53 protein-coding genes and 2 rRNA genes (1 of these 55 running past the window's edge) are annotated in these 57,671 nt (G+C 49.2%); 26 read left to right on the top strand and 29 right to left on the bottom strand.

All coding sequences use genetic code 11. The features are described 5' to 3' along the window. Window positions 1-525 carry the beginning of a TRAP transporter permease gene (locus OC187_RS03035; RefSeq protein ID WP_263008587.1) on the bottom strand. Its footprint begins 2,109 nt before the window's first position, so 525 of the gene's 2,634 nt are visible here — the first part of the coding sequence; the start codon lies at window positions 523-525; its stop codon lies off the left edge, out of view. A 257-nt stretch (window positions 526-782) separates the two neighbouring features. On the opposite strand from OC187_RS03035, the gene radA reads away from it, so the two are divergent. From radA to ligA, 5 genes are all read left to right on the top strand, one after another. Beyond that, window positions 783-2,135, top strand: coding sequence for a DNA repair protein RadA (gene radA / locus OC187_RS03030; protein WP_262998112.1), 1,353 nt, complete (start codon window positions 783-785; stop codon window positions 2,133-2,135). 7 nt (window positions 2,136-2,142) lie between these two features. Continuing rightward, entirely contained in the window at window positions 2,143-2,628 is a 486-nt protein-coding gene (locus OC187_RS03025; protein ID WP_262998113.1) for a redoxin family protein, read from the top strand. A 128-nt stretch (window positions 2,629-2,756) separates the two neighbouring features. Beyond that, the gene (locus tag OC187_RS03020; protein ID WP_262998114.1) at window positions 2,757-2,993 is read left to right on the top strand and encodes a BolA/IbaG family iron-sulfur metabolism protein; all 237 of its coding nucleotides are present in this window, start codon (window positions 2,757-2,759) and stop codon (window positions 2,991-2,993) included. Then, the gene (grxD, locus tag OC187_RS03015; RefSeq protein ID WP_262998115.1) at window positions 2,983-3,312 is read left to right on the top strand and encodes a Grx4 family monothiol glutaredoxin; all 330 of its coding nucleotides are present in this window, start codon (window positions 2,983-2,985) and stop codon (window positions 3,310-3,312) included. Before OC187_RS03020 ends, grxD begins: the two co-directional genes overlap by 11 nt. Before the next feature lie 14 nt (window positions 3,313-3,326). Beyond that, window positions 3,327-5,351 (top strand): NAD-dependent DNA ligase LigA, encoded by a 2,025-nt coding sequence (gene ligA / locus OC187_RS03010; protein WP_262998116.1) that lies wholly within the window; start codon window positions 3,327-3,329, stop codon window positions 5,349-5,351. A 30-nt stretch (window positions 5,352-5,381) separates the two neighbouring features. Here ligA and OC187_RS03005 read toward each other — a convergent pair whose 3' ends face one another. Genes OC187_RS03005 through OC187_RS02995 form a run of 3 tightly spaced genes read right to left on the bottom strand, consistent with a single transcriptional unit; the run spans window position 5,382 to window position 8,941 of the window. Then, complete coding sequence (locus OC187_RS03005; protein WP_262998118.1) at window positions 5,382-6,545, bottom strand: ribonuclease D; 1,164 nt, start codon at window positions 6,543-6,545, stop codon at window positions 5,382-5,384. Further along, window positions 6,514-8,607: a sensor histidine kinase gene (locus OC187_RS03000; protein WP_263008586.1), complete on the bottom strand. Its 2,094-nt coding sequence runs from the start codon at window positions 8,605-8,607 to the stop codon at window positions 6,514-6,516. The genes OC187_RS03005 and OC187_RS03000 overlap by 32 nt, the downstream gene beginning before the upstream one ends. A 58-nt stretch (window positions 8,608-8,665) precedes the next feature. Continuing rightward, entirely contained in the window at window positions 8,666-8,941 is a 276-nt protein-coding gene (locus tag OC187_RS02995; protein ID WP_262998120.1) for a cold-shock protein, read from the bottom strand. A 402-nt stretch (window positions 8,942-9,343) separates the two neighbouring features. On the opposite strand from OC187_RS02995, the gene OC187_RS02990 reads away from it, so the two are divergent. The 4 genes from OC187_RS02990 (at window position 9,344) to ccmA (ending at window position 12,777) form a co-directional block, all read left to right on the top strand. After that, a complete protein-coding gene (locus OC187_RS02990) occupies window positions 9,344-10,159 on the top strand; it encodes an SDR family oxidoreductase (protein WP_262998121.1) in 816 nt (271 codons plus the stop codon). Window positions 10,160-10,281: 122 nt separating this feature from the next. Then, window positions 10,282-10,839 carry a dCTP deaminase gene (gene dcd, locus OC187_RS02985; RefSeq protein WP_262998122.1) on the top strand — a complete coding sequence of 186 codons (558 nt, stop codon included), beginning with the start codon at window positions 10,282-10,284 and terminating at the stop codon, window positions 10,837-10,839. A gap of 2 nt (window positions 10,840-10,841) precedes the next feature. Then, window positions 10,842-12,152 (top strand): UDP-N-acetylglucosamine 1-carboxyvinyltransferase, encoded by a 1,311-nt coding sequence (murA, locus tag OC187_RS02980; protein WP_262998123.1) that lies wholly within the window; start codon window positions 10,842-10,844, stop codon window positions 12,150-12,152. A gap of 16 nt (window positions 12,153-12,168) precedes the next feature. Then, window positions 12,169-12,777, top strand: a complete 609-nt coding sequence (gene ccmA, locus OC187_RS02975; RefSeq protein ID WP_262998124.1) for a heme ABC exporter ATP-binding protein CcmA — start codon at window positions 12,169-12,171, stop codon at window positions 12,775-12,777. A gap of 140 nt (window positions 12,778-12,917) precedes the next feature. Here the strand turns inward: ccmA and panB are convergent, their stop codons facing one another. Together panB and OC187_RS02965 are read right to left on the bottom strand one after the other, a co-directional pair. Further along, window positions 12,918-13,724 (bottom strand): 3-methyl-2-oxobutanoate hydroxymethyltransferase, encoded by an 807-nt coding sequence (gene panB / locus OC187_RS02970; protein ID WP_263008585.1) that lies wholly within the window; start codon window positions 13,722-13,724, stop codon window positions 12,918-12,920. Window positions 13,725-13,728: 4 nt separating this feature from the next. After that, complete coding sequence (locus OC187_RS02965; protein WP_263008584.1) at window positions 13,729-14,703, bottom strand: COX15/CtaA family protein; 975 nt, start codon at window positions 14,701-14,703, stop codon at window positions 13,729-13,731. 318 nt (window positions 14,704-15,021) lie between these two features. On the opposite strand from OC187_RS02965, the gene OC187_RS02960 reads away from it, so the two are divergent. Continuing rightward, a complete protein-coding gene (locus OC187_RS02960) occupies window positions 15,022-15,777 on the top strand; it encodes a DsbA family protein (protein ID WP_262998127.1) in 756 nt (251 codons plus the stop codon). A 42-nt stretch (window positions 15,778-15,819) separates the two neighbouring features. On the opposite strand, the gene hisS is transcribed toward OC187_RS02960, so the two are convergent. Then, window positions 15,820-17,088 carry a histidine--tRNA ligase gene (gene hisS, locus OC187_RS02955; RefSeq protein WP_262998129.1) on the bottom strand — a complete coding sequence of 423 codons (1,269 nt, stop codon included), beginning with the start codon at window positions 17,086-17,088 and terminating at the stop codon, window positions 15,820-15,822. Window positions 17,089-17,204: 116 nt separating this feature from the next. Here hisS and purC point away from each other — a divergent pair, with 116 nt between their 5' ends. After that, window positions 17,205-17,939 (top strand): phosphoribosylaminoimidazolesuccinocarboxamide synthase, encoded by a 735-nt coding sequence (purC, locus tag OC187_RS02950; RefSeq protein ID WP_262998130.1) that lies wholly within the window; start codon window positions 17,205-17,207, stop codon window positions 17,937-17,939. Window positions 17,940-18,244: 305 nt separating this feature from the next. Here purC and OC187_RS02945 read toward each other — a convergent pair whose 3' ends face one another. The 6 genes from OC187_RS02945 to rnhA all read right to left on the bottom strand — a co-directional run bounded on the left by OC187_RS02945 (window position 18,245) and on the right by rnhA (window position 24,755). After that, the gene (locus OC187_RS02945) at window positions 18,245-19,090 is read right to left on the bottom strand and encodes a phosphatidate cytidylyltransferase (RefSeq protein ID WP_262998131.1); all 846 of its coding nucleotides are present in this window, start codon (window positions 19,088-19,090) and stop codon (window positions 18,245-18,247) included. Further along, on the bottom strand, window positions 19,080-19,769 hold the full coding sequence (gene uppS, locus OC187_RS02940; RefSeq protein WP_262998132.1) for a polyprenyl diphosphate synthase: 690 nt from the start codon (window positions 19,767-19,769) through the stop codon (window positions 19,080-19,082). The genes OC187_RS02945 and uppS overlap by 11 nt, the downstream gene beginning before the upstream one ends. Window positions 19,770-19,788: 19 nt before the next feature. Then, on the bottom strand, window positions 19,789-20,340 hold the full coding sequence (frr, locus tag OC187_RS02935; protein ID WP_262998133.1) for a ribosome recycling factor: 552 nt from the start codon (window positions 20,338-20,340) through the stop codon (window positions 19,789-19,791). A 10-nt stretch (window positions 20,341-20,350) separates the two neighbouring features. Then, window positions 20,351-21,088: a UMP kinase gene (gene pyrH, locus OC187_RS02930; RefSeq protein ID WP_262998134.1), complete on the bottom strand. Its 738-nt coding sequence runs from the start codon at window positions 21,086-21,088 to the stop codon at window positions 20,351-20,353. 204 nt (window positions 21,089-21,292) lie between these two features. Continuing rightward, the gene (locus OC187_RS02925; RefSeq protein WP_263008583.1) at window positions 21,293-24,271 is read right to left on the bottom strand and encodes a DUF3971 domain-containing protein; all 2,979 of its coding nucleotides are present in this window, start codon (window positions 24,269-24,271) and stop codon (window positions 21,293-21,295) included. Between the two features lie 28 nt (window positions 24,272-24,299). Further along, entirely contained in the window at window positions 24,300-24,755 is a 456-nt protein-coding gene (gene rnhA, locus OC187_RS02920) for a ribonuclease HI (protein ID WP_262998136.1), read from the bottom strand. Window positions 24,756-24,949: 194 nt separating this feature from the next. Between rnhA and mfd the strand changes: the two genes are divergently transcribed. Then, entirely contained in the window at window positions 24,950-28,333 is a 3,384-nt protein-coding gene (gene mfd / locus OC187_RS02915) for a transcription-repair coupling factor (RefSeq protein ID WP_262998137.1), read from the top strand. Between the two features lie 233 nt (window positions 28,334-28,566). Then, window positions 28,567-29,235, top strand: coding sequence for a riboflavin synthase (locus tag OC187_RS02910; protein ID WP_263008582.1), 669 nt, complete (start codon window positions 28,567-28,569; stop codon window positions 29,233-29,235). Between the two features lie 77 nt (window positions 29,236-29,312). Here OC187_RS02910 and OC187_RS02905 read toward each other — a convergent pair whose 3' ends face one another. Together OC187_RS02905 and OC187_RS02900 are read right to left on the bottom strand one after the other, a co-directional pair. Continuing rightward, window positions 29,313-30,716, bottom strand: coding sequence for an NAD(P)H-dependent flavin oxidoreductase (locus OC187_RS02905; RefSeq protein WP_262998164.1), 1,404 nt, complete (start codon window positions 30,714-30,716; stop codon window positions 29,313-29,315). A 275-nt stretch (window positions 30,717-30,991) separates the two neighbouring features. Continuing rightward, complete coding sequence (locus OC187_RS02900; protein WP_262998139.1) at window positions 30,992-32,191, bottom strand: M23 family metallopeptidase; 1,200 nt, start codon at window positions 32,189-32,191, stop codon at window positions 30,992-30,994. Between the two features lie 188 nt (window positions 32,192-32,379). Here OC187_RS02900 and OC187_RS02895 point away from each other — a divergent pair, with 188 nt between their 5' ends. Further along, entirely contained in the window at window positions 32,380-33,645 is a 1,266-nt protein-coding gene (locus OC187_RS02895) for a M16 family metallopeptidase (RefSeq protein WP_262998140.1), read from the top strand. Between the two features lie 57 nt (window positions 33,646-33,702). Here OC187_RS02895 and OC187_RS02890 read toward each other — a convergent pair whose 3' ends face one another. Further along, window positions 33,703-34,443, bottom strand: coding sequence for a DsbA family protein (locus OC187_RS02890; RefSeq protein ID WP_262998141.1), 741 nt, complete (start codon window positions 34,441-34,443; stop codon window positions 33,703-33,705). A 30-nt stretch (window positions 34,444-34,473) separates the two neighbouring features. Further along, window positions 34,474-34,974: a protein-export chaperone SecB gene (gene secB / locus OC187_RS02885; RefSeq protein WP_262998142.1), complete on the bottom strand. Its 501-nt coding sequence runs from the start codon at window positions 34,972-34,974 to the stop codon at window positions 34,474-34,476. A 114-nt stretch (window positions 34,975-35,088) separates the two neighbouring features. Between secB and OC187_RS02880 the strand changes: the two genes are divergently transcribed. Then, on the top strand, window positions 35,089-35,742 hold the full coding sequence (locus OC187_RS02880) for a Tim44/TimA family putative adaptor protein (protein ID WP_262998143.1): 654 nt from the start codon (window positions 35,089-35,091) through the stop codon (window positions 35,740-35,742). A gap of 23 nt (window positions 35,743-35,765) precedes the next feature. Here the strand turns inward: OC187_RS02880 and OC187_RS02875 are convergent, their stop codons facing one another. From OC187_RS02875 to fabD, 3 genes are read right to left on the bottom strand one after another with little or no spacing between them, the layout of a single operon-like run. Beyond that, window positions 35,766-37,130: an MFS transporter gene (locus tag OC187_RS02875; protein ID WP_262998144.1), complete on the bottom strand. Its 1,365-nt coding sequence runs from the start codon at window positions 37,128-37,130 to the stop codon at window positions 35,766-35,768. After that, window positions 37,120-37,788, bottom strand: coding sequence for a dTMP kinase (gene tmk, locus OC187_RS02870; RefSeq protein ID WP_262998145.1), 669 nt, complete (start codon window positions 37,786-37,788; stop codon window positions 37,120-37,122). Before tmk ends, OC187_RS02875 begins: the two co-directional genes overlap by 11 nt. A gap of 1 nt (window position 37,789) precedes the next feature. Further along, a complete protein-coding gene (gene fabD, locus OC187_RS02865; protein WP_262998146.1) occupies window positions 37,790-38,791 on the bottom strand; it encodes an ACP S-malonyltransferase in 1,002 nt (333 codons plus the stop codon). Between the two features lie 359 nt (window positions 38,792-39,150). Between fabD and rpmE the strand changes: the two genes are divergently transcribed. From rpmE to guaB, 3 genes are all read left to right on the top strand, one after another. Continuing rightward, window positions 39,151-39,372, top strand: a complete 222-nt coding sequence (rpmE, locus tag OC187_RS02860) for a 50S ribosomal protein L31 (RefSeq protein WP_262998147.1) — start codon at window positions 39,151-39,153, stop codon at window positions 39,370-39,372. Next, window positions 39,369-40,190 carry an NAD kinase gene (locus tag OC187_RS02855; protein ID WP_396124709.1) on the top strand — a complete coding sequence of 274 codons (822 nt, stop codon included), beginning with the start codon at window positions 39,369-39,371 and terminating at the stop codon, window positions 40,188-40,190. Before rpmE ends, OC187_RS02855 begins: the two co-directional genes overlap by 4 nt. Window positions 40,191-40,262: 72 nt before the next feature. Then, window positions 40,263-41,729: an IMP dehydrogenase gene (gene guaB, locus OC187_RS02850; protein WP_262998149.1), complete on the top strand. Its 1,467-nt coding sequence runs from the start codon at window positions 40,263-40,265 to the stop codon at window positions 41,727-41,729. 270 nt (window positions 41,730-41,999) lie between these two features. On the opposite strand, the gene rrf is transcribed toward guaB, so the two are convergent. Both rrf and OC187_RS02840 read right to left on the bottom strand, forming a co-directional pair. After that, window positions 42,000-42,114: ribosomal RNA gene (gene rrf / locus OC187_RS02845) — 5S ribosomal RNA — on the bottom strand. An 82-nt stretch (window positions 42,115-42,196) separates the two neighbouring features. Further along, window positions 42,197-44,978 (bottom strand): 23S ribosomal RNA (locus OC187_RS02840). A gap of 347 nt (window positions 44,979-45,325) precedes the next feature. On the opposite strand from OC187_RS02840, the gene OC187_RS02835 reads away from it, so the two are divergent. From OC187_RS02835 to trxA, 4 genes are all read left to right on the top strand, one after another. After that, on the top strand, window positions 45,326-46,258 hold the full coding sequence (locus tag OC187_RS02835) for an alpha/beta fold hydrolase (protein ID WP_263008581.1): 933 nt from the start codon (window positions 45,326-45,328) through the stop codon (window positions 46,256-46,258). 135 nt (window positions 46,259-46,393) lie between these two features. Beyond that, window positions 46,394-47,350, top strand: coding sequence for a pyruvate dehydrogenase (acetyl-transferring) E1 component subunit alpha (gene pdhA / locus OC187_RS02830; protein ID WP_262998165.1), 957 nt, complete (start codon window positions 46,394-46,396; stop codon window positions 47,348-47,350). Window positions 47,351-47,587: 237 nt separating this feature from the next. Continuing rightward, window positions 47,588-48,400, top strand: a complete 813-nt coding sequence (gene virB9 / locus OC187_RS02825; protein WP_262998151.1) for a P-type conjugative transfer protein VirB9 — start codon at window positions 47,588-47,590, stop codon at window positions 48,398-48,400. 22 nt (window positions 48,401-48,422) lie between these two features. Beyond that, window positions 48,423-48,758 carry a thioredoxin gene (gene trxA / locus OC187_RS02820; RefSeq protein WP_262998152.1) on the top strand — a complete coding sequence of 112 codons (336 nt, stop codon included), beginning with the start codon at window positions 48,423-48,425 and terminating at the stop codon, window positions 48,756-48,758. 205 nt (window positions 48,759-48,963) lie between these two features. Here trxA and xseB read toward each other — a convergent pair whose 3' ends face one another. After that, complete coding sequence (xseB, locus tag OC187_RS02815) at window positions 48,964-49,170, bottom strand: exodeoxyribonuclease VII small subunit (RefSeq protein WP_317619006.1); 207 nt, start codon at window positions 49,168-49,170, stop codon at window positions 48,964-48,966. Window positions 49,171-49,225: 55 nt separating this feature from the next. Here xseB and OC187_RS02810 point away from each other — a divergent pair, with 55 nt between their 5' ends. After that, window positions 49,226-49,543, top strand: a complete 318-nt coding sequence (locus OC187_RS02810; RefSeq protein WP_317619169.1) for an ETC complex I subunit — start codon at window positions 49,226-49,228, stop codon at window positions 49,541-49,543. 113 nt (window positions 49,544-49,656) lie between these two features. Next, window positions 49,657-50,571 (top strand): AEC family transporter, encoded by a 915-nt coding sequence (locus OC187_RS02805; protein ID WP_263008580.1) that lies wholly within the window; start codon window positions 49,657-49,659, stop codon window positions 50,569-50,571. Between the two features lie 60 nt (window positions 50,572-50,631). On the opposite strand, the gene OC187_RS02800 is transcribed toward OC187_RS02805, so the two are convergent. Continuing rightward, window positions 50,632-51,924 (bottom strand): MFS transporter, encoded by a 1,293-nt coding sequence (locus OC187_RS02800; RefSeq protein WP_262998155.1) that lies wholly within the window; start codon window positions 51,922-51,924, stop codon window positions 50,632-50,634. A gap of 278 nt (window positions 51,925-52,202) precedes the next feature. Between OC187_RS02800 and rpsP the strand changes: the two genes are divergently transcribed. After that, the gene (rpsP, locus tag OC187_RS02795) at window positions 52,203-52,487 is read left to right on the top strand and encodes a 30S ribosomal protein S16 (RefSeq protein ID WP_262998156.1); all 285 of its coding nucleotides are present in this window, start codon (window positions 52,203-52,205) and stop codon (window positions 52,485-52,487) included. A gap of 28 nt (window positions 52,488-52,515) precedes the next feature. On the opposite strand, the gene glmU is transcribed toward rpsP, so the two are convergent. The 5 genes from glmU to rpmI form a co-directional block, all read right to left on the bottom strand. Beyond that, a complete protein-coding gene (gene glmU, locus OC187_RS02790) occupies window positions 52,516-53,802 on the bottom strand; it encodes a bifunctional UDP-N-acetylglucosamine diphosphorylase/glucosamine-1-phosphate N-acetyltransferase GlmU (protein WP_263008579.1) in 1,287 nt (428 codons plus the stop codon). 178 nt (window positions 53,803-53,980) lie between these two features. Next, window positions 53,981-54,673: an SDR family NAD(P)-dependent oxidoreductase gene (locus OC187_RS02785; RefSeq protein WP_263008578.1), complete on the bottom strand. Its 693-nt coding sequence runs from the start codon at window positions 54,671-54,673 to the stop codon at window positions 53,981-53,983. 123 nt (window positions 54,674-54,796) lie between these two features. Further along, on the bottom strand, window positions 54,797-55,858 hold the full coding sequence (pheS, locus tag OC187_RS02780) for a phenylalanine--tRNA ligase subunit alpha (protein ID WP_396124712.1): 1,062 nt from the start codon (window positions 55,856-55,858) through the stop codon (window positions 54,797-54,799). After that, entirely contained in the window at window positions 55,839-56,225 is a 387-nt protein-coding gene (rplT, locus tag OC187_RS02775) for a 50S ribosomal protein L20 (protein WP_262998159.1), read from the bottom strand. Before rplT ends, pheS begins: the two co-directional genes overlap by 20 nt. 17 nt (window positions 56,226-56,242) lie before the next feature. Then, entirely contained in the window at window positions 56,243-56,443 is a 201-nt protein-coding gene (gene rpmI / locus OC187_RS02770; protein WP_262998160.1) for a 50S ribosomal protein L35, read from the bottom strand. Between the two features lie 464 nt (window positions 56,444-56,907). On the opposite strand from rpmI, the gene OC187_RS02765 reads away from it, so the two are divergent. Beyond that, window positions 56,908-57,474 carry a cell cycle transcriptional regulator TrcR gene (locus OC187_RS02765; protein ID WP_396124711.1) on the top strand — a complete coding sequence of 189 codons (567 nt, stop codon included), beginning with the start codon at window positions 56,908-56,910 and terminating at the stop codon, window positions 57,472-57,474. Window positions 57,475-57,671 lie beyond the last annotated feature (197 nt).

Genomic DNA, 57,671 nt, shown 5'->3' with positions numbered 1-57,671 from the left:
AATCCCATGTCCCTTGTGCGCCAGCACATCCGGCATGAAAGGCCCCAAAACTGAGTATAGTAAGAACGACGAAGCCACAACAACTATGGGAAAACCTATAGCCCTTCTAGAGGCTTCTAACAAAAGCACAATACCCAATGTGGATACAACTATATCCACAGTGGTAGGCATCGCTACCCTAACAGACAGGCTATCATAGAATACGAGAATGTACGCAGCCGCGCTCGCACCAACAAGTGACAAAATCCAGTCAAAGGGAGAAGCACCCTCCTTGCCGCCACCCCGCACAGCGGGCATGACAAGGTATAGCAGAAGTAATGCAAAGGACAGGTGTACAGCCCTGACCTTGAACCCTGTAAGCACCAACGAGCTAACCCCGTACTCAGAAGCAAGCCAGAAAGGTATAGGAGATGCTATAAACAGCTGAAAGAGCGCCCAAAAAAATGCAACGCAACTAACCACGCGCTCTCTGCAAACCCAAGCTGACCCGGGCCCGGGCTCCGCAACGACACTACTAAGCTTCATATCTCCAACAACCCGCCAATAACCGTAAAAAGGCCACCCAACGTGTGCCCCAAATATCATCATAGGGTCATGGCGTCAATTAAAATGAGCCTTCACAGGATCCCAAGTATGGCGTTATGGTGCGTGTAACAAGCTATTGCGCGTTGCTGCAGCACACTCCGCAAGTTACAAGCAGCCCAGCACAAAGGGTATACCGCCCCTGGAAAGTTTTCAGGCTTTGGTGTAACATCAGAGCCCAGGGCATCCTCGGTGGTTTAGTGTCAACAAAAGTAATTTATTCTTGCCAAGCGTGCGGAAATAACTCTCCCAGGTGGACCGGCAGATGTACGGCCTGCGGAGCGTGGGACAGCATAGTAGAAGAGCTAGCTCCCAAAAACAAGTGCATACCACGGATTCAAAAAGAGCCTCCCCGGGTGCTGCCCCTATGTGGCGAAACCACGGAATCTGCGCACAGGCTCTGCATAGGAAATGATGAGTTTGACAGGACATTAGGTGGCGGCATAGTTGCCGGTAGTAGCACGCTAATTGGAGGCGAGCCCGGCATCGGCAAATCTACACTAATGCTGCAGGTTTTTGCGGCTTTGGCAAGGCAGTCTTGCAGTTGTTTGTACGTTTCCGGAGAAGAATCTATAGCTCAAATAAGGGCAAGGGCGAGCCGGCTTAAGATCAGTGAACCATTAATACAGTTAGTAGCCACGCAGTCTCTCAGTACGGTGTTGAGCGCAGCATGCTCTGATAACTTTGGGTTCTTGGTGGTGGATTCGATTCAGACCATACACGATGAAGAAATCCCTTCTTCTCCAGGAACCATTCTACAAGTCAGAATGTGTGCGCACAAGCTTATCACACTGGCAAAGCAGCGCGATATTGGGCTGTTCATGTTGGGGCAAATAACTAAAGATGGGGCAATCGCTGGGCCGAAGACTTTAGAACATCTTGTGGATACGGTCCTGTACTTTGAGGGAAGTAATGGAGACAAGTTGCGTATACTCCGCACTGTCAAAAACAGATTCGGGCCCGCAAACGAAATGGGAGTTTTTGAAATGTCCACGTTAGGTCTGCTCCCCGTGCAAGACCCATCAATGCTTTTTCTGGGCCAATCTCCGAGAAAAGGCATCACGGGCAACGTTGTTTTCGCGGGTATTGAGGGCTCCAGGCCCATATTGGTCGAGGTACAGTCACTCATTGCAAGTACTTATGCACCCAGTCCACGAAGAGCAGTTGTGGGGTGGGATATTAATCGCCTGGCCATGGTAGTTGCGGTACTCAATGCCAGGTGCAATATGCCCCTAACAGACAAGGAAATATACTTAAGCATAGCTGGAGGCCTTAAAATATGTGAGCCAGCGTCTGATCTGGCCATAGCAGCATCTCTTATGTCTAGCATTACAAAATCCCCCACACCATCCTCAACAGTTATATTCGGAGAGGTTGCACTATCTGGTGAAATAAGAAGTGTTACAAATGTGAGCCTGAGACTGAGAGAGGCATGTAAGCTTGGCTTCAAGCGAGCAATTGCACCCCAAGGTAGCAAAGAGGGAGGTTGCAACTTCCCAATTGAGATTCAGGAAATTGCGCACATAGGAGAGCTAAGTAGGCTTCTTTCATAGGTACATTATGCGTGTAATTGCCGCCACAGTACTCGCCATGTTCTGCTTGCTGTCTCTTGTGTCATTCTGGGCATATTACAATCGCATCCCAAAAGAACCCTACGGGATAGTTCTGCCTACCCTAGTTGGTGCAGACGAAGAATTCCGCACGGACGACATAAGAGGAGCATACGTAATGCACGTGTTTGCATCGTGGTGCACAACTTGTCTCGAAGAACACAAGGTGTGGATGGAAATCACAGAAGGAGCAACGATGCGCGTATATGGCATAGCTTACCTCGATATAAAACAAAAAACCTTGGAGTGGCTCGAAAACCACGGCAATCCCTACACAATGGTAGCTGTAGATTACTCTGGCAGGTCAATGAAAAAGCTCGGCGTAACTGGAGTCCCCGAAACACTGGTTTTTGACCAGACAGGGCGGATGGTTGCGCATATCACCGGAAGCATGACCCGTGACCTGTGGCGGCGTATATCTACGCTAGTTGATTAGTCCCGTGGTACACACTAAGGTGGACGCTGTGGTGCAAGAGCGCGCAGACAGCGTGGAGATGGGGTAAAGTCTGTATTTACCAAACACATAAAAAATGCTATAACCTGGGCTGTTGCAAGTTTTCAGTAATGGGCGTAGAACTTTCAAAAATAAGGGAGCTGCTTGTCGGCGCGTTCCCGGGCAGCGTTGTGCACGTCAGCCCTATGGCTGACGACGACGAGCGTTACGCGGTGAGGGTGGTGTCTGGTGCGTTTTTGGGGAAGTCAAAACTTGAGCAGCACAGGATGGTTTACAGTGCACTCTCGGGAGTGGACGTGCATGCGTTGCAAATACAAACAGAGGTAGGTGAGCAAAATGGTGAGTGATCTTGTTGCAGAGAGGATTAGGAATGAGATACAAACTAGCGACGTTGTGCTCTACATGAAAGGGACTGCTGATGCTCCACAGTGCGGCTTCTCTGGGATTGTGGTCGAAGCACTGCAGCGCACAGGGGTCAAATTCAAAGATGTAGATGTTCTCAGAGACCCAGAGTTGCGTGAGGGTATTAAGAAATTCGCTGACTGGCCAACGATACCGCAGCTGTACGTAAAAGGGGAGTTTGTCGGTGGGTGCGATATAGTGCGTGAGATGTATAACAGCGGGGAGTTACAGTCACTGCTGCGCGATAAGGGTATAATAGTATAGCGGGCGTTACCGTTATGTTTGAGCATGCAAAGCGCAGACTGGCAGGCCTAAACGCACAACTTCGCCGTCACGATGTTTTGTATCACGGATTAGACGCGCCTGAAGTCACAGATCACCAGTATGACCTACTGGTACAGGAGAAAAAAAGGCTTTTAGAAGAGTTTCCCGAGGTTCACCAGTATGACGACTACGTAGACGTAGTTGGCACACCACAGACGGACCCGAGATTCGCCAAGGTACCGCATTTAGAGCCTATGTTGTCCTTGGAAAATGCCTTTACCGTACAGGACGTGGAAAAATTTATCGCCAGGGTGAGGCGCTCCTTAGAGCTAGGTCCGGATGATGCACTGGAGATGTCCTGCGAGCTAAAAATGGACGGAATGTCATTTGCCGCACTGTACCAAAATGGGCAGCTCACTAGGGTTGCAACTCGAGGCAATGGCCACTGTGGAGAGGATATTACCAACAATGCAATGGGTATTCGCGGCCTGCCCCACAGGTTGGATTGCGCACCCACAACCCTTGAGGTACGCGGTGAGATATACATGCATCACGAGGATTTCGAAAAACTGAAGGAATCCTGCAATTTTGCAAACCCGCGCAACGCGGCTGCGGGGTCCGTACGCCAGCTTAACCCCAAAATTGTTGAGGAGCGTAACTTGAGATACGTAGCTTATTCTGCAATCAATAGCGGGCTGGGCACCCAGCGGGAGATTTTAAAACAACTAATCAAGTGGGGGTTTCATACAAATGAGAGGGTTTTGTTTACCCACTCATTAAGAGAGGCAATTGAATTCTACGACGCAGTCTACGCGGCCAGAGGTAAACTCGGTTATGACATAGACGGAATCGTGTACAAGGTAAGCAACATTGATTTCCAAAAGCTGCTTGGAGCAACGGGTAAATCGCCTCGCTGGGCTATTGCATATAAATTCCCCTCCACTGAGGCTAGAACTAGGCTGCTGGACATTACAGTGCAGGTTGGCAGAACCGGGGTTGTAACCCCAATCGCGGAATTGGAGCCAATAAACATAGGAGGTACCGTGGTCTCCAGAGCAAGCCTGCACAATTTGAATGAAATCGAGCGCAAGGATGTGCGCATTGGAGACTTGGTCGTGGTAAAGAGAGCCGGCGAGGTTATACCCCAGGTAGTTGATGTAGATAAGACCTGCCGCAGTAGTACATCGAACAAGTTTGTATTCCCCTCAAATTGTCCATCATGCGGCAGTAAGCTGTACCGAGAGCCTGGTGAGGTTGCTTTGCGGTGTCCCGCAGAGTTGTCGTGCAAGGCTCAGGCCTTAGAACGAGTCAGGCACTTCGCATCCAGAGATGGCCTGAACATAATGGGCTTAGGTGAAAAGCAGATAGAGTTCTTGTGTAACATGGGGCTGATAAACAGCATCGCAGATATCTTTGCGCTCGAGGAAAGGTTGGACAGCTTTGACCTAAGTGCAGAACACGGCTGGGGGGAGAAGTCAATCACAAACCTACTCGCTGCCGTGCGTAACAGCGCAACCGTCGGTCTAAGTAACTTCATATTTGCACTAGGCATAAGATTCATAGGCAAGGGCACTGCCAAACTAATTGCAAGGTACTACATATCCTATGAAAACTGGCATCAAGCCATGCTATCACTCCCTCACGGCCAAGGCACTGTACGGATACACGGCCTTGGAGAAAAGAGCATAAGCTCCCTTAGAACATTCTTCTCTGCAGAAGGGAATCTTGCTGTGCTAAAGTCTCTGAGAGAAAAGCTCAACATCCTAGACGAGTCGCTACCGGAGAGCAGTGGCACATCACCCATTTTTGGCAAAACCGTGGTGTTTACTGGCACCCTGGAGCATATGTCGAGGACGGAAGCGAAGCTACAAGCAGAAACCTTAGGAGCAAAAGTTGCAAACTCCGTCTCTGCAAACACCTGGTTGCTGGTTGCAGGCAGCAATCCTGGAAGCAAGCGCGCAAAGGCCTTGAGTCTTAACATCAAGGTAATTGATGAACGAACCTGGATGCAGATGGTGGAAGAAACACTCTCCAAGTAAATCTGATGCCGCAACCTGCGACTTCACAGATCAGGTATGTGCGTTCACGATGAGCCGCATCTGTCCGCGAAAGTTTTCAACGGCAAAAGTTAATCTGGTCTCCCCTGTAATAAACTTCTGAGCCTTGCATCCGAAAAACTCATGCCTCCAGCCGTGCATTACATTGCTGGGTATCTTGTTGATCAGTTTTACAAGTTCAACTTTTGAGGCAACCAACTTCTGCGAAATTTCATGCTCTCTGCACATGCTGTTCAGTAGAATGAGAAGGGCATTCAAGACCGGTTTATCGTGATTCATCAGCTTGTACGGCCCCAACTTCTTGCCAGCATTACCCTCCAATATACCAGACAAACTGAAGGGCAAATTGTCTAGGTACGAGCTCCCCCCAACATATTTGTATAACACCCCCTCATCTCTGCTACAGAAGAAGTCTTTAGTTGCACAAAGTACACCCTTGGAATTCATCACAGTATTCCGATTCACATTGAATAACCTGGCAACCTTTTCTCTCCATTCAATTATTGATCGTGCGATGACGGCTTCGGCTTCTCCAAGTTCTGAAAAGAATTCCATACCTTCCAACAGAGCGTCATAATTCTCCACAGATACCCCAGCAATCCCTTCCATTTCCTCAAAAAACCACGCTAACCTCCCTTTGTCGGCCAAAATATAGCGCAATACCCCATAGAGCTCATGTAGGTAAATTACATCATCCAGAGCATAGCGTACTTTATCTTCAGACAACGGCCTGTGCGACCAATCTACCCTCTTGAACAATAGTTTGTTGAGCTTCACTCCCAAAAACTGCTCAACTAGCTTTGAGTAACCCACAGAGTTGTCGTGGTATTCACATAACATCGAAGCCGTTTGAGTATCAAAAATGGGCCTAGGAAGGCGAGAAAACCGCTGCGACAGGGCATCTAAATCCTGGCGACAATCGTGGAAAACCTTGAATATGCCCTCATCGTCAAAAATTTCCTGCAGCGGCAACAAATCGAGTCGATTATCGAGCGCATCAACCACGCATTGCCCACCTCGGTATGCCATCTGCAACAAACACAGTTTTGGATAATAGTCGTTAAAACCCCTAACAAACTCCGTATCTATGGCCAAACTTTCAGGCCTATCACGCAGCACTTGCGTGCAGAATTGTGACAACTCGTTAGTTGAGCGAATTAGCACTATCGCGCCCATTTAACAGAAAAGTTACCAGGACTACACCCGCATCATCTTGGTTCTGGAAACTAATAGATGCGCCGTGTTCGTCCAAAATTTTCTTAACAATCGCAAGACCCAGGCCGGTACCCTGGTCACGAGTAGTAACGTAAGGCTCGGTGAGCCGGCCAATCAAATCTTGCGGGAACCCCACACCATTGTCTCTCACTTCCACTGTAACACTTTCAGCGCTCTCGGCAACAGTCACCACTATGTAGCCGCCATCAACATCTACCCTCGCGTCTATTGACTCACAAGCATTTTTGAATAAATTGATAAACACCTGCGTGATCTGCTCCTTATCCAAAAGGACAATCACTTCCTCGCCGGGAAACCTAAGGTCGTAGTCTACCGCTTTCTGGCCAAATTGTCCCGAAAAGCTTATTTCCCGCAATAATGAGCATATGTTGTGCATCGCGAACACGGGATTCGGCATTCTTGCAAACTTTGCAAACTCATCAACTATCCCGCTGATACTTGAGGCGTGCTTCATTATCGTGCCGGTATACTTCAGAAATGTCTCTCGCCCCGACGCTATCTGCGCGGCATATTTGTTGTGCAGCCTTTCCGCGGCCAAGTAGATTGGCGTTACAGGATTTTTTATCTCGTGAGCTATTCTTCTGGCCACATCTGACCACGCAGCCTGTCTCTGCGCTTCCACAAGCCCAGAAATGTCATCGAAAGTCATGATCAGGCCCTGCGCACCTAACCGCTTCACGTGCACAGAAAGCGTAAGCGAACGGTTGTCCCTGATAATTGTAATGTTCTCTTTGTCTGAAGACTTGCTGAGCATGTATAGGGCCTCGGGAAAAATGCGGCACATTTGCCCGTGCAATTTATCGAAGGACAAAAGCTCGCAAGCCCTATCATTCATTAAGGTCACATAGTCACCAGATAGGGATAATGCCATAACGCCAGATGAAACCCCTGAAAGAACAGTTTCTATGAACTCTTTTCTGCTGTTTATTTCCTGATACGCCCTCTCTAGTTGTAAGCACTGTAAACCTAACCGCTCCACCATTCCATTAAACGCCATGACCACAGTTGCCATCTCTTCGTCCAGCACTTCCTTGCTATTAATCTTGCAGTCAAAACTGCCGTCCCGAACTTTCTTAGTGGCCACCAGCAAGCTAGATAGTGGGCCAACAATGCTCCTGGAGAGTGCCACACCTAACCATGTAGACACGAACAGTAACATTAAAAACAGGAAGAGGAATACTAACGAAAACTGGATCTGCAGCACAGACAGCTGGAGCCTCATATCCTTTTGGTAATCAGGCATATCGAAAGCGCTGCTGTAACTTCCAACCAAAGTTCTTGCTGCAACAACGTGAGTTATTTGCGGAAAATTCAATGGAGCTACCATATACGCTAAGCTAGTCTCAGTGTCAGAAACCTCGGAAACTTTTTTGTCGCGATGTGTTCCCATGGCGGGAAAGACAGCGTGAGGCAAGCCGACACCCGCACTGGGGGAAGAAGAAACAATCACCCTTCCCTGGCCTACCAGCAGTACCTCCGCAAAATCGAACATGGCAGCACCTGTTCGTACCACCGCAACGGAGTCGGAAGAATGTGATAAGCTGCGATCGAGGTATCTAACTAAGCGCAACATATCAGAAGCCAACATTGTAGCAAGGAACTCACGCCCCGCACCAAGCGCGGCGGAATCACAGGAAGCAATCGCGGGGCCAACGCTGTTGTAGAACCACGCCCGGACACCGTAATCGAAAAACAAGGACGAAAAGCCCGACACAACCGCAGCCGGAACTACACCTACAACCACAAACGCAAGAACCACGCGGGCCTGAAACCTGAAACCCAGCTCCCCCTTTCTGTACCGTATCCAGGCACGAACCATGCCGTAAGAAAGCACAAGCAGCAAGAGCAGAAACAGCAGGAACCCAGCCAGCAGGAACCCAGAGCTCCTACCCGAAACCACACGCCACACGGCAGGCGCATCAGAAAACAACACCAGGAGGACAGCACCTAACGCCAACAGGGATAGCAGGACGCCGGACGACCCTATACTACAGAGGACCACCCAGAAACGCCGCAACTCACCCCCACTTAAACCTCACACAAAAGCCGTACGTACCCTACTATTCGGACAGCACTTCCAGGTTCACGGCAGAGACTTTACCATTGCTCTCGTCCAGCTGGTACCGCACTCTCTGACCCTCTCTGAGGTTGTCAATCCTACTCCTTTGCAACGACGTAATGTGGACGAACACATCCTTGTCGCCCCGTCCAAAGCCGGAACCACCGGACTTACCATCATCAGACCCATCCTTGCAAATGAACCCATATCCCTTTTCCACGCTAAACCACTTAACGTGACCGGTGTAGAACGCCTTCTCATCCACTAACTGAGACATCAAAAAACCCTAAAAATCAGACAAACAGCCACAGCCAACCCGGAGACCACGTCCCCGCTGAAACCCTAGGCGCCCCGAGGTTAGCTCCTAACATATGGTATTGCAAGCGAAATATTATTCACCCACACCGCTGCGGCGCTCAGTGCCAGTTTCGCAAAAAGTAAATCTACAAAGTAATTCCTCGCAATCAGCTACAAATGCAAATTCTATAGCCGAATCTCGCCATTGCACAAAGCACTGCTCTGTGACTAGCGCTTCGCGTGCAATCTCATACCAATCAGGTAAATACATGCTTGGGTACTTCATTACTCCGTATATACAAACCACGGTAGGTAGCCGCACTTGTCATTCCCATGCAAGTATGCAATACTCGGCACCTTCCGCGTCAAGATTGTCAACTAGATGAATCACCTGTTCTGTTTCGGATACGGATACACGGCCGGTTTTTTGGCAAGGCAGCTCCTGCAATCGGGATGGAAGGTTAGCGGCACTTACAACACCACAAGTCGCACAGAAAGGCAGGTTGCTCTTTTTAGATACGGAAATTTGGAGCTTGAACACACACTGCGCGAGGCGTCACATGTTCTGATCTCTATTCCCCCTTCTGGTGATGACGTGTTATCCAGATATGCATCTGCGCTGCGCTCCGTAAGGTGGATAGGGTATTTGTCCGCGACAAGTGTTTATGGAGATCACGGAGGACGGTGGGTAAGCGAGACATCGCCAACTCACCCCACAGAAGATTCGGGTGTCGCAAGACTGCGCAACGAAAACCTGTGGCTTGGCTCGGGTTTGCCCGTGTGTATATTTCGCCTCTCTGCAATATATGGCCCCGGTAGAAGTGTCATCGAAAAGCTTTTAGACGGGGCAACAATTCCATTTCGCCATGCAAGGCGCTTCTCCTCGCGCATGCATGTAGAGGATATCGCCAACACCTTATCAGCCTCAATCTCGAACCCGCGACCTGGAAACGTCTATAACTGCGCTGATGATCTCCCTACCAGATATGCCGAAGTCATAACATACGCGGCCTCACTACTCGGAATGGAGAGTAAGTTGGCACCTGAACTTAGCAGTATTTGTGACACTTCCCCAGACTTGCCGCCACCTGAGCGTAGGGTCAGCAACGATAAAATCAAGCGTGAGTTGGGTGTTGCGCTACATTACCCAAACTATAAGATTGGCCTTCAAAGCATATTGCATACACATGGGCGTTGAGCCGCTTTTAGGCTACTAGGGCCATAAAAGTTGTAGCGATTTGTTGAGTTTTAACTTGCGTTCATTGAGGATTAGTTGTAGGGTGAGGCGTCTGGGATGGTTTTGTGCGTTCGGGGTGTGCTATGTCGGCGATGCCTGACTATTGGATAAAGGAGAAGGCGTTAAACGAAGGGATGATTTCTCCATTCGTGGATCATAAGGAAAACGCCGGCGTGCTATCATACGGGCTCTCTTCGTATGGGTACGACGCCAGGGTTGATAGCGAGTTTAAGATCTTTGCTAACACGCACTCGGTTATTGTTGATCCGAAGAATTTTCCCCAGGATAGCTTCATAGACAAGAGGACCGATGTCTGCATCATTCCTCCAAACAGTTTTATGCTTGCGAAGACTGTGGAGTACTTTCGGATTCCCAAAGATGTCATAGTAATATGCGTGGGCAAGTCTACCTACGCCAGGTGCGGAATTGTTATAAACGTAACGCCGCTTGAGCCTGGGTGGGAGGGGTATGTTACCCTGGAATTTTCCAATACTTCCCCCTTACCTGTTAGGGTATATGCGTTTGAGGGCGCGTGTCAGTTTATCTTTTTGGCAGGAAACGGGCAGTGCAGTGTATCGTACGATGAGGTCAACGGAAAATACATGAAGCAAGGCGGTTTGACTCTGCCTATAGTGGGTTAGCCGTGGCTGAGGCCTCGCTGCACGTTAGAGGGAGCAGCAATCCCATATGTGGTAAAGTTGTGGCCAACGGCGCGAAGAATTCTGCTCTACCCATCATGGCTGCTTGCCTTTTGCTCAACAGAAGCGTAGTCTTGGCCAATATGCCTGATCTGCTTGATGTAGCCGTCATGTGCGAGCTTATCGCAAGCCTGGGAGGGAAGATAAGCTTTCTACGCAACGCGCGCGAAAAGGCAAATCACAAGATAGAGATCAACTGCAACAACCTACGCAGCTGGGTAATTCCACATGAGATCACATCACAGATGCGCGCCTCCTGCCTTACCCTAGGGCCTATACTCGCAAGAATGGGAAAGGCGGAAGTCGCCCTGCCAGGGGGATGTAGCATAGGACAGCGCCCGCTCGACATGCACATATGTGCACTAGAAAAAATGGGAGCCACAGTAGAAATATGTGGAGATCGCGTAAAGTGCTCTTCGAATGGCAGGGGGTTGGTAGGATGTCACATTGACTTCAGATCCGTAAGTGTGGGGGCAACAGAAAACGCGCTGATGGCTTCGGTTACAGCAGATGGAGTCACAACAATCAGCAATGCAGCGGTTGAACCTGAGGTTGTAGATCTTGCGAACTTTTTGGTCAAAGCTGGAGCGCAAATTTCCGGAATAGGCACCAAAACACTGACGATTCGCGGAGTTAAGCAGCTGTCCGGCTCCGATCACGCAATAATACTAGACAGGATGGAAGCTGGAACCTACGCGTTGGCTGCAATGTCAACTGGGGGCACAGTGCATATTGTTGGGGCAACTTCCAACATGCTTGGTTGTTTCGCACAAGAGTTGGAAAACATGGGTGGCAAGGTTACAGACGTACCGGATGGCTGCGTAGTGTCGCGCCGCGGTGCTTGCTTAAACCCGGTAGTTCTGAACACAGCACCTTATCCAGGTTTCCCCAGCGATATGCAGGCACAGTTTGCAGCAGCGGCATGCATAGCAAATGGAACATCGCAAATTCATGAGCGCATATTTGACAACCGATTTTCCTACACAAGAGAGCTCACCAAAATGGGTGCGGACATACACGTACAAGCAAACACAGCAACCATCAGGGGAGTCGGGCGGTTACGCGGAGCATCTGTGCTGGCTACAGATCTCCGCGCGTCAGCAGCATTGCTAATTGCAGGATTGTCAGCTAAAGGGACAACAACTATTAGTAATGCACAAACTCTGTACCGTGGATACGAAGCAATTGAGGAAAAGCTGCGGGCGTGTGGTGCAGAGATTGAACTTATCCGTGCGCCCTCGTTATATGAAGCGTGATTTATAGGGGCGCGAGGTGTTAGAGTGCTTAGAGGTTTCGTGCATCCGTGGCAGCAAGCTGTTATTTCAGAATCTAAGCTTTACTGCGGAGAACGGCTCTGTCACCCTGGTAGTGGGCAACAATGGCAGTGGAAAAACGACACTGCTCAGAACCATAGTGGGGCTCATGCCAGCAGCATCTGGTAGCATAAAGCTTGATGGTGAGAATATCACGACTGGCAGTCAGTGCATTACTCAAATTACCTACATAGGCCATAAATCCGCGTGCACTGCCAACATGAAGGTTCAAGACATCCTAGAGTTTTGGGCGAAATGTAAGGGTAACAGCGAATTAACCGGAGCAGCATCACACTTTTTCGGGTTATATCCAGTGCTTGACACAAAATTCAAAAATTTATCCTCAGGTTGGCAAAAAATAGTTTCGTTATCCAGACTTTTGGTATCAAACACGCGTGTCTGGATCGTGGACGAGCCATTCGCAAACCTGGACCCAGATACCGTCACCATGGTGCAGAGCCTCATGTTAACCCGCGCAGAACGTGGGGGCATTGTAATTCTTACGGACCACAAAGTAGATGTGGCATTTGCCAACGCACAGATAGTGCGCTTAGGTGCCGTGCAATAGTCGCGCTTCACTCTCTGAGAGTTGGCTTGCACCCCTACAAGTCGCGTCTCCGGAAGCACGTATATGTAATTTGAGTTCATGCACAGCTGCGCGGGACACACCTAAGCCCTAAACCATGGCGCCAAAACTGGACGATAAACCTACTTGTAGCAGTGCTCGGTACTTGGAAACTTCCCGCACTTCACTTCCGCTACATAGCCGACAACGGCATCTCTTATGGCTTGCTCAAGATTTGCGAACTGCTTGACAAATTTCGGATAACGTGGTGACTGCCCCAACATATCGTCAACTACCAAAATCTGCCCGTCACACGCGCCAGAAGCCCCAATCCCTATTGTAGGTACAGGCAGCTTTTTCGTAATTTCCGCAGCAAGAGCCGCACTGATACACTCCATCACAACGCAAAACGCACCGGCCTCACATACTGCCTTTGCATCTTGCTCAATCAATCGCCGCGAGTCCTCAGTTTTTCCACGGCATTTATACCCACCAAGCTGATTGAAGTGCTGTGGCATCACGCCTATATGTCCCATAACTGGAATACCACGAGACACCAAAAAGGCAATTTCATTTGCCGCACAAACCCCACCTTCAAGCTTCACTGCATCGCACCCAGTTTCACTCAAAATCCTAGATGCGTTTCTATACGCCACCTCCGGAGAGTAATAGCTAGCAAACGGCATATCAACCACAACTATGGCCTTGTTACGGGCCTTTACAACTGCCTTGCCATGGGCAATCATCATGTCCATCGTAACCGGCAATGTGGAGTCCATCCCATATACGGTGGCCCCCACAGAATCTCCCACAAGAATTAGGTCGCAGTACTCATCCAAAATACGTGCCATGGAAAAAGTGTAAGCAGTCAGGCAGGCAATTTTTTCCAAACCCTTTTTCGCCTGTACGTCAAGTATGCCCAAGGATTCCTGCCTTGTGATCGAGAACACCGGGTCACGGTACACCAATACCCTGCAAAATGCAAGCCTCTTTTGGCCGCAATTCACACAACATATACACGCCTGCTGCAAGCACGACGAAACCCAGAACCTGGTGCATCACCGCGAGGTATATGTTAACAACGCTGACCAGGGTCACCACACCAAGTAAAAACTGTAGCACCACACACACGAGAAATAGTAATGCACCCCGGGTTTTGATGCAAAACGGCAGTAGCGCAGCATAAACTGCAATTATTACCGCAACCAATCTGTGTAAAAACTGCACTGCAGTAGCGTCACGCAAGAATTCACCGCGCCATAATTCAGCTGAGAATAGAGACCGCGGGATGAGCATACCGTCCATAGTGGGAAAAGTGTTGTAGGTCAAACCTGCGCCCAATCCGGCCACAAGAGCGCCCAAAATCATCTGTAGCACCACCAAAACAATCGCCGCCGACGTTGCAAACATCCTGATTCGCGTTGCTTCTAGGGTGCCATGTACTGTTACACATCTCAAGAAGCTATGCCACAAAATTGAGAACAACAGAATAGCGAGAAATAAATGCGCAGCAAGCCTATAATGGCTAACGCGAGGGACATCAACAAGCCCACTCTTGACCATAAACCACCCCATAACTCCCTGCACGCCACCTAGCAGTGCAACTATCAGCAACTTGGCAGCCATGCCGCGCTTGATTTTCTTTCTGATGAAAAAATAGAGCATGGGCACACAAAACACCGCGCCCAAGATTCTGCCAAACAATCTGTGCAGGTACTCTATCATATAAATGCGCTTGAAATCTTGGAGTGAAATACCAGTAGTGTTGTGTCTATACTCCGGCGTCCGCTCGTACTTCCGCTTCTCCAGCAGCCACGCCTCTTGACTCGTGGGAGGTATAACTCCAACTATAGGCTTCCACTCGGTGATAGAGAGCCCCGCATGAGTAAGGCGGGTTACGCCGCCAATCGCCACCATCAGGAGGACCATTGAGCAGCACATCCCCAACCACACTGTGACGCCAAAGTGTGCTTTCATGTCTTTATGATTTACAGCGACGGGATGATTGCACACCTGCACGTAAAGTACAATATTTTTCTGCCACCGATACAACGACGGCCAATGCGCCAGCCCTACTATACGAGTAGCAGAGACCAATCGACCCCATCTTGGTGGGCGCCCCATTACAAAATGGCTACGGGTGTTGATTAATACTGTACAGACTTAAAAACATGCAACCACATACAAGTCTTGACTCTGCCACCAGTCTGTGTTAGTAGCACCCCTGTGCTAGAGTGGGGGGTTGTTGTGGCTAGGATTTTCTGCTTGTTGAGTCTCGTAGTGTTGGTGGCAAGCTTCCCGCTAATTAGTAAGTTTGTCTCTGGGGTAAAACGGCAGGATCGCGAGGAGATAGAAGCCATAATTGAGGAGTATATATACAAAAATCCGCACAAGGTTATCACTGCACTCAGTAAGGGACAGGTAGCCATGAATGAAGTCGAGATGCGGCGAAAAGTTGCAGAGAACAGGACTGCATTGGAAGACGTTTCTTACCCATCATTTGGCAACAAAGAGAGCAAGGTCCTGCTGGTGGAGTTTTTTGACTTCTCCTGCGGATATTGCAAATCCATGCTCTCACACGTCAAGCAATTGCTTGAGGACGGGGAGGTGCGCATAGTTTTTCGGGACCTTCCAACACTTGGAGAGGCTTCTATGCTCGCCGCACGTACGGCACTTGCTATATACTTTGTGAACCCAGAAAAATACATAGACTTCTACTACGCAGCCCTAGGGCATAATAGGAGGTTCACGGACGATGAAGTGCCTGATATTGCGGAATCTGTAGGTATTAAGAAAGAAGATCTCAGAAAGTCTCTGGAGCAGAATGACAGCAAGATAAGCGCTATGATCGCCGCTACCAGGGAACTGGCTGAACGGCTTAATATAGGGGGAACTCCCTCAGTCGTGGTAGGAGATACAGTGTTGGTCGGGGCGAGCGATCTCAAAACGCTACGCGATTTGATACAAGGCGCCACGCAGGGCAACGACAAAAAACACAAGTAGTACTAGTGCCTGGCACTTTGTAGACACAGAAAAAAAGGTGGTTCAGTCACTGCCGTGGGCGGCTCTCTCTATACCCGGTATGTAGTTCCTGAGATCGCTGATACTGACAGTTTCTTGCACACCGGTGGCCATATGCCTGCAGATCACTTCACCTCTGGCTATTTCTTCATCTCCCAGGATTAGCGCCAAATCAGCGCCAAACTTGTCAGCATATTTGAGACCAGTTCTGAGTTTCTTGACTGCACCATTGCATAGGACTTGTATACCCATACCACGTAGTTCACAGGCGGAGCGCATAGCACACTTTACAGCCTCCTCCCCAAGAGGCAAAAAAACAACTGAAAATCTGGCAGGTCTGTTGTAGTCCATCAGAGCAGCGAGTCTTTCAATGCCGCCGGCAAAACCAATAGCTGGCACATCGCCACCACCCATGGAAGCAACGAGTTTATCGTACCTACCCCCAGCAATCACAGCATCCTGCGAACCCAGGCATGTAGTTTTGAACTCAAACACCGTGCCACAGTAATAATCCAGCCCTCTAACAAGCCGCGGATTTACTGTGTATGGGATGCCCAGGTTGTCAAGATACTGCATCACGTCACCGAATATCGCTCTAGATTCAGCATCATAAAAATCACCCACGGTCGGTGCATCACCAAGTATTGCAATATCTCCATGATCTTTAGAATCCAGAACCCTCAGGGGGTTTGTGTGCATTCTTCTGCGACTATCCTCAGAAAGTTCATGTTCATACTTTGCAAGGTACTTTAGAAGGCAGCCTCTGTAGGACAAAATACTCGCTTGACTCCCGAGAGAATTGATTTCTAGCCGCACACTATCATGCAGATGCAGCGCACCCAAGATATTGTGTGCCAGCGCTATGAGCTCTGCATCCGCAGTACTGTCGCTGGCACCAAAGTGCTCATAATTTATCTGATGAAACTGCCTTTGACGGCACTTTTGAGGCCTTTCATAGCGAAATACTGGACCAACGGTAAAGAGCCTAATCGGCGTTGCAAGCTTACTGCATATCAGCATCCTAACCACCGCAGCAGTAAGCTCGGGCCTGAGCACGAGTGCATCACCACTTCGATCAGTGAAGGAATACATCTCTTTTCCAATGATGTCTGAGGAATCCCCCAAAGTTTTGGTAAACACATCCTGAAACTCAAATATTGGAGTTTCCACGGGCACGAATCCATATCTCTCACCCATGTCTCGGGCAACATCGCGTATGTACCAGAACTTATGGCACTCATCCGGCAGAAGATCTCTAGTACCCCTCACAGGCCGGAAGCTACCCATATCCATACAAGTCTCAAGACAGAAAACCGGGCTCGTCGCTACAATCGCGTAGCACAGCTATGTTGTACATTCTTTTGCAAAATTATCAACTGAATGTAGAATGTACGGCGTGGGGGAATACAATGAACACCGAACGTAGGGCACTATACGAAGGCAAGGCCAAAATCATATTCCCCGGACCTGATCCGGACTCTGTAGTACAATACTTCAAGGACGACATCACCGCTTTTAATTCGCAGAAGAAAGACGTCCTACCCGGCAAGGGGACGATTAACAATCGCACAAGTTACCTGTTGTTGCAGTATCTGGAAAATCATGGAGTTAAAACCCATCTACTCGGGCTACTCAATGACAGAGAACAGTTGGTGAGAAGAGTTGACATGATCCCCATGGAGATTGTGGTTCGCAATCTGGCGTACGGTGGTTTTTGCACAAGATTCAACGTCACCCAAGGAGAGCCGATATCGCCACCTGTAGTGGAATGCTATTACAAGAACGACGCTCTATCAGACCCTATGATGACAGAAGACCACGTGGTGAGCCTTAAACTTGCGACTCGCAACGAAGTCGACTACATAAAGGCAGAATCTCTACGAATAAATGCAATCTTGAGCGCAATGATGCGCGAAATTAATATCGTGCTGGCAGACTTCAAGTTGGAGTTCGGTAGGCTACGCCAGGCACGCGGAGAAATTATACTTGCTGACGAGATTAGCCCAGATACGTGCAGACTGCGCAACTCATCCGATAATGCGGCGCTGGACAAAGACGTATACCGGCTCGGTACGGGTGACACACTTTATGGCTATGCTGAAGTACTACGCAGAATTGAAGAGCATTTACCATCGCGCAGTTAGTATCACGTGGCTGTAGGGCCACAAGCTGTGGGTGATGAACTTCGGGGTAATGGTGATTTCACAGTACAGGATACCTCCCCAGCACGACCTGCGGTGCGCTTCCACATCCGCAGCAGCATGGGACTAGTAATTACAGCGCCATAACACGTCGCTCGGCAACCAAACACAGGCAGTGTGCTGTACATCATGGACACATACCAAGCAGCGTTAAATGCCGTCCCAGCGAGTACCCGCCCCTCACCCAAAGCATTCGTGTTAACCTTGCGGTTTGTTGTGCTTCACAGAACTTCAATAAAGTCTGCCGCCTAAATAACGGCAAAAAACTTTGACACATGCTGTATGTAATATGCGACCACGGGAGCGGTAAACATAAATCCATCAATGCGGTCTAATATACCACCATGCCCAGGCACTATAAAACCGCTATCCTTAACTTTGCATAGACGTTTAATGCCGGACTCCACAAAGTCCCCACATTGCGCAATCACCGCAATAATTGCACCAATGAAGAGTGCATGGGGAACAAAAAATATCCCGAAAATAATTGACATTAGCAGCGTCACCACAGAACTGAACGCTATGCCACCAAACAGGCCCATCCAAGTCTTGTTTGGGCTAACCGAAGGCAATATTTTTCGCTTGCCGAAGTTCTTACCAACGAAGTACGCGCCTATGTCTGTACTCCACACACTCAGTATCATCCACAGCAGTATTATGACCCCATGTGGCAACGTGTATAGGTACACTGCCGAAGCATATGGAAGCGCAACAACAAAAATGGCGGGGATATAAAGATATCTGCGGCCACCTGTTATTTGATACCATTCGAATGCAGACACCATCGATAGGGAGAAGCACACAAGATAGAACAAGCGCCCCCCAAGGAAAATGCTGCATAGAAACGCACTAGCCCCCAAAATCGACGTCACAGTTCTGATGAGCAGACTGTCGTCAATTGCTGAAAGCTTGAAGCCGGGTATCTTTTCCTTCAATCGGAATATGCAGTTACTAGATTTTTCGCAAAACTCCCTAATTCTCATGAATCCCCCAAAATAAAGCTGCAAAACACCAAACCTGGATACCGCAGCCCGGATGCCTGGTTTATAAGCCCGATCTTTGACATTATACACACAGGGCGGCCTACCTGCCATATTTCCTATCTCTGGCAAGATAGCTGTCCAGCGCATCAGAAAAATGCGCGGCGGTAAAATCTGGCCACATGGTATCACAAAAGTAAAGTTCTGCATACGCGAGTTGCCAGAGCAGAAAGTTACTGACGCGTTTCTCACCGCCAGATCTTATCAGTAAATCAACATCCGGAAGGTCTTTAGTCCACAAAAATTTACCTAGCGTTTCTGCATCGATAGAATCAACCTTCGCACTCAACGCCGCATTCACAGCATGTATTATGTCCTGCCTGGCACCATAGCTTATTGCGACATTTAAGAACAGAGCATTGTTTTTGCGCGTCCCCGACTGGACATCTAGCATGAGCTCAACCAGGTCCTCACGCAAAAGTTTTAGGTCCCCGACAAATCTTATGCTGACTCCGTGGTCGCCAGCAAGCCTGTGCAATTCCTGAGAAGACAAATATTGAGAAAACAGGCTCATTATGCTGTTGACCTCCTCAGCACTCCTGAACCAGTTCTCCAGGGAGAAAGCGTACAGAGTAAGATGCTTGATGGCGCGGTCAATACACGCAATAGCTATGTCCTTGGCTACCAACATACCCTTCGCATATGCCTCCACCTTGGGCAGCCCCAGATTCTTAGCCCATCTACCATTGCCATCCATTATTATGGCAACATGCTCGGGAAGCCTGCGCACCATGTCAGATACCCAAACAGGGCTAGCCTAAAATTTCGCTTTCTTTAACGGAAAAAGCTTCGCTTATCTTTTTAATAAACGCATCTGTCACCCTTTGTACCTCCGCGCTCACAGAGTGGAAGTCATCCTCTGAAATCTCTTTATTGTCCTGCATTAGCTTGAGCTTCTCTATCGTATCCCTTCTTATGTTGCGTACCGAAATTTTGCCTTCTTCTGTAAGCTTACTAAGCATCCTCACAAGACTTTTCCTAACATCATTGGTCAGCTCAGGAACCACAAGCCTTATTGTAGTTGCCTCACACGTCATACCAAAACCGAGGTTAGAAGCTTCTATAGCAGCTTTTACCTCACCAAGCACACTAGCATCCCACAGTGAAATCAGCAGAGTCCTACCAGAAACAGATACGCTGGCCACCGTATTGAGCTTCACCTTGTTGCCGTAGTAAGTAAGGAAAACCCCATCTAGCAGTGAGGCACTGACCCTCCCTGTTCTAATACCCGATATATCGCTCAAGAACATCGAAAAGGTCTTTTCCATCCTCTCCTTCGCGCACTCTTTAATCGCGTCCGTCATATACCTACTCCTAGTCAGATATAGTTGTAAACAGACCCCTGCCCTGCACGGCCTCATAAAACGCCCCGTCCTTGCCTAGATCAAACACTATGATCGGCACAGAATTCTCCCTGGCAAGCGATATCGCGGCAGCATCCATAATCTTCAAGTCAGAAGCCAAAAGATCATGGTAAGATATTTTGTCGTACCGAACTGCGGAACCATCTTTCTTGGGATCAGAGGAATAAACACCATCCACCTGCGTCCCCTTAAATATAGCATCACAGCGCATCTCTATACCGCGAAGCGCAGCTGCGGTATCTGTGGTGAAAAACGGGCTGCCGATACCGGCCGCACATATAACCACCCGCCCCTTCTCAAGATGGCTTACAGCACGTCTCCTTATATAAGTCTCACAGACAGCTGTCATTGGTATGGCAGACAGTACCCTACACTCCACGTCCATCTCTTCCAAAGCATTCTGCAGTGCCAACGCATTAATCATAGTTGCCAGCATGCCCACATAGTCGTTACTAGCCCTTTCAAACCCATCTGAAGTGGACGAACCGCGAAATATGTTACCTCCACCAACAACGACACAAAGCTCTATACCAGACCCTCTTACCCTTTTAAGGTCGCGGGACAACCTGAGTACGACATCAGGATCAAAACCGAACCTTCCTTCGCCAACCAGCGCCTCACCAGACACCTTGAGCAAAACCCTAGAGTACCGCGCGCCCCCAGCGGCGGCACTGTCACCTACCGACATCTCAAAACGAAACCCGTCCCCACAGCCTGGCAGGATTATACAACAACCATACAAAGATGCAATCGTCCATGCGGAGGACACGGCGTATGCATCACACTGCAAGGGCATGCAACACAACTTGCGGTGGGCGCAGCACATCCTTACTCGCCACATTGTACTCTAACACCACAAAGTGCGTATCGCACCGGTGTGTGGTAAGATAGTTTATTGCGCCGCCGCCCGTCCTTGTTGTGCGCTGCTCGCGCCCCTTGACTTATCATCTATAGCCTTGAGTACTCTCTTGAGCAAGTTTGGCGCAAGAATCGACAAGAAATTCACCGACACATCGTGGGCTTTATCAGTTCCCTTCACTTTGTAGTCAATAGCAACTACCCCCCTACTGTACCCACCAGTAAGCAGTTTACCGATCAGGGGCGTATTCCATATAAGCTTACTAACTGCGTATGCTGGTACTATTTGACCGCGCACATCGAAACTCTTCGCGCTCAGGTTGATTGTCCCACCTACACTAATACCGAGCTCCACTCCCTCTATCCACGATTCATCGAAACTGATAAGGCTGTCACTATAACTAAACGGCACATTGAGCTTGCCAAAGCGTATGCCGCTGCCATTGAGTGTATTACCTATCCCCTGTAGAGACGAAAGCGTCAATATCTGTGCAAGTATGGGTGCGTTCACTATGTTAAAATTCGTAATCGAGAACACTCCCTGAGTCCTGCCAAGGTGATCGTCGGGGTACATGTATATGGACAGATTGCCACCATCAACAGTGCTCACAACATCAATAGCTCGCAAAAAATTCCCCGCATCTTCTGTGCTAACTTCCAGCCCCCTAGGCCCATACTCTATGCTGACAGGGACATTGTCATTGGCGAAGCGAGCGCTCATTTTTGCGCGTAAGCCACCGTCTTCGCCGCAATCCAAGCTGAATAAAAATTTCTTCATGAGCACATTGTTTTTCATTAGAGCACTACGTGCGCGCAGATCTATTTTAAGCTTACCTTGATTCCGCGACTCCCTATTTAGAAAAGACCCCAAATTCGCCTTACTAAGGTCCAAAAACTTTCCCCCCAATTTCAACACCAGGTTGCCATTTTCGGATTTAATAGAAGCTCGAGCATCGGTTTTCAGGAATCGCACCCGATCAGCCACCAGGTTCACATTATTGCCAAGCTGTCCACTTAACCGAATGTCTATGTCTTGTCCCTCAATAGTCGCACTACGCACCCTTATGTTGCCACTCCTCTCCACTGACGCAGCAAATTTCAGTATTCTTTCCTGGGTACCTTGCTGAAAATACCCCAAAGCTGAGTACAAGCCAGAAACATCAAGCACGCCGTCCACTTCGGCTCCGCTGGAGCCCGGATTATTACTCACCCAATCTATTGTTGCCTTAGCATATCCACTGAGATCAACATGTCTGGCCACCGCACTGAATTTCTGTATGTTTTCTCCAGAAATGTAGCCATCAAATTTGCACAGCATGCTTCCATCGCTCCTTGTATCACCACTGGCAGTGAGAGTCATATCCCTATCATTCAGCTTTCCCTTAACAGTCGCCTCAATTCTCCTGTTGTGAAAAATAAGATCTAAACCAGCACTGTGTATATCAAAGCTGCTCAGCACCCCACTCACTGCGAGGTTGCCGACTTCAGATGCTATGTAAACGTCACTATGTGTGTCAGACATTCCAGTCAAATTTGATACTTCCACGAGGAACTTTGTAACGGCGATACCCGATATGTTTTCAGTCGCAATACCAAATCGCTCCTGCCCATCTATTGCGTTGTACAGCTTACCAACATCACCAAAGGCCCTGCCCCGCACCTCAAGCTTAGCATCGTGACTACCTATTTGCTTTACGGTCGCAACACCCTCCACAGCGTCTATACCTCTGTAATTGTAATTGCCTGACCTAATAACCAGGGTTCCCTTGTCAAGCAGTAAGTCTCCGTCAACCACGTTAACCGCACCTAGCTCATCACTGATGCTTATAGTGGCATCTCTCACATGGGAGCTGAACCGGTAGTTTTCTACGTTGCGCATATCGCTAATATGGCCGCTAAAGGACAGCTGTGGCTCTCTGAATGCACCATCCAACACGTTACCACAGTACCAACGCTTGAGGTCGGGATACAATTCCTCAGACCAATATTTGCAAATCCGCTGCGCTTTTATCTCATAGCTTCCAACACTAGCATCAAGTCGGCCGCTTCTTGCACCAAAGGAAGCCCGCGCTTTTAGGGCAATATCGTCCACAAGGAGATTGAAATCTGACAGCAAAAGCTCACGATCGCTATACCTGGCCTTTGCCCTAAACCCGTGAACAGTGATATCACCATGGCGCTCATAAGGAACTTTGCCTTTCAGGCTCTGCAGGTCTATATCGCAATACTCTATCTGATTATGTGAGTCTAACACCACATCTGCAGTCCCGGAAAGTAGCATCTTGTTATATGATGGCAGCACACCATCCAAGAACCTGATATACTCAAACAGCGCTGTGTTAAAATTATCGCACTTTAGATTGAGTGATATAATGCCTTTGTAGTGCTCAGAAATTTCGACTTTGACAGACGATAAGCTGCTTACTAACTCCAGCGAAAAGACCCGCCCATCGTATCTTTCCTCAGTGCCAAACGACAGTGAGTCTACTTTCACGCTCTCGCCGCGTTGGTTGCTAAGAGTCATACTGCCAACCTTTACTGGCACGCTAGACCTTACCAGCATTAGCAGCTTCTCTCGAAGGGCAGCGATGGAAAATGAAGTTTGGGCAGCGCTCACATCCGTTCCGGGATCAAAAGCACTGAGGCTCACTTCCGGAATTTCAACTCTACTCGCACCCCAGTCCCCCCACAAAAATAGGATACCCACTTTGGAGTAAATCGAAATTTCGGGAATCTCAGTCCTAAGACCTGACTTTTTATCTACAATTATTAACCCGCTCGCGTGCAGAAAGAAGTTCTCATCGGCCCTACGCCAAGAAAGTTGCACATCCTGTATATCAACGTCGGCACCGGTGAAGAATTGCGACAGCTTGAACTTCAAATATAGGTCTATAATGCCGGTGCGGAATTCTACAGTATCCTTGGTGCTGGCATGGTAGTACAGCATCCCCCCGAATGCAAGCACTGCACCAACAAGCAACAGTTTTACGCAAGACCATATCATAGAGTTCATAGAATTCGACAAAAGCGCTACCGGCAGATCATTTGGGCGCAACCAAGCGGCGCTCTGCCTCGTTTCTGGCGAGTGCGTCAGCCTCTTCGTTGTACTTATCCCCTGCGTGAGCCTTTACCCACCTCCACTCAACACTATGTAGTAACGTCAGTCTTTCAAGCTCTACCCACAAGTCAACATTCTTCACAGCAGACTTGCTAGATGTTCTCCATCCGTTCATTTTCCATCTGCCAATCCACTCCGTAATGCCGTTTTTAACATACGTACTATCTGTATTGATACACACGCCACACGGCACGGTCAGGTTCGCCAAGGCCATAATCACCGCAGTGAGCTCCATCCTGTTATTTGTAGTATTATTGTCACCACCCGATATCCTGCGCTCCTCCCCACTCTCAAAAAGCAGCACAGCTCCCCAACCTCCAGGTCCAGGATTGCCAGAACAGGCACCATCGGTGTATATGGCAACCCCCTTCCTCTCCATAAGCACCATACATCCGCCGTTTTCGATTGTATTCCAATGTTTCGCATAATACAATGACATTCATGGTTGGCCGCTGTCACACAGCTGGGAGGATGTTTGAGCGAAATTAACTATTGTCGGTGCCCCCGGGGCGTAGGAATCTTCACACATTTTGTCAGGTTGCTGGCTGTCACATGTGAGCTGCGCCTATAGATATGCGCATGACAGGCTCTCTAGAGATAATAACGGGTGCTACCACAGAATCTGTGGAAATGCTGATGGCCCAGGCGTGCCATAAAGACCCTCAAGCTTCGCTCATGCTCATCGCACAGGAAAGTATCCCGCTGGAACTTCTTGCAAAAACCTTAAGATTTTTTGACCGGAAGCGGAACATATTTATTTTTCCAAAGTGGGACTCGGCACCACACAAGAGGGTCTCACCCAGTAGCCTGATCATGGCAACCAGAATGAAGTGCCTGCTCGACGTTGCCGAGAACAAAAACCCGTACATATTGCTCACAACTGTAAATGCAGTCATGCAGAAAGTGCTGCCTGTGGAAGCAGTGGCCGAATCCGTCCTCAGAATTGAATCAGACCGCAACCTTGACATGGATAAGCTAATACAGCATCTAGTAGTGTGCGGGTACACGCAATCCTCTTCGGTACGCGAGGTGGGAAGCTTCGCGGTGAGGGGCGAGATAGTTGATATCTTTCAGCCAATCGACAATAAACCTGTAAGAATAGCCTTCAACTACGACGCCGTTGAGTCTATAAAGTATTTCGACCTAGACACACAGATAACAGCCAATTGCGCTGCACTGCCAAATCTGGTTGTCTACCCAGCATCTGAGGTTATAAAGACCGCAGAAAACCTTGGGCGCTTCCATGAGAGATACATGCAGTACCCAGAACCTAATATGGTATTTGTCAAAGCCATGCTCGCCAGACAAAAATACGTGGGGGAAGAACAGTGGTTACCCTTATTGCAGGAAAATGGGCTCTCCACCATTTTTGACTATGCACCAAACGCAAAACTCGTATTTGAGGAATCAATCCTTGAAGAAATATCACAGTATACAAAAAAGACACGGGTTGGGGATAGCGCATTGCAATTTGCATGCGGTCCGGATGCACTGTTTCTTGACATAAATAGCTATACACGAGCCACACAAGACTTCCACAAAGTTATGCTATGCAAATTCGACGCTAAACCTAAAAACAACCCATGGGGCCATACGAAAGTTAGCCACTCCCCCAGCGAGGTTAGTGCTACCCCCAATTTTAGGTTGGCAGCTCAAGAACACAACACTGATGTGTTCGCGATAGCTGCTGACTATATCAATAGTATAAACAAGACCCTGATTCTGGCATGCTACTCAGAGGGGTCTTTGCAATACCTGGTTGATAAATTCAAAACGCGCAACATATACATGTCCAGAGTGCATGAGTATGAGGACTCCAAAGCGAGGTTCAACGCAGCAGTGCTGCCTGTAAGCTATGGCGCCGTCACGCGGGATTTTGCCATCATTACGGAATATAGCCTACTAAGACGTCAGTGTTCCTCCAACCGCCCTTCTGGAACAGTGATCAGCGAAGACGCCTGCCCAACAGTTGGAGATGTAGTGGTGCACAAAGACTATGGCATAGGAATATTCAATGCGCTACGCACACTCAATGTGTGCGGCAATTTGCACGATTTTGTAGAAATTCTCTATCGCGACAACGACAAATTTTTCGTCCCAGTAGAAGATATTGACTTAGTGACAAAATACGGCACCAATGCCGATATTGTTTTGGATAAACTTGGAAGTGCATCATGGCAAGAACGTAACGCTAGGCTTAAGAAGCGTATCAAAGACGTGGCGCAGATGTTGCTGCGCTCGGAAGCAATGCGGATGCTTGCAGAAGGCGACAAGTTCCTTGCAGACCAGAAGTACATAGATTTCTGCAAGGAGTTTCCATACGTAGAAACTGAAGATCAGCTCAAAGCCGTATCAGAGGTCGAAGAGGATCTTGCAAGTGGGAAGGTAATGGACAGGCTCATATGCGGAGATGTAGGGTTCGGGAAAACAGAGGTTGCGCTACGTGCGGCGTTTTTGGTCATAAACGGCGACCCCACAAAGCAGGTGGCCGTGATAGTGCCCACAACTCTGCTGTGCAGACAACACCTTGCGGTGTTCAGGGAGAGATTCCAAAAATATAACATAAACGTACAACAGCTCTCAAAAACTTCAACGGCGCAAAAGTCCAAAATCAAAAGGGAGTTGGCGAGCGGAGACATCAATATAATTGTGGGCACAAGCGCGCTTCTCTCCAGCGATATAGAATTTCTCGATCTCAGCTTACTGATTATTGATGAAGAACAACACTTTGGCGTTCGACAGAAAGAACAACTCAAAAAACTTAGGTGTGGTGTGCACGTGCTGTCCCTGTCTGCCACGCCCATTCCCAGAACGCTTCACATGTCGCTCTCTGGAATAAAGAGTTTCAGTGTCCTGAGAACACCACCTATGGGCAGAGTAGCTGTAGATATCTCTGTGATACATTACGATGACGATACAATCAAAATGGCAATACTAGACGAAATAGCTCGGGGTGGCAGGGTATTTGTCATCTGTCCATTTATCTCTGACATCAACAGTGTGTTGGCAAACCTGCAAAGATTGGTCCCGGATGTAAAGGTGGAGGTCGCACACGGAAGAACGCCAGTTGGAGCGCTGGATAAAATTATGAATGACTTCTTCGATGGAAAATTCTCGGTCCTCCTTACCACATCCATAATAGAGAGCGGGATTGATATACCCTTCGCCAATACCATCATCGTACATAATGCGGATATGTTCGGTCTTGCGCAGCTATACCAGCTGAAAGGAAGAGTGGGCAGAAGTGCCACTAAGGGCTATGCATATTTCATAGTGTCGGACAAGGCGCTGCCCGGCTCACCGGGTATCAGAAGATTGGAGGCAATTAAGTCTTTGAACAGTATAGGTTCAGGATTCGCGCTGGCTCTGCAAGATATGGACATGCGAGGTTTTGGGAATCTAGTAGGCGAAGAGCAGTCCGGCAACATTAGAGAAGTGGGCATTGAGCTATATCACAAAATGCTGGAAGAAGCCATAGCCGAATGCCAAGAGAAAGCGGAAAACGCCGATTGTCACAACGTAAAAGTAAACATATACGCAACCATCAGAATTCCTGAATCCTACATAAAAGAGCTAGATCTGCGAATCAAGGTATACAAAAAAATCAGCAGCTTGAAAACGGGAGAGGAGGCAGATCTTTACGTTATTGAGCTCACAAACAGATTCGGCCCGCCACCGCTTGAGGTAACAAACCTACTAAATGTCATGCGCATCAAGCAACTTTGCTCCTTGCTTGGCATATCGGAGGTCACACAGGCCAAACAGCACATAACTATGTCGCTACCGCAAAATGCCCATGCACCTCCGGGAGTGCTGAAACATGTAATCAACAATCCTAGTATTTTCACAATACACAACCACGGCGTGAGGATGTCAGTCACTGGAACGCCGCAACACAAGACAGCCGAGTGTATTTTATTCCACCTGCTGCGTATGGCAACTGCACCGTGCGACTAGCAACAGGCACAATTTGGAGTGCGGCGCCCCCGCCATTGATGTGTCGCATCTAATATGCGAAGACAAGCGCACCCACACTCACACTAGCTAGACCAGCAGGCACAAATGCTGTACGGATAAGATAACCCGCAGCACTTCCTACATAATTGAACGCAGGACAAAACACAAGGTTGACAAGTTCCCTCTGTGTGGATACAAGACGTGGTGAACTGCTAGGTGTTACGCAACCCGGGGTGTTGCCGCTGCACCAGGAGTTCCGTGTGTTCCTTGCAGCTGAGGGTTTTATGTTCAGCGGAGTCGTGGCAGCAGTGGGTGTCGTTGAGGAGGTATCACCGTCCGGGGATAATGACGTAGCAGTCCGCTTAGGCGTGGACAACGCGGGCCTTTTGGCAAGGGTAGACATCGGCAGCTCAGTTGCATGCGCCGGTGTTTGCCTCACAGTTGTAGACAAGGGCAAGAGCAACACTTTCACAGTAAACGCGTCGAAGGAAACACTTGGGGTCACTAACCTCAAGCATTGGAGTGTGGGCACTAAGGTCAATCTCGAGCCGTCATTGAAAATGGGAGACCCCATAGATGGCCACATGGTGCAGGGCCATGTCGATGGAGTGGGGAAGATAGAGTCTGTAGTTCGCATTGCTGGCTCCCACACGCTCATGGTAAGTTGCGATGAGGTATTGTCGAAGTACATATCGCGTAAAGGCTCTGTAACACTGGACGGAGTCTCTCTGACCGTGAACTCGTCCAGCAGCGGGTTGTTCATGGTGAACGTAATCCCATATACGTGGAGTCACACTACATTCCAGTACCTGGAAGCTGACAGCGAGGTCAATATAGAGACAGATCTCATAGCCAGATACCTGGAATCCCTCCTCAAGGATACAAAAGCCAAAGACGACTAGCGGCGCTGCCCTGGCCCTGAAGCGCGCCCCAGAGATCTAGGGGGGTTTAATGCGTGGCCGGCACCAAGGCCAGTGTCTCAGTAACCACTGAGAATCCTATCCACCAACTCTTTCACAGTTGGAATGTACCCACCACTGTAGAACTCATCCTTACCAAATCTGTACGCGTTGTACCCAGAAAACATGAGTTCCCTGTCGCAATCACCCTTGCGTATTATGTTTTGCAGCGTCTTGTAGATACAAAAACTCCTGGGGTCTGGCTTCTCTCCCGTGCTATGATCTCCGTGATCCTTCCAATTGCTGAACTTACAGTGGCTCAAGCACCCCACACAACCGACCTGGTCATCCCGTATCTCTTTAGCCTTTTTCTCTGTAACGAAAATCACAGTATCGTTGGGTGTTTTGAGCATCGTATCGTAGCCGGCAGCTATCCAGGTATCGGCAAGCTCCTTGTCTGAGGGCTTGACATATATGTCTCGCCCCCTGAGGCCAAACTTCATGGCAACCACAAAGTCACCCCCGCATTCGTTGCTGAAGGGGATCTGACGATCGCTTCGCTCCTGTAACTCAAGCAAAAACTCATTTCTCACCGCTGAAGAGTAAAACCCCGTGGGGCTGAACCTGTTGAGCAGCACATCCCCAACCTTGAGGGAAAGCAGCTTCTTCTTCCAGAACATAGAAATAGGACTCTCTTCCGTAACTAGAGGTCTCGTACCAAACTGGAACGCCACAGGACCTATTCTGGCATCATCTAACCAGGATTCCCACTCTTTCAGGTGCCACACACCCCCAGCCATTATCAAAACAACGTCAGAGAGGCCAACTTCGTTCATGAAAGATCTGATCTCCGCCACCCTGCCGAACGGAGCCTCGGGCACATTTGGATCTTCGCTGTTACTGAGCCCGTTGTGACCCCCTGCAAGCCATGGGTCTTCATACACTACGCCACCCAGCAGCTCCCTAGGAAACTTACGATAGGAACGATTCCATAAAATCCTGAAGGCGCGGGCAGATGAAACTATCGGGTAGTAGTAAACCCCGCACTGCATTGACACCTCAGCCAACTTGTACGGCATGCCAGCGCCGCATGTTATACCGTGAATCAGGCCTTTGGCACCCTCGAGCACCCCATACAGAATCTCGCTCACATTGCCCATTTCCCATAGCACGTTCATGTGTATCCTGCCACACCCTTGTGACACATCACTAGCCATGCGGGCTTGGCTGATGCCAGCCTTTATACTGTAGCTTATAAGCTCGCGGTTGCGTTCCCCCCTGGTTTTTCCTGTGTACACGAGGGGCACGTGCTCTCCATTACTGTCCAGAAGCGCCGGGCTTGCACAGGAGAACGTACCCACAGCATCCGCAGCAGCAAAAGCCCCGGAACTCCTCCCGTCACTAACACCAATCCCCTTGCCTCCCTCAATAATGGGCCACACCTCGCGCCCGGAAATACGCACCTTCTTGATTCCTTTGAGCAAAAGAGCAACCCTCCCCACTTAACGCTGCAGCCCCGCAAAGACCCAGCGCGCGCAGCACGAAAATGCACGAAATACCCTAGAGTCTAGCGCCTATGCATTCTACAGTCAACGAAAATGAGACCAAAGCTTCTAACTGCGGTCACACACGAAAGGGGGCGAAATCCCGGAATTAGCCTATCTACGGGAACACAAATGGTGCACTCCACTGGGCCATGGCGTTGGCTTCGACCACCAGATGAAGCACCCCCCAACCGGGTGCCCCCTCATCCACATGCTCAGTTCCCATGGTCATCCCTACTTAGCATGCTTTGCATATTGGCAACAGTCTCCTGAAATGGCACACTCTCTTCTTGTGGAAGCTCAACCACAACTTTATCTATCCCAACTTTTTGGGGGTCAACATGCTTACCCCTATACAACACCTCATAGTGCAAGTGTGGCCCAGTAGATAAACCCGTGCTCCCCACGTACGCAATCACCTGTCCGCGCTTAACCTTGGACCCCTTGATCAATCCCGTACTAATCTTGCTTAGGTGGGCATAGGCCGTGGAGTACAAGTTTCTATGGCGTATGAGTATATACCTCCCGTAGGTACCCCTTGTCCCCACAAACTCCACTATACCGCTGTCCGCAGCCCTGACGGGGGTACCCAGGGGCGCAGCATAATCGACTCCTTTGTGGAACCCGCTGTAACCGCGTATAGGGTGCCTCCTAGTCCCAAACTTCGATGAAACACGAAACGCGCTCCCATCGCCAATGGGATGCTCAAAGATGCCCCTACCAAGGCTACGCCCCTCGCTATCACAGTACCTAGCGGTTCCATCTTTCATAAGGTGCCTATAGAGCTTGAGGCTCGTGTTCCTGCCGTTTTGCCCTTTGATATTCAAGGATGTATACAGAACGTTCCCATCGGCTACCGAATTTCCTTTATCATCGAAAAATCTCTCAAACAGAACATCAAAAGTGCTACCTCGGGGGATTTTCTCCAAATCTGTACGGCCACTATATATAGATAGCAGTTGCATAATCATGGTATCCTGCAGCCCGTAGTTAGCCGCAGATGCAAAAAATGATTGCTCCACAGGGCCAATCACCCGCAGAATTCTTATCTCCCGAGCGCTGCTTTCAACCCTTGCTATGTACTCACCGGTTGAATTCCTGCGCGCTTCGAAAACGTACAGAGAACGTGCGGGATTCACTGAAACAAAATCCAGACCGTTGCCCAATCCAACACTTATTTTGTCTCCAATGTCTATTCTGTCGATGTTATACACCTCACTGAGAGACTTAGCTGCAGCAACCGCTTCTGCCGCTTGTGCGCCCGCATTGCACAGCACACTGATTACGCTGTCTCCCTTTTTTACAACAACCTGAAGTGCCTCGCGACCAGCAACGCCACTGTCAGCAAAAACAGCCTGTGAAAAACCCAAAACGACAGAAAGCACGCTCAGCACGCGGATCACTTCAGATAACACTACCTACATCACCCACAAACCCCGGACCGACGCATTTCATACATCATAAAATCCCCCTAAACAAGCACTAAAACCCTGCTGCAAGGCACAGGTGTCACCATCTCCTGCAAATCCCTCAAATATTTAGCTTTTACTCAGTACAGCAATGCTATACCATCAACGGTTTCTATACTACTTGCGATCAAGCCATGGATAACATTCCCTCAGTCACTAAACTAGAAAATAACTTCTCCATAGTCTCCGAAAGGGTACATGGAGTAAATTCTGTGGGAATAAGCATATGGGTGAGAACAGGCGGCAGACATGAAGAAAAAGGGAAGATAGGCTTGGCGCATTTTCTGGAGCATATGGCATTTAAGGGCACAACAACAAGGTCCGCATTGGACATTGCAATGACCTTCGATCGCATCGGAGGAAACTTTAATGCGTACACGGACAAAGAACACACAGTGTACCACGTCAAGGTAATGAAGAGAGATGTAGGTGTGGCCATGGAGGTCCTGGAGGACATCGTGCTGCGGTCAGCATTCCCGGAAATTGAAATTGAGCGAGAAAAGAACGTTGTGCTGCAGGAGATATACCAAACAAACGACGTGCCGAGTAGTATCATCTTCGATAAGTACATGGAGGTTGCCTACAGAGACCAGATTTTTGGGGCACCAATCCTGGGTTCTGAGCAGTCAGTACTAGGCTTTTCCAAAGCTGACCTTGTGCAGTATATGGATGTAAACTACTACGGGAATAACATGATTCTCTCCGTAGCCGGAGATATTAGACATGAGGAAATCGTGCACATGTCCGAAGGGTTTTCCCAAATTAAAGACCGTGAACGGCACCCTGTTACTCCCCCCACATACACGGGAGGGCAATATTTAGAGGATAGGGATCTAGACCAGGTCAACATAGTGATAGGGTTCCCCGGGGTGTCATACCTTGACGAGCGGTATTACGTAATGCAGGTTTTGGACTCAATACTGGGCAGCAGTATGTCCTCAAGGCTGTTCCAGGAAATAAGGGAAAAGCGGGGGTTGGTCTACAGCATTTCCTCTTTCAATTCCAGTTACTCTGACAGCGGGCTCTTTTCTATACACGCGGCAACCGACGAGAGTAAACTTCGGGAGCTTCTTGAAACAATAGCCAGCGAGATGAAAAAACTACCTGAAACCGTGCAAGAGGAAGAGCTATTAAGGGCGAAAAGCAAGCTGGAATCCGAGGTTCTGATGTCCAGAGAGAGCACTGTAGGGAAATCGGAGGCTATTGGCTACTGCTATGCACATTATAACAGGTACATCACCAAGGATGAGATGATCCGCAAAATACGCGCTGTAAGCCTTGATGACGTAGTGAGCGCAGCAAACCTTCTACTGAAGGACAGCAACAGACTGACCGTCGCAGCGATAGGTAAAATAGGCTCTCTCCCCAGCCCGGAAGCAATATCAAACATGCTCGCATAGCGTATGCGTACAACGCCACTGTGCGGCAACAGCCGGGCCTACAATGGTGCCTGTACCTTATTTACGCCCCAACTTGGTTGCCTTACCGTCTAATGCAGAATAGTTAGGATGCAGCAAGGCCAACCTTTCGATTTCTTCAGAAATGCTGCCAAAGTCGTGGCCACCATCGTATCTTTGCCCATTCAAGAAGAATGCAGGCGTGGCGTTCACGTCGAGTTTATTCACGGCCAGAAACTTTTTCTGCACTATACTATCCATGAGCGCCTCGTCGGTCGTGCATCTCTTGAACTCCTCATCGGAGATATTGCTAATCTTGGCAATGTTGGCCAGTAACCCAAGGTCTTTATGAGTTGCAATCAGAGCGTCAAATGAGTTAAACACCGCCTTGGCATAGGCGAAAAACGCCCGGTTGTCTTTGTAGCAAGAACCAAGCATGGCCGCAGTAAGTGAGAGCCTATCCAAGGGGAAATCCCTAAGTATATACAGAAGTTTACCTCTATCTATATACTCGCTCTTAAGCCTGGGAAGCACCTTGGTGGCGAAATCTGCGCAGTGAGCACACGCAAAAGACGCATATTCCACCATAACTACGGGGGCACTGGTGTTCCCTAAAAACCTATCTCCGGAAACCAGCCCAAGCAACTCTTCCGCTGTATTGGCAGCATCATTAGCCACTTTTGCATCACCGGATGAGGTAGCACCAACTTCTCCACCAACAGCCGCGGAAGCACCGAGCAACACAAAACACAGGCAGACCGCTACGAGGGGAATGCCCGCACAACACCGCAAAAACCCCATAATTCTACCACATTCTACTAACCACAAACTTCAGGCCGCACCCCCACTTTCGCTAGCTTGCTGACCTTCATTGCCCCCACCAAGTTGATTGGCGTACATCGTCTCAAAATCAATGACATCAAGCATTAGCGGCGGAAACCCCGCACTTGCAGTCATCTTAGCTATTACCTCCCTGACAAAGGGAAACAAAATGCTGGGGGCAGTGATAAGCAGGGCTTCTTTCACCCCTTGCTCTTCAGCCTCCTCTTCGAGGGAGAAGACTCCACAGTACTTAAGCTCACACAAAAACGCCGCAACTTTTTCTACAACAGATTCTATATTGACCTGCAAGGTAACCTCATAAAGGTCAGTCACGTGTTGGTCATCACCATCCCCAGGGGGCTTCACGGGCAGAGATGCCGAAGATACATTGACCGATATATTGATCTCCGGAGGGGATTTACTTATCATCAGGAAAACCTTGGGGGAGTTGGGATTTTCAAAGGACAAATCCTTTATGTACTGCCCCCTCACTCTAAGCCTCGGACGCATACTGAAGACTCCTAAAGACGGAAATACCGCAATTAATTGTTGATTAACACTGGGCAAACTATAATATGGTTAAGTACTTTTGTACATAGCCTTCGTGAAAAATTGTGGATGGGTATGGTTGAGTTGGCGATATACGCGTTCGTCGCGGCCTTTATTTTCTTTCGCTTATACAGCTCCCTAGGCAAGGCGTCCAGTGTGAGCCTCCAGCCAAGTGCCATCTACCCAGAGCAGGTTGTCGATGAGCAATCCGCTTCTGACGGCTCGATCGCCTCTCAGGATACTCTGGTGAGTTCCGTAGTAGAGGAGTCGGAGCATAGCGACCAGGTCCTAGGTACGTTGGGGACGATAAAGGAGCGTAGTAGAGACTTCTCGGTGAAGCACTTTATGGAGGGGTCCGCAGCGGCTTTTGAAGCAATAGTCAAAGCGCTGAACAAGGGAAACGCTGAGCTTCTGTCATCCTTGCTGAACAAAAGCATGTACAGCTCTTTCGTCAGGGAAATGGAGCGGCGCAAGAGCGCGGGGCGCGTTCACGAAGACGTAGTGGTCTCCGTCACATCTCAAAAAATAACCAATGCCGAGTTGAAGGGCAACCTCGCAGCCATAACCGTGCGATTCCTCACTGAGCAAATAAACGTCATACGAGACACAGAGGGTAACGTCGTGGACGGCAGCGTCTCGAAAATCTCCGTAATAGAGGATACGTGGAGGTTCGAGAGGGATATCACTACTGCCGGCAGAAAGTGGTACCTAGCTTCTACCAGCGCTTAGACACGAAGTTACGGGCTTGGGCGCTACCCATGCTGTGGCGTGCTTTCTTGGCGCTTGCTGTAACGCTTCATCAACATAGTCCCAACAGTGCCAACAAGCGTGCCTAGGGGAATAACCAGCATAGCTTTGACTAAAAGATCGCTGCCGTAGACGGCGGCATGGCCGGGAACAACCTTACTCCCCCAGTTTATCACCAGAGAAATCGCTGTATTAAAGAAGTACCCGAAAGACATGACTATCATATTGGCAGTCGCAGCTGCCAGCGCTGTGGAATCACTATCCACACATTCTATGGCTTTAAACGCTGTTATGGCACCATATGCGGAACATACCCCCAAAACCATCAGTAGAACAAACGCGCTGACTCCACTCCCACAATGTCCCATCAGCATAACCGCAAATGCAGCAATGGTAAAAATACCGCAGCAGATTACTATGTCCCACCCGTTGTAGGATTTCTCAAGCATGCGACCGAAGATCAATGTGCCTATGCACGATCCAACAAACATGGTAGAAGGCAGAATGGTAGCCGCTTTATGGCTGAGCCTACACACCTCAGACAGAAACGTGGTAGCCCACACACCAGCAAAGCCCTCCAGTGGACCCGCCATGCAGCCTCCGAGCAAGCTTATGATCACCAGATGCTTGTTGAATATTACGCCTTTTATTTGCTGATATATGCTACCGCGCGCCTGCCCATACGCGCTACTGCCGTCCCCGGTAGTATCTTCAACATCAAACAAGAGACATGCTGCAAGTAGGGACAAAGTGCACCCCCCCACAATCAACACCAGCAACACCCTATGCCAGCCGAAGCTCTCTATTAGCGATAGAAACGGCATACCTCCATACATTGCACCTAGAATCCCTATAACTAGAGCAATGGAAGCCATCCTGACAAACTTACCGCCAAAATACATTTTAGAGACTTTAAGGATGGACATAGCCGCGGCGGCAGATCCTACGCCTACCAATACCCTACCAATCTGCACAAGCATCCACGAACCAAACAGCATAGGCACTACGCCCAAAGAAGTCAGAAGCATGCAGACGGGAACCACCCTTTTGGGACCAAATCTGTCTATTAGCACACCCACCGGAATGTGGGCCACGGTGTATCCCGCGTAATAGAGCGCGGAAAATTGCCCAAAGGAAAGCACCCCTATATCGAAGCGCCCCATGATCTCCCCGGAAAGAGTGTTAGGCATGACGCGTAATATGTACTGGAGCGCATAGAACACCGCCACAGCAAACCAAGCAAAAAACCTGCGATCCACCAACCACACGGCACAACCCATGACGTCATACAGGGTGCAACGGTAAACTGGAAAGTAGACAAAGTCAATGAAGTACAGCAGCAAATCACCAAAGCGGTGCCTAGTGCCCAAAGGCCTTATAGCCTACCATGGGCCACTGCCCTGACTTATGCTTGCCGTCAGCAACCCTGTGAAACAGTGCCACAATTTTGTCGTGTATGGAGTATACATCTTCTGCAGAACTGTCGGTGCAGTCTATCATGTGGCACCTGCGCGGGTCAGACTCCGCTATCGCCCTGAAGCCCGCCCTCACTCTATCATAAAACTCAACGCTGCGGTTCTCACAGCCACTCAGGCCTGTTCTGGCGAGAGCGCATTCCGTGCTTACATCCATAACAAAAGTGATGTCAGGCATGACGCCAGCAACTAGGGAATTTAGCGTGCTGATGAGCTCAAAGTCCACCCCGAGCCCATAGCCTTGATATGCTACTGTGGAATCTATAAACCTGTCACTTATTACCACTTTGTCCGCAAGTAAGCCTGGAGACACCACCTTGACGAAGCTTTCCCTGCGCATCGCCGCAAAAAGCAGCAGCTCAGTAATCTTGTCCAGAGTGTAGTCACAAAGCCCCAGAATAATCTCTCTCACAAGCTCGTTAAACGACGTGCCCCCAGGTTCCCTGGCAAGAACTACACTGCCTTCACCGTACAAACCCGACAGATATTTAGCAAGGAGAGCAGCCTGCGTGGTTTTTCCGCATCCGTCTATCCCCTCAAAAGTTATAAACATGCTACCCAGAACTACTCTCAGCGAACTTTTCTGAACTCAGAACACCAGCACAACTGGCGCGTATGGACTCCATGGAATCAACGTTAAATCCGCTGACGGACCTATCTATCCTCTTGAGCAGCCCAGTGAGCACTTGGCCTGGTCCTACCTCTACAAACTTAACGCACCCCCGCTTTACCAGATACTCAATACTCTCTCGCCACCTAACCCTGCCGACGACCTGCCGCACTATTAAGTCCTTGATAGCGCCGCAGTCGTAACTAGCAGAAGCGGAAACGTTGAAAACAACACCAACTTTTGGCTCATGCATCTCCAGCTGCTCAACAAAGCCACTAATCTCATCACAAGCCAACCGCATCAGAGATGAGTGAAACGGACCGCTAACACGCAGCCGCACTACTTTTCTTATATCCGTTCCCTCAATTAACTTAGGCAGCTGCTGCAGTGCATCCTCAACACCGCTAACTACCACCTGACCTACGCAGTTATCGTTTGCAATTTCACACACGCCGTACACAGAGGCACGCTCAACAACAGATTCAACATCGCTCAGATCACCACCGATCAGGGCAGCCATACCTCCACCGCAACACAGGGACTCCGCCCTGCGCATGGCTTTACCCCTAACATCTAGCAACTTTGCGACGCTGGGCAACCCAAGAACCCCTGCAACATGCAAGGCTGCATACTCCCCCACCGAATGACCCGCAACATACTCAACAACATCGGTGATACAACCACCCAAGTTCTCCTCCAGCGCCCGAACCAGCGCAATCGACACAGTCATCAGCGCAAGTTGAGCATTGCAGGTCGAGGTTAGGGCCTCCTCAGGCCCTTGGAAGATTATCCTAGAAAGGTGCCTACCCAGAATCTCATCCACTTCATGGAACACACTACGAGCGGCAACGGAACTATAGTAAACCTCCCTACCCATGCCAACAAACTGCGAGCCCTGGCCAGGAAACATTAATACAACGGACAAAGCGCCCCCGGGAGCCTTCATGGTACACACACAATTATTGCTCACACCGCCATGGTAGTCAAAGCTATTTTGTAAACCACAACGTAGTGTGCGGTGACTCGCCGCTCTGCACGCTTACACGGTCATGACCGTGTAAACCCCGTATAGCACGCTCACTGGTAGTTTTCGACGTGCAGTAGCCTCCTTTGGGCGTAGCCTCGCAACCGGCCAGGAGCGCGGTTGCGCGCGCTGAATCGAATCAACGTGCGCTATAGCACTAAAAAAAATACGACCTAGCATGACTCATAACTCTGCACAATTGACAGAAGCATACTTCCCTGTTACCATCCAGCGGTCGCGTCTGACTTTAATTAACTTACCAATTAAGAGGTCCGTAGGTCATGAAAAAGGGCATACATCCTGAAGTTTATCCGATTACAGTAGTTTTCACAAATGGCGAGCAGCGCGAAATGCTTTCCACATGCGGGAAGCCTGACGAAATGGTCAAGGTGCACCTTGAGAGCGATGTGTTTAATCACCCCGCTTGGAACCCTGGGCTTAGAGTGAGCAGTAAAAAGAACAGCAGGGCTGCTAGATTTCTCAGTAAATTTGGCGACTTGTGAGTGTGCGTAGCGCTGTCTTACCTACTGGTTGCAAATACAAGACCGTAGGCTACATGGCCGCTGGCCCTGTTGAGAAGCAAAAAATCAGCTGCCTGCATAATTTTTACGGTGTAGTCAGCCTGGCAGAGAGTCCGAATTCCGTTGTAGACTTACTCGTAGTTGTGGGGGGCGACGGCTTCATGTTGCATAGCTTGCACAACTACATAATAGACCCTGGCAGGAATGTGCCAGTGTATGGCGTTGGGCACGGTACCGTTGGGTTCTTGCTGAATCATTGTTCCGATGGCAGTTTACCTTACAGAATCGAAAATGCAGTCGCCGCTGAGTTGCCCCTGCTGCGGATGGAGGCGCTGGATATACACGGTAATGTGCACAGTGCAATAGCAGTAAACGAAGTTTCTTTGTTTCGCGGCACACATCAAGCAGCAAAGCTTAGGATAAAAATCAATGGCAAAACAGCTATGGAGGAGCTGGTATCCGACGGCATAATGGTCTCTAGTCCGGCAGGGAGCACGGCGTATAATTTCTCTGCGGGAGGGCCTATACTGCCCTTCAGTTCGAACATAGTGTGCCTAACTGCAATTAATTCCTTTAGGCCTAGAAGATGGCGTGGAGCGTTGCTACCTAATGACTCACTAGTGGAGATTGACGCACTCGCTCCGGAAGTCCGTTTGGTCAGTGCAGTAGCAGACTATACGGAGTTTCGTAATATAGCAAGTGTCAGAATACGGCAGGATAACAACGCAAAGGTCACACTCATGTTTGATCCAGAGCATAGACTTGAAGAAAGAACCATCGCGGAACAGTTTATGGCTTAGCACATAAGTGACACTGTTGCGCACATCCACCAAAAATTCTATAATCAGCGGTGCAGATTAGCTAAGGCGCTTGTGGAAGTTTCCTACTCGTTTGACGATGTTTTGATTGTCCCTGCGGAATCTGACGTGCTCCCAGCCGACGCGGATGTTGCAACTTATGTCACAAATAGCGTGAAGTTACGCATCCCTATAATGTCCGCTGCCATGGACACTGTTACCGAGTCTAAGCTTGCAATATCAGTGGCACAACACGGGGGCATGGGGTGTATCCACAAGAACTTGTCTGTGGAGCGCCAGGTTGCCGAAGTACAAAAGGTCAAAAAACATGAAAGTTGGATAGTGAGCAACCCCGTAACAGTCTCTCCTGACTCTACGCTCAGCGCGGCACTGTCAGTGATGAAGAAGCACGGTTACTCGGGAATACCAGTCGTCACCGCTCAGCAAAACAAGTTGGTAGGGATACTAACAAACAGGGATGTCCGCTTTGTTGAGAACAAGAACTGCAAAGTAAGTGATATAATGACAAGTACAGACTTGGTAACCGTACGCGAGGGTGTTAGCCAATCCGAAGCCACTAAGCTCCTCCACAAACATAGGATAGAAAGGCTCATAGTAACTGACGAACACGGCTGCTGTATCGGCTTGATAACCGTAAGGGATATTGAGAGGTTTAACCGTTTTCCGAACTCTTGCAAAGATAAAAAAGCTAGGCTGAGAGTGGCCGCAGCCGTGGGAACCGGAAGCAAAGAGGGCATAGAGCGTGCTGAGGCCCTAATACAGGCAGAAGCCGACGTTATAGTGATAGATACTGCCCATGGTCACTCAGCACGAGTGATCCAGACAGTAAGGGAAATCAAGGCTTTGTACCCAGATGCGCAGGTAGTGGGTGGAAACGTTGCCACCGCAGCGGGGGCTTACGCTTTGATCGAGGCCGGAGTTGACGCGGTTAAAGTCGGGATAGGACCCGGATCCATATGTACTACGAGGATTGTCACTGGTGTAGGAGTGCCGCAGTTCTCAGCCATCAGAAACGTAGCAAAGGCGTGCAAGGGCACCGGTGTGAGAGTGATTGCGGACGGAGGTATAAAATACTCCGGGGATATAGCAAAGTCTATAGCAGCTGGAGCCGACGTGGTGATGATAGGCTCCATTTTTGCTGGCACGGATGAAAGCCCGGGAGACATTATGATATACAACGGGCGAGCGTATAAGTGCTACAGAGGCATGGGATCCTTGGTTGCGATGAAAAGCGGAAGTGGCGGACGGTACTTCCAGGAAGGTAGTGGGAAATTCATACCAGAAGGCGTAGAGGGCAGGGTACCCTTCAAGGGCGCAGCATCCGAAGTTATATATCAGCTAGTGGGAGGCCTAAGATCCTCCATGGGGTACACAGGCAATAAGGACATAGAATCTATGAAGGAAAATTGTCAGTTTATTGTAATAACGGCTGCAGGGCTACATGAAAGCCATGTACATGGAGTAGCGATTACTAGAGAAACTCCAAATTATCACCCATATTCTCAGTTTCAAAAAGACTGATCAGACTCACCGCAGTAGATCTCGTGGAGAACGACGCTTGGGGCTTCCATAACGAACAGAATGTCTCGTACTTGCGGTTCTGAGGCACACACAGCGCAACGAGTGCTTAACTTATGCCACAACTAGCAGCGGCTTACCAGAGTGAGTTGCGCAGGCTTACGACAAACCCCCACACCTCTGGCCCCAGCCCAAACCAACCAACAATTCCCGGAAAAACCAAGATGCCGGCCGCGTCGCGAAGCGCGCAAAATCCCGGCGGGGATGACCAAAGGCTGGCAGCGACCCTCTCTCCCGTGTCTTAAGACAAAGTACCACAGGCGCTAGGAGGCTTAACTTCCGGGTTCGGAATGTTACCGGGTGTTCCACTCCCGCCATAACCACCAGCCAAACGGCCACAGCCAAGCTAGTAGAAAGATTTAGATAAAGGCAAAAAGTTGGTGCAGTCTTGTAACTACACGTACCAACAAATGAATAAACCAATCGGGCTATTAGTACTGGTTAGCTAAATACGTTACCGCACTTACACATCCAGCCTATCAACGTGATAGTCTCTCACGGCCCTAATGGGGAAATCTAATCTTGAGGGGGGTTTCTCGCTTAGATGCTTTCAGCAATTATCCCGTCCATACTTAGCTACCCAGCTATGCTGTTGGCACAACAACTGGTACACCAGAGGTATGTCCAACTCGGTCCTCTCGTACTAGAGTCAGATCCTCTCAAATTTCCAACGCCCACGGAAGATAGAAACCGAACTGTCTCACGACGTTCTAAACCCAACTCACGTATCACTTTAATCGGCGAACAGCCGAACCCTTGGGACCTGCTCCAGCCCCAGGATGTGATGAGTCGACATCGAGGTGCCAAACGGTGTCGTCGATATGAACTCTTGGACACCATAAGCCTGTTATCCCCGGCGTACCTTTTATCCGTTGAGCGATGACCCTTCCATACGGAATCACCGGATCACTATGACCGACTTTCGTCTCTGCTCGGCCCGTCGGCCTCGCAGTCAGGCAGGCTTCTGCCATTGTACTATAAAAGCTGATTTCCGACCAGCTCTAGCCTACCGTCGCACGCCTCCGTTACTCTTTAGGAGGCGACCGCCCCAGTCAAACTACCCACCATACAATGTCCTAGCTCCAGAAAAATGGAGCGTAGTTAGATGCCAAGAACACAAAGGGTGGTATCTCAAGGACAACTCCACCGGGGCTGGCGCCCCAGCTTCAAAGTTTCCCACCTATCCTGCACATCGCATCCCTAACACCAATGTAAAGCTATAGTAAAGGTGCACGGGGTCTCTTCGTCTAACCGCGGGTACCCCGCATCAGCACGGGGAATTCAATTTCGCTGAGTCGATGCTGGAGACAGCGGGGAAATCGTTACGCCATTCGTGCGGGTCGGAACTTACCCGACAAGGAATTTCGCTACCTTAGGACCGTCAGTTTTACGGCCGCCGTTTACTGGGGCTTCAACTCGGAGCTCTCACCCCTCATATTAACCTTCCAGCACCGGGCAGGCGTCAGGCCCTATACTTCCACTTACGTGTTCGCAGAGCCCTGTGTTTTTAGTAAACAGTCGCTACCCCCTGCTCTGTGCCACCCATAGATGGTTGCCCACCCACAGGTCACCCTTCTCCCTAAGTTACAGGTGCAATTTGCCGAGTTCCTTCAGCATCGTTCTCTCAATCGCCTAAGTATACTCTACCCACCTACCGGTGTCGGTTTACGGTACGGACTTATTAGCTTAAGCGCTATTTCCTGGGACCTCTTTAAAGCACGCGTCAATCCAATAAGACACGCACTGCACAAGATCCGTCACGCTTAAAAGGTTCAGGAATATTAACCTGATTCCCATCGACTACTCCTTTACGGCCTCGCCTTAGGGTCCGACTAACCCTGCGCAGATTGACTTAACACAGGAAACCTTAGGTTTTCGGCGGGAGTGGTTTTCACACTCCTTTACGCTACTCATGTCAGCATTCTCACTTTCGATACCTCCAGCAACCCTCACGGGCCACCTTCACAGGCTTACGAAACGCTCCGCTACCGCGCCCGGCAAGCCGGACACTCGCGTCTTCGGCGTATGGCTTTAGCCCCGTTACATCTTCGGCGCAAGAAGACTTATTTAGACAAGTGAGCTGTTACGCTTTCTTTAAAGGGTGGCTGCTTCTAAGCCAACCTACTAGCTGTATTGGTCTTCTCACCTCCTTCCACACTTAGCCATAACTTTGGGACCTTAGACGGCGATCTGGGCTCTTTCCCTTTCCACCACGGACTTAGCACCCGCAGTGTGTCTGCTGTAGAACAGTTATCCGGTATTCGGAGTTTGATTGGATTTGGTAAGAGGATGAGTCTCCCTAGTCCATTCAGTGCTCTACCCCCGGTAACTTATAGTACAACGCTCTACCTAAATAGATTTCGCGGAGAACCAGCTATTTCCAAGTTTGATTGGCCTTTCACCCCTAGCCACAGCTCATCCAATACTATTGCAACAGTAACAGGTTCGGTCCTCCAATGTACTTTACTACACCTTCAACCTGGCCATGGCTAGATCACTTGGTTTCGGGTCTAATCCATTGAACTAAGGCGCCCTATTCAGACTCGCTTTCGCTACGCCTACACCTAACGGCTTAAGCTTGCTCAACAGATTAACTCGCTGACCCATTATGCAAAAGGTACGCTGTCACCCGGACAGACGGCACAGCAAGCTGTGCTGCCTGGCAGGCTCCAACTGGTTGTAAGCACTCGATTTCAGGTTCTATTTCACTCCCCTCACCGGGGTTCTTTTCACCTTTCCCTCACGGTACTTGTTCACTATCGGTCGCTAAGGAGTACTTAGGTTTAGAGGATGGTCCCCCTAAATTCAGACAGGGTTTCACGTGCCCCGCCCTACTCAAGGATCTGCAACCTTCTTACCTGTACGGGACTATCACCCACTACGGTTACCTTTTCCAAGGCATTCCAGTTTCTAATCACAGACCACAGACCTGGTCCGCGTTCGCTCGTCACTACTAGCGGAGTCTCATTTGATTTCCTTTCCTCCGGCTACTTAGATATTTCAGTTCACCGGGTTTGTCTTGCATACCTATGTATTCAGCATGCAATGGCTAATAAATCAGCCGGGTTTCCCCATTCGGACATCTGCGGATCAAAACTCGTTGACAATTCCCCGCAGCTTATCGCAGCCTACCACGTCCTTCATCACCTCTTAGCGCCAAGGCATCCATCAAGTGCTCTTTCTTGTTTGTTCATTCGTAGCGATACGTGCAGTACCAAGACTGCACAACTTTTTATACTTTATCAGCTAATCGAATCGAGATCATCCTCAGAGAGGACAATCCCTACCATTGATCTTTCTACTAACTTGTCAACCATCGAGCCACAAACCGCAAGGGCCAGGGGCTCCATAGAGTCACAATTCTTAACTAAGAACGCGAATAGTGTCAACAAATTACTTTAATTTTTTCCTATTCTGTCTTGGCTCACTTGACTTGCCTGAGCTTTGCCGCAACACCCAAAATTTCAACTTCGAGGACATAACCAGCGATAAGCAGTATACCAACCAGTAAAAAATTGTGCACAACCAAAGTTGTTGGTATGCTAACCGAAATTCCTTACCTGATGAGCAGAGAGGCACCAGTGGTTTCCGTATTAGAAGACAGAATTCTAGTCCCGTTCAAGGAGGACTATCACATGTACTACAAGGTATATAACCCGGAGACTCTAGGTGAGTCTACGCCGCTTATATGTGTGCACGGCATGGCTGGAAATTCCGCATGTTTCGACTATCTGGGTCGCGCCATAAATGATTTCCCTGTGGTATCAATAGACGTAGTTGGCCGGGGCAAGAGTTCATGGCTTAATGACCACTCACACTACAACTACAACACATATTGCGTCGGTGTATTACACCTGGCAAAGCACCTCAACATCAAAGAGTGCAACTATCTGGGTACCTCAATGGGGGGGCTCATCGCTATGTTCCTAGCAGCGCATTTTCACAACGCACTGAAAATCAAGAAATTGATCTTGAACGACATAGGCCCATGTATTGAGGAAAAGCCACTGAAGGCACTTGTTGAACTTATGACTCGACTTCCCACGTTTAGTGACAAAGGGCAGGTAAAGCCGTATTTGAAAACCGTGCTGCGTCATTTCGGCGTGGAAAAGGAGGAGCACTGGGACCACTTGGCACAAAACAGAGTGATGGAGAAAGAAGGCGGCGGATATGCCCTAACCTTGGACCCTGGTATTGGTATCCAGCTTGCCCTTGAAGTACAGCAAGCCCTTGACGCACAGCAAGTGGGTGGCCACTGGGAAATCTGGGACGTATGGCAAAGGGTCCAATGTGGTGAGATTTTGGTGCTTAGGGGCGAAAATTCCGACCTTCTAACCCAAGATATTTTGCAAAGAATGTTGCAATCTCGCCAGCATATAACCTGCATAGAGTACCCGGGGATAGGGCATGCACCAACACTCATGGCAGAAAGCCGGATAAAAGCTGTTGAGCATTTCGTAAGGGCAAACTAGCAGCCTGGGGTGGTACTCTGCAGCGTTTCGGTGGAGCTAAAATACCTTGAAAACTGTCTCTTTACGAGGTAGTAACGGACCCTGTTGTGGTGCGTAGGTATATCTATTGTGAGTAAGGGCAAGCATCGTTCAGCAATGCCTGATGAGCAGGTGGTTAAGTCTTACCGTGATATGCTGCTGATGCGCAGGTTCGAAGAAAAGGTCGGCCAGCTGTATGGAATGGGCCTCATACGCGGATTTTGCCATCTATACATAGGGCAAGAAGCGATAGCAATAGGTCTAAAAAACGTGCTGAGTAGCGGAGACTCAGTGGTGACCAGCTACAGGGAACATGGGTTTATGCTCTCTTCGGGAGAGAGTGCTAAAAGCGTGATGGCAGAACTCATGGGAAAGGCAGCTGGGTGCTCAAAGGGCAAGGGAGGCTCTATGCACATGTTCAATGTGAAAAAGAATTTCTTCGGCGGACACGGCATTGTAGGTGCGCAGGTGCCCATAGGAACGGGCATCGCCTTCGCTGAAAAGTACAACAAGAGCAATGGAGTGGTATTTACCTGCCTCGGCGACGGTGCAATGAACCAGGGGCAGGTTTATGAGTCCCTCAACATGGCAGCATTATGGAAATTACCGGTGGTATACGTGGTCGAAAACAACGAGTACGCCATGGGCACCGCTGTTACAAGATCCTCATCTGTTCCCGAGCTTTACAAGCGCGGGGAGGGATGCGGGGTACCGGGTCGCCAGGTTGACGGCATGGATGTTTTCGCCGTAATCGAGGAAGCGGAAAACGCTGCAGAGCAATGTAGAAAGGGACATGGTCCTATCTTACTTGAGATGAAAACTTACCGTTTTAGGGGGCATTCAATGTCTGACCCAGCAAAGTATAGAACCAGGCAGGAAGTTGAAGAGGTAAGAGATAAGAGGGATCCACTATGTCGGTTAAGGGAATACATACTTAAGCATTCGATTACACCCGAAAGCACATTAGAAGACTTCGAGACAGAAGTGCGTGGAGAAGTTAATGAAGCTGTGGAATTCGCTCAGAGCAGTCCCGAACCTCCAGTCACAGAGCTATACACAGACGTATACAAGTGATAGACGAAAGACTCCTACCAAGGTTAAGCGTTTGCCGCGTCTGCTCGGACAATTGTGCAACGACATAAAAAAGATGTGTACGGAATCCGGTTGTGTCGCACTGAGTGGCAGCCACACCCGAAAATTGGTTTGTTTCGCAATGCATACAGCAAATTAATGCAATTTTTTCTATTGATTGGTTGCAGATTGGCACATTAGTGCTAGACTTAGCCAGGGTGTTTGTTTATACCGTAGCTTATGAGAAAGGCTTGCATGGTCTGTGTTATAGCGTTGCTGTATAGCTCGGCTGCTTTCGGTAAGCAGGAGCCGCGCTCTATGGCTGCTGATGACCACATAAAGATTATGAATTTCAATCCCCAGTCCATACACAAATACACGGGGTTTTATGGGTACCAGTCCAGTATACTTTTTGAAGCTGGAGAGGTCATAGACACCGTCTCCATGGGGGATTCGACCGGTTGGCAGCTCGTACCTAAGGAAAACAGGCTGTTCATAAAACCTGTAGGGGACAACGCTGATACTAACGTTACCATAATCACAAACAGGCGCGTGTATTATTTTGAGTTGCACGCTGAGGAGGCCGCTGGGCTCGACGATCCCAGACTCGCGTATGAGGTGAGGTTTGTGTATCCAACTACGGAAGGCATCGGCGCCTCAGCACCTGATTCAAGCGGCGGGGTTTCATTCCCTACATACCAGAACGATGTACCAGATCTGAGCGATCCCGAGGTCGCCAAAAAGGGCTTGAACTTTGAGTATTCTGTGTCTCATTCCGCTGGTTCTTCCGGGATTGTCCCCCTAAGAGTGTTTGATGACCGTAGGTTCACTTACATGCAGTTTTCCGACGTTAATGGGGATCTGCCCTCCATATTCAATGTGGACTCTGAGGGGTATGAATCCCTCGTGAACTTCAGGGTTGTTGGTGACTATGTGGTTGTGGAGCGTGTAGCTCCAGCTTTCACATTGAGATACGGCTCTAGTACCGCTTGCGTGTTCAACGAGAAGATGTACCGGGCCGTTTCCGCAGTACGACGAAGGGGGCGCGAGTAGCAGTTTCTCGTTTGAGGTTTTTATGTCGTCCGATATTGTAGAGGTTAGTGACTCTGATTTTGCTCAGAAGGTCTGTGACGGTAGTGGCTTGGTCCTTGTGGACTTCTGGGCTCCGTGGTGTGGGCCTTGCGTTGCCCTCGGGCCACAACTTGAGAAATTAGCTCAGAAATACACCGGCAAGCTCAAGGTTTACAAACTGAACGTCCAGAGCAGTCAGGATGTTCCAGTGCAATATGGGGTGAGTGCGGTACCCACGTTAATAATTTTCTCCGAAGGAAAGGAGCTGTCTAGAGTTGTCGGCGCAGACTTGCAGCAACTTGTTCTGACGATAGACAGTGCCGTGGGAGGCAGCACATAAAAGTGGGTGGGGCCTGTTGGGCTCGTCTACAGAGAGAGGCGGAAACAGCTCAGTGATTTGGAAAGGAGCGCGGCGAGGACTCTGGCAGGCGCCCCGTCACCGCTGTCTCGGGCATTCGGTCGTAGTCGCCCCGCAGATCTATAGTAACAACAGCCAGGAAACATGTGGTAGCAAGCAGCAAGCTCGCCAAAGCGGTATTCACAGCTTATTCACCGAGTTTCTCTCCATCTAGGGACTCAATTTTGAGTGCTATATCCTTTATGATACCGTCACAATACTTATGTAGCTCCCTACCCCTATTGTACAATTCGACGCTCCTATCGAGCGACACGTTACCAGATTCAAGTTCCTCTACAATGCGCTCCAGCTCCCGAACAGCTTCCTCAAACTTACCTCCATTATTCATAGACATTTGCCAAATAACTGCTACGCTGCTGTAATCTTAACCCCTTCGCTGGTGATTACAAGTGTCCCATAGTGTAAGAGCGCCTGTCGTGGCCAGGATACATCGACCTTCCAGAAACGTTATGCAGTCTGGCATCCATAGAAGTGACCTATGGTGCATAGAGTTTGAGCCCTCACGTTCACAATATAAGGATTCGCTAATGGGGTGGGTTGGTTCTAAGGATACAGCACAACAGGTTAGACTGCAGTTTCAGAATAAGGAGGATGCTGTATCATACGCAAAAGCTCATGGCATAACGTATGTCATATTGCCTGACCAAACCGTTAGGAAAAAACCCAAATCTTACTCAGAAAACTTTTCGAAGAATAGGGGGTTGTAGGCCTTCTCGCGCACGTTGCAAATCTACTAAATCTGTTGTGAGAGGCTTACGACTTGTGTTAAAGTACCTACGCGCGTGGTCCCGTGCTCGCCCTGTAGTTTGGAAGTGCTCGTATGTTCTTTGCTCTGATGCTTAAGGTATTGCCTATATACACAACAATCTTTCTAGGATTTGTGGCGGGCAGGGCTGTTAAGCTGGACAGCTCTACCATAGGCAATGTACTGTTCTACGCGGTGGGACCCACGGTAGTATTTTTTGGCATACTTAAGATAAACATCACGCCGGAGTATGTGTCGTTACCGGTCGTAACGTTTATTATCTGCTGTGCAATGTCACTGGTAGTGTACAGCATATCATCACTAGCATTTAGGGATTACACAAGGAACATGCTGGCCTTCAGCTCGGGAAGTTCTGGTATGGGGTTTTTCGGCCTTCCCGTAGCGATAGCCTTGTTTGATGAGAGCACGGTTTCTGTATACTTACTATGTTACGTGGGTATGCTCTTCTTTGAAAATAGTTTCGGCTTCTATATAGTGACCCATGGGCTATATACGCCCCAGCAATGTCTGAGGAAGCTTATAGTGCTGCCAACGCTACATGCAGCGGTGGCAGCACTAATCTGTAACCACTTTAAGGTGCGGGTGCCAGAGTTTCTGCTCAACGTATCTGCAGACCTTGCAAGCACGTACATGATTCTAGGTACCATGCTGCTGGGCATATCAATAGCGAATATAAAGGACTTCTCAATCAACTGGAAACTCATGGCACTCACAGTATTGATAAAATACGTCGTGTGGCCACTCTTAATATTAATGCTAATTTTTCTGGATCGCGAGGGGCCACGCCTGTATAACAGCCAGACATATCAGGCGCTTATTCTCCTGGCAATCGTACCAATATCAAGTACAGGGGTGATACTGGCTTCCATGCTTAACTACAAGCCAGACATGGCCGCCATGATGCTATTAGTTAGTACCGTAATAGGAATATTCTACGTCCCCTTCATGATATCGCTACTGCTGTACTAACCAAATCACAGCACCAAAACTCACCACCTACGCAATCCCAAAGACTCGCGCTCCTCCTACCTACTCCTCCAACCAGTCTCTGTGTATGTCCTCCTTCTTAATCCTAGAAAGCGCAAAAAGTGTAACTATCGCCCAGAACATCACGTAAAATCCAGGAGCAATCTTGCAGCCTGTAACTTTTATAAGCCAAGTGCACAGCGCTGGCGCGATGCCACCACCTATAGCAGCAGCGACATTCCTGGCAATACCAAACCCAGTATATCGCACCTTGGTTGGAAATAACTCAGACATTGCAGCAGTCGCAGGACCAAGAGTTGCCGCAAAAGGCACTGCGAACAACAAATACCCTAACCCTACGTACAGGACACTGCCCTGGCTTAGCATCCAAAACACCGGTACGCCGATGAACAACAGTGTGATAGAGGCTCCGCCAATTACCTTTTTCCTTCCCAGAACATCTGAAAGCGCACCAAAAGCAACTGTCAGTATACCGCTAATTACGATGTTCACTATCTCTATGATCTCACTTGCCTGAGGACCAATAACTACCGAAGGTGAGAAGTCTCTGACAAAGCTGATGAAGAACACCATAAAGAGGTGAAACGAGCAATTTTCCACACAGTCTATGGCAATGGCCAACAACAACGGCCTTTTGTAGTGTTTGAATAAATGCCTCACCGGGGATTCGTCCGTAAGAACCGCGCCCTCGTCCCTGTTCTCAGAATGTGCTTCATACGCGGGACTCTCACCAGTTTTTGCCCTCACATAAATGCTTATAACACCTATAACAAATCCGACGATAAAAGGTATCCTCCAACCCCACACTCCAAAATCATCGCCAGTGAAGTGCCTTACCACAATTTTTACAGCTAGAGCGAATACGGAACCCAGAACTGCGCTCAGCACTTCAAAGCTACCAAAAAGCCCAGTATTGCCTTTTTTGGAGTTTTCTATCAAGAACGTACCGTTACCAGCCTCCCCACCAAGAGACACACCCTGTACTAGCCTGCATAGCACAAGCAGTATAGGAGCGAGAACCCCAGCACTTGCATATGTAGGGACTATAGCCATAAACCCCACAGGCACTGACATACCAATGATTGAGAGCATAAGTGCCACTCTTCTTCCATATCGATCACCTATATGCCCGAATACACTTGCACCAAAGGGGCGCATGCAGAACCCTACAGCAAATACACAAAAACCGCTCAACAGCTGCAAGTACTTATCTTCCTGCGGAAAAAACAGCGTGCCTATGGTACCGGCAAGGCTCCCAAATAGGATGTAGTCATACCACACAAGCGTATTACACATTATGGTGGACAGCACAGCTTTTGTTACCTTTCTATCCATAAAACCTCCATTAACTTGGCCACATAGCCTTTGCAGACCCACGCAGGGTAGCTCGAAGGCCACCCCAACCTGACACTAACACAACATACAACTGCTAGAAGCCCAGCTGTACCGGATTTGGTAACAGTGCACCCCTAACGATACCGCGTGGCTCCGAACTGCAATCCTATGTCAAAATATTGAATCTGTCAGCAGGTGTTGCAAATTTTAATTTGACTCATCACCCCACAGTGATAGAATCTGGGCCTCTTGGGTTGGAAAGGGGTCTTGGATAGTACATGTCCGTGAAGATAAGGTTAATGAGGCTGGGTGCCAAGAAAAAGCCATTCTACAGAGTGGTGGTGTCTGATTCCAGGGTTCGGAGGGATGGCAAGTTCATTGAGCATGTGGGCTTTTACGATCCCATGGTTCCGTATGGTGAGCCGGGCTTCCTAAAGATCGATGCCGAGAGGTTAAGTTACTGGCTGAGTGTGGGGGCACAACCCACAGATAGGGTTTCCTGGTTCATCAAGAAAGGCCTGGTTGAAGTGCATCCTAGTCCCTCTGGGTCTAAGACTGCCTAGGCGCTACCAAAGCTAGTGGAGTCGCTCTTTATTTTGGCTTATATCCCGGTTTCGTGATTTGGCTGCTCCTTGCAATGCCCAGGCTGTGCGGCGGTAGGTCTTCTGTGATCACGCTACCCGCAGCTACAGTCGAGTTATCCCCTATGTCCACCGGAGAGATTATTGTGCTATTCGCGCCCACAAGGCAGTCGCTTCCTATGTTCGAGTGGTGCTTGTTCCGGCCATCATAGTTACATACTACGGCTCCTGCCCCCACGTTGGTCTTGCTACCTATTGTACTGTTCCCGAGATAACTAAGGTGTTTTACTTTACTCATCTCACCCAAGTGGCTTTCTTTCACTTCCACAAAATTCCCCACAATGCAGTGCCGGTCTATGACCGAATGCCCCCTCACTCTGGCAAAGGGGCCAACCAGAGCGCGCTCTTTGACGCGGCAAAATTCCAAATGTGAGTAAGGCAGGATCTCTGCTCCTGACTCTATAGCGACCCCCAACCCAAAAACAACGTACGGATGCACTATAACGTCCTGCGCTATTTGCGTATCAGCAGAGAAAAATACCTGATCAGGCAGCACCAAGGTCACGCCCGACCGCAAAAAGTGAGCTCTTCTCATGCGCTGAAAACGCGACGCCGCTACCGCAAGATCTTCCCGGGTATTTATGCCCATCGCCTCCTGCTCGTCTGTAACTACATGGTCAACTTCTATGCCCTTGCCCACAGCAGATTGCACGATGTCCGTAAGGTAGAGCTCGCCCCCCTCAGCGCGAGGTAGGCCACACAGCAACTCTGAAATCACTTGTTTCCGCCCAGCGATTGCACCAGAAACCGCAAGGCCGTTGATACCATGTTCGTTGCCAATTCTTAGGACGCCCCCAGACTCATTTGGCACTATCCTACCGTATTGGCTATTCGAGGATTCAAAAGCTACCAAAACAATCCCCGCACCTCCGTGGAGTTTATCAAGCACACGGTGCATTGTTACTGTGCTAAGCAGTGGGGTATCCCCATACAGTATTAGCAAAACCTCTTCCGAAGAGCCCTGCAACTCTTTTAATGCTGAGCAAACCGCACCTCCGGTACCAGTCACCTCTCCCTGTAGTACACTTTTGAAATTCAAATTGTGCTTCTCTGCCAACGCAGTAATCGCATCGCTCGTCAAAGCATTCACCACTATAACGACATGTTCTGGGCATAACTCACCAGCAAGTCGCAACACATGCTCTATTACTGGTATATTTCCCAGTGTGTGTAAAACCTTTGGGGTCGTGGAACGCATTCTGCTACCACGCCCTGCTGCAAGTATTACGATGTCCATAACCCCTTCATAAACAATTCGGCCGGGATTCACTAATTTCCCGGCCCTCCCCCAGATTTCCCATGCCTTACAAACACCAAACGTGTACGGAAACCGAGAAACACTTTACCCGAGCGCCCCTTGCGGTGCCATATGTATTACAACACACAGGCACGCAAGGCCTCATTGTTGCACCGGTCTATATATGTATTAGCTCCCCGCTTAGCATGTTGTTATGGTCAACCAAGGAGGTAATAACGCTCAAAAAATTCTTAAGGCATGTAACGTTGTCTATGTTTTCTAGTGATCGCACATCATCAATCTCATGATCTGGAATTTTCGGCGGGCATATAGCGTTCACTTGAATATTCGCGGTAAGTTCCCCAGCGGCCATCTCGGTAAAATCTGCTAGCGATTTCTTAGACAGCAAGTACGCAAAATACTTTGTCCGGATTCTTGTAATGTTTGTATCCACAATGTTGATTACCTTCCCACATTTGGCGGTACACATGCGCGCAAAGTATTGTGTGAGAAACACGGGCGCCTTCACGTGTATATCAAAATTCTCCACAAACGCGTTTTCACACAGTTGCTTTAGGGTGCTCGTGTAGAAAACTGAGGCATTATTTATCAGCGTGTCGCAGTGTGGAATCTCCGAAAATGCATAAGTAATGAGGCGATCAAGTGATGCAAAGTCGCGCAAATCAGACTGAAAAAGCAGACACCGCCTACCGTAGATTTCTTGAATCACAGCCTGTAAGTCTAGTGCCTCACTACACGATTGGTTATAGTGCACCACAACGTCATAACCGTGCCTGGCCGCAAGGAAGATAGCCATAGCTCGCCCAATTCTGCGCGCAGCTCCAGTTATGATTACACCCCTTCTACACATGGCACAGCCGATCTACGGCGACGGAACACAAACAAGCGGCCTGGACGTGGCAACCACCCCGAACCACATACGTTTTAACCTACCAAGCAACAGCGGTCAACCTCAAAACCACCACAAAAGTAGCTAGGGAGTGCGCACAGCAGCACTAAGCGGCATCCCCAATATGTCCGTGAAACAAAAACCGTAGTGATTCAACCACTCTAGTTTGTTGCTATAGAAGTTGCGAAGGTCAGTAATCCCGTATTTCAGCATCGCCATTCGTTCGACGCCCATGCCAAACGCAAATCCGCAATACTCACTGGGATCTATGTTGACGTTCTCCAACACCTTGGAGTGCACCATGCCACAACCCAACACTTCAACCCAGCTGCCCCGTTCATTCTTCACGTCAACTTCCGCAGATGGTTCCGTAAATGGGAAAAAGCTGGCCCTCATCCTGGTTTCCACACCACGTCTGAAGAACCTACCAAGAAAGTAATTTATGCAGTACTTCAGGTGTCCCATAGTTACGTGCTTGCCAACAAGTAACCCTTCCACTTGGTGAAACATGGGACTGTGCGTTGCATCCCAATCGTTCCTATAGACCCTACCGGGAGATATAATCTTGATTGGAAGACTGGGATTGTTCTCCATGGCGCGTATCTGCATCGATGACGTATGGGTCCGCAACACCACCCTGTTGCCATTGAGCTTCTCCGCCATATAAAACGTGTCATTTTTGTCCCTGGCGGGGTGGTGCTCAGGTGTATTTAGCGCATCAAAAACATGAAACTCGTCCTCCAGCTCAGGACCGTAAACTATCGAAAAACCTAGCTCACTCAGTATGCCCCTAATTTCCCTTATCACTCCAGAAATCGGGTGCATCTTGCCGTAGATCCTGGGCCTTGAAGGCAGAGTCACATCCACTCGCTCGCCAGCCAATCGCGAGTTCATCTGCTCCCGAGCAAGCTGCAGCTCCCTATTTTGGATCACCAGCTTAAGCTCCGAGCATGCAGCGTTCGCCGCAGACCCAACGGCTTTACGCTCGTCCATATCTTGTATAGCAGAAACCTGACGCAGCAGAGCAGTTAAAACACCAGATCTTCCAATGTAATGAGCCCGTATTGAATTCAACTCTTCTACAGAACCGCAGTCAGCAACGCGGGCCCCCGCTTCCTCACTTAGGCTAAGTATTTTGCTGATCAACGGCACAAGTATACCCACAGGCACTGGCAACGGCGCCAACTACTTTCTCGAAAGCAGCCTTGTCGTTCACAGCCATGTCAGCCAACATCTTCCTGTCCAGCTCCATTCCACACGTAGCCATACCTTTGATAAGCTGAGAATACTTCACACCAAACTGCCTTGCAGCAGCGTTTATACGTACAATCCACAAACGCCTGAAGTCGCGCTTACGGTTGCGCCTATCCCTATATGCGTAAGCCAGAGCCCGTTCGAGCCTCTGCAAAGCAGCCCTGTAACAGTTCTTGGACCTACCCCTGTAGCCCTTGGCAAGCGCAACAACCTTTTTGTGCCTAGCCCTGGCGGTGACACCACGTTTGACCCTAGCCATAAAACCCCCGCTCCATATCAAAAACTATATGGCATGAAAGACGCAACAATGCGCGCATCTGGGGCACTCATCGGCGCAACGCCCCTGCGGGCCCTGAGGCTCCTCTTGCTCCTTTTAGTCATACCATGACGCTTGGTAGACTGAGCTGACATCACCCTGCCGCTGGCCGTGACCTTAAACCTTTTCTTGGCTGAAGATTTGGTCTTCAATTTTGGCATAAAACTCCATGCCTATCTAACAAATGCACAGGTTATATCCTTGTGTGCACAGTGTCAAGCGGGAGCACCCCCTCCAGGAACGTACTTTAAAACGAGGCAGAAACATTTATGCGCTATGCCACCGACTAAATCGGGTGCAATTGCGGGTCTTATCGATCTTGGCAATTTGTTTTGGAATAAGGTTTGCTGTGTAGAAAAACTTCGAGTGTACTACATGTGTAAAATCGCATAGTGAAACGTGTTTTTTGTGGTACGGTACGCAACCTAAAATGCCTTAAGGTGGCTGAAAGTCCTTGACACACAGGGCGCGTGTGGTACTATGGCTGGGCCTGGATCGGACTGTGCTCGTATGTTGTGGGGTTAACCAATTCTTAGAGGTTGTGGTCTAGTGTTGGGATCTGTGCAGTTTCGTTAGTTTGGAGATTCTTTGGATTATGTCGTCAAGCAATGATGGTACCCCGTTGATGCCCAGGGCAGTTGCTGTGTGGTTGGTGGACAACACGGCCCTCACTTTTGAGCAGATAGCTGAGTTTTGCGGCTTGCATCTGCTTGAGGTCAAGGGCATTGCTGATGGCGAAGTTGCCAAGGGCGTTGTGGGGTGCAATCCGGTTGCCATGGGGCAGGTTACCAAGGAAGAGATAGAGGCATGCCAGAGGGATCCCGCTAGGATTCCGAAGCTGGTTGCACACCGGGGGACGACCGGTAAGCTCTCAAAAAGAAGGGGTGCTAGATACACTCCCGTAGCTAGGCGCAGAGATAAGCCTGACGCGGTTTGTTGGATACTTAAGTACTGTGCTGAGATGCACGATTCACAGATAGCCAAGCTTATAGGCACCACTAAGGCCACGATTGCTGCAGTCAGGAATAAGGAGCATTGGAATTCGAGCAACATTAAACCTAGGGATCCAGTTCTGCTTGGCCTGTGTACGCAGGCTGATCTCGATGAGGCCATCATGAAAGCCCAAATGATAGCTGAAAGGGAGAGAAGAGTCAGAAATATGAATGAGGGAGTCCAAGATCAGGAAGCGTAGGTGCGTGATCCTGTGGGTCTCTAGAGGCTTACACAATATCTACTAGAGAATTGCAACGTGTTAGGTCAACCTTGTGTTCACCAAAAATAGAAGAAGGCCCAGGGCCTCTTCCCCAAAGTCAGAAGCCGAAAAAAAAGGAATGGAAAGCCCCCCCAGCAATGGAGTTGGGAGGATACTGAATCTGTGTGAATTGAAGA

The organism is Anaplasma capra, assembly GCF_025628805.1.
GTDB classification, from domain to species: domain Bacteria; phylum Pseudomonadota; class Alphaproteobacteria; order Rickettsiales; family Anaplasmataceae; genus Anaplasma; species Anaplasma capra.
This window is presented reverse-complemented; position numbering and strand designations above follow the sequence as displayed.

Coding starts and splice junctions, on each gene's coding strand:
- trxA (WP_262998152.1), top strand. CDS start 48,423: ATGTCGTCCGATATTGTAGAGGTTAGTGACTCTGATTTTGCTCAGAAG.
- OC187_RS03020 (WP_262998114.1), top strand. CDS start 2,757: ATGGGCGTAGAACTTTCAAAAATAAGGGAGCTGCTTGTCGGCGCGTTC.
- dcd (WP_262998122.1), top strand. CDS start 10,282: ATGTCGGCGATGCCTGACTATTGGATAAAGGAGAAGGCGTTAAACGAA.
- OC187_RS02990 (WP_262998121.1), top strand. CDS start 9,344: ATGAATCACCTGTTCTGTTTCGGATACGGATACACGGCCGGTTTTTTG.
- mfd (WP_262998137.1), top strand. CDS start 24,950: ATGCGCATGACAGGCTCTCTAGAGATAATAACGGGTGCTACCACAGAA.
- virB9 (WP_262998151.1), top strand. CDS start 47,588: ATGAGAAAGGCTTGCATGGTCTGTGTTATAGCGTTGCTGTATAGCTCG.
- OC187_RS02800 (WP_262998155.1), bottom strand. CDS start 51,924: ATGGATAGAAAGGTAACAAAAGCTGTGCTGTCCACCATAATGTGTAAT.
- OC187_RS02890 (WP_262998141.1), bottom strand. CDS start 34,443: ATGGGGTTTTTGCGGTGTTGTGCGGGCATTCCCCTCGTAGCGGTCTGC.
- secB (WP_262998142.1), bottom strand. CDS start 34,974: ATGCGTCCGAGGCTTAGAGTGAGGGGGCAGTACATAAAGGATTTGTCC.
- OC187_RS02835 (WP_263008581.1), top strand. CDS start 45,326: ATGCTAACCGAAATTCCTTACCTGATGAGCAGAGAGGCACCAGTGGTT.
- fabD (WP_262998146.1), bottom strand. CDS start 38,791: ATGAAGGCTCCCGGGGGCGCTTTGTCCGTTGTATTAATGTTTCCTGGC.
- rpsP (WP_262998156.1), top strand. CDS start 52,203: ATGTCCGTGAAGATAAGGTTAATGAGGCTGGGTGCCAAGAAAAAGCCA.
- OC187_RS03005 (WP_262998118.1), bottom strand. CDS start 6,545: ATGGGCGCGATAGTGCTAATTCGCTCAACTAACGAGTTGTCACAATTC.
- grxD (WP_262998115.1), top strand. CDS start 2,983: ATGGTGAGTGATCTTGTTGCAGAGAGGATTAGGAATGAGATACAAACT.
- glmU (WP_263008579.1), bottom strand. CDS start 53,802: ATGGACATCGTAATACTTGCAGCAGGGCGTGGTAGCAGAATGCGTTCC.
- purC (WP_262998130.1), top strand. CDS start 17,205: ATGAACACCGAACGTAGGGCACTATACGAAGGCAAGGCCAAAATCATA.
- OC187_RS02895 (WP_262998140.1), top strand. CDS start 32,380: ATGGATAACATTCCCTCAGTCACTAAACTAGAAAATAACTTCTCCATA.
- OC187_RS02805 (WP_263008580.1), top strand. CDS start 49,657: ATGTTCTTTGCTCTGATGCTTAAGGTATTGCCTATATACACAACAATC.
- rpmE (WP_262998147.1), top strand. CDS start 39,151: ATGAAAAAGGGCATACATCCTGAAGTTTATCCGATTACAGTAGTTTTC.
- OC187_RS03025 (WP_262998113.1), top strand. CDS start 2,143: ATGCGTGTAATTGCCGCCACAGTACTCGCCATGTTCTGCTTGCTGTCT.
- OC187_RS02945 (WP_262998131.1), bottom strand. CDS start 19,090: ATGGCAGGTAGGCCGCCCTGTGTGTATAATGTCAAAGATCGGGCTTAT.
- xseB (WP_317619006.1), bottom strand. CDS start 49,170: ATGTCTATGAATAATGGAGGTAAGTTTGAGGAAGCTGTTCGGGAGCTG.
- OC187_RS02765 (WP_396124711.1), top strand. CDS start 56,908: ATGCCCAGGGCAGTTGCTGTGTGGTTGGTGGACAACACGGCCCTCACT.
- rplT (WP_262998159.1), bottom strand. CDS start 56,225: ATGGCTAGGGTCAAACGTGGTGTCACCGCCAGGGCTAGGCACAAAAAG.
- rnhA (WP_262998136.1), bottom strand. CDS start 24,755: ATGGAGAGGAAGGGGGTTGCCATATACACCGATGGTGCCTGTTCTGGC.
- OC187_RS02995 (WP_262998120.1), bottom strand. CDS start 8,941: ATGTCTCAGTTAGTGGATGAGAAGGCGTTCTACACCGGTCACGTTAAG.
- OC187_RS02785 (WP_263008578.1), bottom strand. CDS start 54,673: ATGTGTAGAAGGGGTGTAATCATAACTGGAGCTGCGCGCAGAATTGGG.
- uppS (WP_262998132.1), bottom strand. CDS start 19,769: ATGGTGCGCAGGCTTCCCGAGCATGTTGCCATAATAATGGATGGCAAT.
- OC187_RS02925 (WP_263008583.1), bottom strand. CDS start 24,271: ATGAACTCTATGATATGGTCTTGCGTAAAACTGTTGCTTGTTGGTGCA.
- hisS (WP_262998129.1), bottom strand. CDS start 17,088: ATGGATATGGGTAGCTTCCGGCCTGTGAGGGGTACTAGAGATCTTCTG.
- frr (WP_262998133.1), bottom strand. CDS start 20,340: ATGACGGACGCGATTAAAGAGTGCGCGAAGGAGAGGATGGAAAAGACC.
- pyrH (WP_262998134.1), bottom strand. CDS start 21,088: ATGTCGGTAGGTGACAGTGCCGCCGCTGGGGGCGCGCGGTACTCTAGG.
- pdhA (WP_262998165.1), top strand. CDS start 46,394: ATGCCTGATGAGCAGGTGGTTAAGTCTTACCGTGATATGCTGCTGATG.
- rpmI (WP_262998160.1), bottom strand. CDS start 56,443: ATGCCAAAATTGAAGACCAAATCTTCAGCCAAGAAAAGGTTTAAGGTC.
- OC187_RS02880 (WP_262998143.1), top strand. CDS start 35,089: ATGGTTGAGTTGGCGATATACGCGTTCGTCGCGGCCTTTATTTTCTTT.
- ligA (WP_262998116.1), top strand. CDS start 3,327: ATGTTTGAGCATGCAAAGCGCAGACTGGCAGGCCTAAACGCACAACTT.
- OC187_RS02965 (WP_263008584.1), bottom strand. CDS start 14,703: ATGGTCCTCCTGATGGTGGCGATTGGCGGCGTAACCCGCCTTACTCAT.
- tmk (WP_262998145.1), bottom strand. CDS start 37,788: ATGTTTATAACTTTTGAGGGGATAGACGGATGCGGAAAAACCACGCAG.